Annotated in this window: 49 protein-coding genes, 1 tRNA gene and 2 pseudogenes (1 of these 52 cut by a window edge); 21 read left to right on the top strand and 31 right to left on the bottom strand. The window is 67.6% G+C overall.

Annotated features, from left to right (window positions below):
• The 7 genes from phoB to ACK4TH_RS05310 all read right to left on the bottom strand — a co-directional run.
• On the bottom strand, positions 1-346 hold the 5' portion of the coding sequence (gene phoB / locus ACK4TH_RS05340; RefSeq protein WP_409623608.1) for a phosphate regulon transcriptional regulator PhoB. Its footprint begins 374 nt before the window's first position; the window shows 346 of its 720 coding nt (coding positions 1-346); the start codon lies at positions 344-346; the stop codon falls past the left edge of the window.
• Positions 343-1,041 carry a phosphate signaling complex protein PhoU gene (gene phoU / locus ACK4TH_RS05335; protein WP_409623606.1) on the bottom strand — a complete coding sequence of 233 codons (699 nt, stop codon included), beginning with the start codon at positions 1,039-1,041 and terminating at the stop codon, positions 343-345. The genes phoB and phoU overlap by 4 nt, the downstream gene beginning before the upstream one ends.
• A 24-nt stretch (positions 1,042-1,065) precedes the next feature.
• Positions 1,066-1,896 carry a phosphate ABC transporter ATP-binding protein PstB gene (gene pstB, locus ACK4TH_RS05330; RefSeq protein WP_409623604.1) on the bottom strand — a complete coding sequence of 277 codons (831 nt, stop codon included), beginning with the start codon at positions 1,894-1,896 and terminating at the stop codon, positions 1,066-1,068.
• Between the two features lie 63 nt (positions 1,897-1,959).
• A complete protein-coding gene (pstA, locus tag ACK4TH_RS05325) occupies positions 1,960-3,612 on the bottom strand; it encodes a phosphate ABC transporter permease PstA (protein WP_409623603.1) in 1,653 nt (550 codons plus the stop codon).
• A gap of 28 nt (positions 3,613-3,640) precedes the next feature.
• Complete coding sequence (locus tag ACK4TH_RS05320; RefSeq protein ID WP_409623601.1) at positions 3,641-5,920, bottom strand: ABC transporter permease subunit; 2,280 nt, start codon at positions 5,918-5,920, stop codon at positions 3,641-3,643.
• A gap of 130 nt (positions 5,921-6,050) precedes the next feature.
• Positions 6,051-6,659, bottom strand: a complete 609-nt coding sequence (locus tag ACK4TH_RS05315) for a hypothetical protein (RefSeq protein WP_409623599.1) — start codon at positions 6,657-6,659, stop codon at positions 6,051-6,053.
• Positions 6,660-6,675: 16 nt separating this feature from the next.
• Entirely contained in the window at positions 6,676-7,656 is a 981-nt protein-coding gene (locus tag ACK4TH_RS05310; RefSeq protein WP_409623597.1) for a PstS family phosphate ABC transporter substrate-binding protein, read from the bottom strand.
• Positions 7,657-7,847: 191 nt separating this feature from the next.
• Between ACK4TH_RS05310 and ACK4TH_RS05305 the strand changes: the two genes are divergently transcribed.
• Positions 7,848-9,332 (top strand): exopolyphosphatase, encoded by a 1,485-nt coding sequence (locus ACK4TH_RS05305; RefSeq protein WP_409623595.1) that lies wholly within the window; start codon positions 7,848-7,850, stop codon positions 9,330-9,332.
• 51 nt (positions 9,333-9,383) lie between these two features.
• Here ACK4TH_RS05305 and ACK4TH_RS05300 read toward each other — a convergent pair whose 3' ends face one another.
• The 4 genes from ACK4TH_RS05300 to ACK4TH_RS05285 all read right to left on the bottom strand — a co-directional run bounded on the left by ACK4TH_RS05300 (position 9,384) and on the right by ACK4TH_RS05285 (position 13,857).
• The gene (locus ACK4TH_RS05300) at positions 9,384-9,857 is read right to left on the bottom strand and encodes a SixA phosphatase family protein (protein ID WP_068609522.1); all 474 of its coding nucleotides are present in this window, start codon (positions 9,855-9,857) and stop codon (positions 9,384-9,386) included.
• Between the two features lie 5 nt (positions 9,858-9,862).
• Entirely contained in the window at positions 9,863-11,950 is a 2,088-nt protein-coding gene (ppk1, locus tag ACK4TH_RS05295) for a polyphosphate kinase 1 (RefSeq protein ID WP_409623593.1), read from the bottom strand.
• Positions 11,951-12,076: 126 nt separating this feature from the next.
• On the bottom strand, positions 12,077-13,000 hold the full coding sequence (locus ACK4TH_RS05290; protein ID WP_409623591.1) for a UDP-2,3-diacylglucosamine diphosphatase: 924 nt from the start codon (positions 12,998-13,000) through the stop codon (positions 12,077-12,079).
• Positions 13,000-13,857, bottom strand: a complete 858-nt coding sequence (locus ACK4TH_RS05285) for a GNAT family N-acetyltransferase (RefSeq protein ID WP_409623589.1) — start codon at positions 13,855-13,857, stop codon at positions 13,000-13,002. Before ACK4TH_RS05285 ends, ACK4TH_RS05290 begins: the two co-directional genes overlap by 1 nt.
• Before the next feature lie 171 nt (positions 13,858-14,028).
• On the opposite strand from ACK4TH_RS05285, the gene lplT reads away from it, so the two are divergent.
• Positions 14,029-15,276 (top strand): lysophospholipid transporter LplT, encoded by a 1,248-nt coding sequence (gene lplT / locus ACK4TH_RS05280; protein ID WP_409623587.1) that lies wholly within the window; start codon positions 14,029-14,031, stop codon positions 15,274-15,276.
• Here lplT and ACK4TH_RS05275 read toward each other — a convergent pair.
• Positions 15,230-16,480, bottom strand: coding sequence for a glycosyltransferase family 4 protein (locus ACK4TH_RS05275; RefSeq protein WP_409623585.1), 1,251 nt, complete (start codon positions 16,478-16,480; stop codon positions 15,230-15,232). The genes lplT and ACK4TH_RS05275 overlap by 47 nt on opposite strands.
• A gap of 179 nt (positions 16,481-16,659) precedes the next feature.
• Here ACK4TH_RS05275 and ACK4TH_RS05270 point away from each other — a divergent pair, with 179 nt between their 5' ends.
• Positions 16,660-17,271 (top strand): hypothetical protein, encoded by a 612-nt coding sequence (locus ACK4TH_RS05270; protein WP_409623583.1) that lies wholly within the window; start codon positions 16,660-16,662, stop codon positions 17,269-17,271.
• Positions 17,272-17,343: 72 nt separating this feature from the next.
• Here ACK4TH_RS05270 and ACK4TH_RS05265 read toward each other — a convergent pair whose 3' ends face one another.
• Positions 17,344-19,023: an aminotransferase class III-fold pyridoxal phosphate-dependent enzyme gene (locus ACK4TH_RS05265; protein ID WP_409623581.1), complete on the bottom strand. Its 1,680-nt coding sequence runs from the start codon at positions 19,021-19,023 to the stop codon at positions 17,344-17,346.
• Between the two features lie 43 nt (positions 19,024-19,066).
• Between ACK4TH_RS05265 and asd the strand changes: the two genes are divergently transcribed.
• Complete coding sequence (gene asd / locus ACK4TH_RS05260) at positions 19,067-19,969, top strand: archaetidylserine decarboxylase (protein ID WP_409623579.1); 903 nt, start codon at positions 19,067-19,069, stop codon at positions 19,967-19,969.
• A gap of 80 nt (positions 19,970-20,049) precedes the next feature.
• Here asd and otnI read toward each other — a convergent pair whose 3' ends face one another.
• The 5 genes from otnI to ACK4TH_RS05235 form a co-directional block, all read right to left on the bottom strand.
• On the bottom strand, positions 20,050-20,838 hold the full coding sequence (otnI, locus tag ACK4TH_RS05255) for a 2-oxo-tetronate isomerase (RefSeq protein WP_409623577.1): 789 nt from the start codon (positions 20,836-20,838) through the stop codon (positions 20,050-20,052).
• 7 nt (positions 20,839-20,845) lie between these two features.
• Positions 20,846-22,198, bottom strand: coding sequence for a phosphoglucosamine mutase (gene glmM, locus ACK4TH_RS05250; protein ID WP_409623575.1), 1,353 nt, complete (start codon positions 22,196-22,198; stop codon positions 20,846-20,848).
• The gene (folP, locus tag ACK4TH_RS05245; protein ID WP_409623573.1) at positions 22,195-23,082 is read right to left on the bottom strand and encodes a dihydropteroate synthase; all 888 of its coding nucleotides are present in this window, start codon (positions 23,080-23,082) and stop codon (positions 22,195-22,197) included. The genes glmM and folP overlap by 4 nt, the downstream gene beginning before the upstream one ends.
• Positions 23,083-23,185: 103 nt before the next feature.
• Entirely contained in the window at positions 23,186-25,117 is a 1,932-nt protein-coding gene (ftsH, locus tag ACK4TH_RS05240) for an ATP-dependent zinc metalloprotease FtsH (RefSeq protein ID WP_409623571.1), read from the bottom strand.
• 169 nt (positions 25,118-25,286) lie between these two features.
• Entirely contained in the window at positions 25,287-25,976 is a 690-nt protein-coding gene (locus ACK4TH_RS05235; RefSeq protein WP_409623569.1) for an RlmE family RNA methyltransferase, read from the bottom strand.
• Positions 25,977-26,118: 142 nt separating this feature from the next.
• Between ACK4TH_RS05235 and ACK4TH_RS05230 the strand changes: the two genes are divergently transcribed.
• The 3 genes from ACK4TH_RS05230 (at position 26,119) to ACK4TH_RS05220 (ending at position 30,389) form a co-directional block, all read left to right on the top strand.
• A complete protein-coding gene (locus ACK4TH_RS05230) occupies positions 26,119-26,598 on the top strand; it encodes a YhbY family RNA-binding protein (RefSeq protein WP_068609494.1) in 480 nt (159 codons plus the stop codon).
• 49 nt (positions 26,599-26,647) lie between these two features.
• Positions 26,648-28,708, top strand: a complete 2,061-nt coding sequence (locus ACK4TH_RS05225) for a M3 family metallopeptidase (RefSeq protein ID WP_409623566.1) — start codon at positions 26,648-26,650, stop codon at positions 28,706-28,708.
• A gap of 103 nt (positions 28,709-28,811) precedes the next feature.
• Entirely contained in the window at positions 28,812-30,389 is a 1,578-nt protein-coding gene (locus ACK4TH_RS05220) for a methyl-accepting chemotaxis protein (RefSeq protein WP_409623564.1), read from the top strand.
• A 15-nt stretch (positions 30,390-30,404) separates the two neighbouring features.
• Here ACK4TH_RS05220 and rpiA read toward each other — a convergent pair whose 3' ends face one another.
• The gene (gene rpiA / locus ACK4TH_RS05215; protein WP_409623672.1) at positions 30,405-31,097 is read right to left on the bottom strand and encodes a ribose-5-phosphate isomerase RpiA; all 693 of its coding nucleotides are present in this window, start codon (positions 31,095-31,097) and stop codon (positions 30,405-30,407) included.
• Positions 31,098-31,231: 134 nt separating this feature from the next.
• Between rpiA and ACK4TH_RS05210 the strand changes: the two genes are divergently transcribed.
• Positions 31,232-32,299: a quinone-dependent dihydroorotate dehydrogenase gene (locus tag ACK4TH_RS05210; RefSeq protein ID WP_409623670.1), complete on the top strand. Its 1,068-nt coding sequence runs from the start codon at positions 31,232-31,234 to the stop codon at positions 32,297-32,299.
• Positions 32,296-32,922 (top strand): LysE family translocator, encoded by a 627-nt coding sequence (locus ACK4TH_RS05205; RefSeq protein WP_409623562.1) that lies wholly within the window; start codon positions 32,296-32,298, stop codon positions 32,920-32,922. Before ACK4TH_RS05210 ends, ACK4TH_RS05205 begins: the two co-directional genes overlap by 4 nt.
• Here ACK4TH_RS05205 and ACK4TH_RS05200 read toward each other — a convergent pair.
• From ACK4TH_RS05200 to ACK4TH_RS05180, 5 genes are read right to left on the bottom strand one after another with little or no spacing between them, the layout of a single operon-like run.
• Positions 32,919-33,845, bottom strand: a complete 927-nt coding sequence (locus ACK4TH_RS05200) for a universal stress protein (protein ID WP_409623560.1) — start codon at positions 33,843-33,845, stop codon at positions 32,919-32,921. The genes ACK4TH_RS05205 and ACK4TH_RS05200 overlap by 4 nt on opposite strands.
• On the bottom strand, positions 33,842-35,515 hold the full coding sequence (locus tag ACK4TH_RS05195) for a cation:proton antiporter (RefSeq protein WP_409623558.1): 1,674 nt from the start codon (positions 35,513-35,515) through the stop codon (positions 33,842-33,844). Before ACK4TH_RS05195 ends, ACK4TH_RS05200 begins: the two co-directional genes overlap by 4 nt.
• 52 nt (positions 35,516-35,567) lie before the next feature.
• Positions 35,568-36,704 (bottom strand): NAD(P)/FAD-dependent oxidoreductase, encoded by a 1,137-nt coding sequence (locus ACK4TH_RS05190; protein ID WP_409623556.1) that lies wholly within the window; start codon positions 36,702-36,704, stop codon positions 35,568-35,570.
• Positions 36,705-36,708: 4 nt separating this feature from the next.
• Complete coding sequence (locus ACK4TH_RS05185) at positions 36,709-37,236, bottom strand: disulfide bond formation protein B (RefSeq protein ID WP_409623554.1); 528 nt, start codon at positions 37,234-37,236, stop codon at positions 36,709-36,711.
• Positions 37,226-38,005, bottom strand: coding sequence for a ferredoxin--NADP reductase (locus tag ACK4TH_RS05180; RefSeq protein WP_409623552.1), 780 nt, complete (start codon positions 38,003-38,005; stop codon positions 37,226-37,228). Before ACK4TH_RS05180 ends, ACK4TH_RS05185 begins: the two co-directional genes overlap by 11 nt.
• Before the next feature lie 262 nt (positions 38,006-38,267).
• Between ACK4TH_RS05180 and ACK4TH_RS05175 the strand changes: the two genes are divergently transcribed.
• Together ACK4TH_RS05175 and mnmC are read left to right on the top strand one after the other, a co-directional pair.
• A complete protein-coding gene (locus ACK4TH_RS05175) occupies positions 38,268-38,543 on the top strand; it encodes an oxidative damage protection protein (protein ID WP_068609475.1) in 276 nt (91 codons plus the stop codon).
• 1 nt (position 38,544) lies between these two features.
• The gene (gene mnmC / locus ACK4TH_RS05170; protein WP_409623549.1) at positions 38,545-40,539 is read left to right on the top strand and encodes an FAD-dependent 5-carboxymethylaminomethyl-2-thiouridine(34) oxidoreductase MnmC; all 1,995 of its coding nucleotides are present in this window, start codon (positions 38,545-38,547) and stop codon (positions 40,537-40,539) included.
• Position 40,540: 1 nt separating this feature from the next.
• On the opposite strand, the gene ACK4TH_RS05165 is transcribed toward mnmC, so the two are convergent.
• A complete protein-coding gene (locus ACK4TH_RS05165; protein WP_409623547.1) occupies positions 40,541-42,520 on the bottom strand; it encodes a PHA/PHB synthase family protein in 1,980 nt (659 codons plus the stop codon).
• Positions 42,521-42,709: 189 nt separating this feature from the next.
• On the opposite strand from ACK4TH_RS05165, the gene fdxA reads away from it, so the two are divergent.
• Complete coding sequence (gene fdxA, locus ACK4TH_RS05160; RefSeq protein ID WP_068609472.1) at positions 42,710-43,039, top strand: ferredoxin FdxA; 330 nt, start codon at positions 42,710-42,712, stop codon at positions 43,037-43,039.
• Between the two features lie 40 nt (positions 43,040-43,079).
• Positions 43,080-44,144, top strand: a complete 1,065-nt coding sequence (locus ACK4TH_RS05155) for an NAD(P)/FAD-dependent oxidoreductase (RefSeq protein ID WP_409623545.1) — start codon at positions 43,080-43,082, stop codon at positions 44,142-44,144.
• On the opposite strand, the gene thiD is transcribed toward ACK4TH_RS05155, so the two are convergent.
• A complete protein-coding gene (gene thiD, locus ACK4TH_RS05150) occupies positions 44,145-45,008 on the bottom strand; it encodes a bifunctional hydroxymethylpyrimidine kinase/phosphomethylpyrimidine kinase (RefSeq protein WP_409623543.1) in 864 nt (287 codons plus the stop codon). It abuts the gene before it with no gap.
• 81 nt (positions 45,009-45,089) lie between these two features.
• Between thiD and ACK4TH_RS05145 the strand changes: the two genes are divergently transcribed.
• From ACK4TH_RS05145 to ACK4TH_RS05125, 5 genes are all read left to right on the top strand, one after another.
• Positions 45,090-46,232 (top strand): FAD-dependent oxidoreductase, encoded by a 1,143-nt coding sequence (locus tag ACK4TH_RS05145; protein WP_409623541.1) that lies wholly within the window; start codon positions 45,090-45,092, stop codon positions 46,230-46,232.
• Positions 46,229-46,438: a sulfur carrier protein ThiS gene (gene thiS / locus ACK4TH_RS05140; RefSeq protein WP_409623539.1), complete on the top strand. Its 210-nt coding sequence runs from the start codon at positions 46,229-46,231 to the stop codon at positions 46,436-46,438. Before ACK4TH_RS05145 ends, thiS begins: the two co-directional genes overlap by 4 nt.
• A 6-nt stretch (positions 46,439-46,444) precedes the next feature.
• A complete protein-coding gene (locus ACK4TH_RS05135; RefSeq protein WP_409623537.1) occupies positions 46,445-47,263 on the top strand; it encodes a thiazole synthase in 819 nt (272 codons plus the stop codon).
• A gap of 8 nt (positions 47,264-47,271) precedes the next feature.
• Entirely contained in the window at positions 47,272-48,216 is a 945-nt protein-coding gene (locus tag ACK4TH_RS05130) for a thiamine phosphate synthase (RefSeq protein ID WP_409623535.1), read from the top strand.
• Positions 48,217-48,227: 11 nt separating this feature from the next.
• Positions 48,228-48,303, top strand: a tRNA-Asn gene (locus tag ACK4TH_RS05125).
• 448 nt (positions 48,304-48,751) lie between these two features.
• Here the strand turns inward: ACK4TH_RS05125 and ACK4TH_RS05120 are convergent.
• A complete protein-coding gene (locus tag ACK4TH_RS05120) occupies positions 48,752-49,006 on the bottom strand; it encodes a DUF86 domain-containing protein (protein WP_409623533.1) in 255 nt (84 codons plus the stop codon).
• Positions 49,007-49,176: 170 nt separating this feature from the next.
• Between ACK4TH_RS05120 and ACK4TH_RS05115 the strand changes: the two are divergent.
• A pseudogene (locus tag ACK4TH_RS05115) lies at positions 49,177-50,177 on the top strand (IS481 family transposase); the annotation flags it as partial.
• Here the strand turns inward: ACK4TH_RS05115 and ACK4TH_RS05110 are convergent.
• Positions 50,178-51,107, bottom strand: a pseudogene (locus ACK4TH_RS05110) (Rieske 2Fe-2S domain-containing protein); the annotation flags it as partial.
• 146 nt (positions 51,108-51,253) lie between these two features.
• On the opposite strand from ACK4TH_RS05110, the gene ACK4TH_RS05105 reads away from it, so the two are divergent.
• Positions 51,254-51,832 (top strand): LexA family protein, encoded by a 579-nt coding sequence (locus tag ACK4TH_RS05105; protein WP_409623531.1) that lies wholly within the window; start codon positions 51,254-51,256, stop codon positions 51,830-51,832.
• 28 nt (positions 51,833-51,860) lie between these two features.
• On the top strand, positions 51,861-51,995 hold the full coding sequence (locus tag ACK4TH_RS05100) for a hypothetical protein (RefSeq protein WP_409623529.1): 135 nt from the start codon (positions 51,861-51,863) through the stop codon (positions 51,993-51,995).
• Between the two features lie 29 nt (positions 51,996-52,024).
• Here ACK4TH_RS05100 and bktB read toward each other — a convergent pair whose 3' ends face one another.
• From bktB to ACK4TH_RS05085, 3 genes are all read right to left on the bottom strand, one after another.
• Positions 52,025-53,209: a beta-ketothiolase BktB gene (bktB, locus tag ACK4TH_RS05095; protein ID WP_409623527.1), complete on the bottom strand. Its 1,185-nt coding sequence runs from the start codon at positions 53,207-53,209 to the stop codon at positions 52,025-52,027.
• Positions 53,210-53,270: 61 nt separating this feature from the next.
• A complete protein-coding gene (gene dnaB / locus ACK4TH_RS05090) occupies positions 53,271-54,689 on the bottom strand; it encodes a replicative DNA helicase (RefSeq protein ID WP_409623525.1) in 1,419 nt (472 codons plus the stop codon).
• 59 nt (positions 54,690-54,748) lie between these two features.
• Entirely contained in the window at positions 54,749-55,081 is a 333-nt protein-coding gene (locus ACK4TH_RS05085) for an EAL domain-containing protein (protein ID WP_409623523.1), read from the bottom strand.
• Positions 55,082-55,210: the final 129 nt, after the last annotated feature.

The following is a 55,210-nucleotide window of genomic DNA, read 5'->3' as shown; positions in this document are numbered from 1 at the left end:
CCAGCAGCTCTTGCGTGGAAAACGGCTTGGTGATGTAGTCGTCCGCGCCGGCATCCAAGCCCTGCACCTTGTCCGACTCCTCGGAGCGGGCGGTCAGCATGATGATTGGCACGGCTTTGGAGCGCTCGTGAGCGCGCCACTGCCGGGCCAGTTGTACACCACTCAGGCCGGGCAGCATCCAGTCCAGCAAAATGACGTCGGGCAGTACGGCGTCGATCTCGCGTTGTGCGGCATCGGCGTCGAACACGACGATGGGTGAAAACCCATTGTGCCGCAAATTCACCGCAATCAGCTCGGCAATCGAAGGTTCATCCTCGACCACCAGCACACGAGGCAACTTTCTCATCGCACCACCGACTCTACCTGCTCGATGGGGGCGTGGCGCACGTCCAGACCCTTGACGATGTAAATGATGATCTCGCCGATATTTTTGGCGTGGTCGCCAATGCGCTCGATGGCCTTGGCGACGAACAGCAAGTCCAAGCTCGGCGAGATTGTGCGGGGGTCTTCCATCATGAAGGTGACCAACTTGCGCACAAAGCCATTGAACTCGACGTCGATGCGGTCGTCTTCGCGCATGATGGCCACAGCCTCCTCCACATCCAGCCGCGCCAGCGCATCCAGTGCCCGACGCAGCATGGTGGCAGCCAACTCACTGGCCAGGCGCAGCTCGGACACCGGCAGGCGCCGGCCATAGCCGCTTTCGGCGATCGATGCAACCATGCGCGCGATGCGCGCGGCCTCGTCACCAGCGCGTTCCAGATTGCTGACGGTCTTGGAGATGCCAATCAGGAAACGCAGGTCGCGTGCGGTGGGCTGGCGCCGCGCGATGGTGGTCGACAGGTCTGCGTCGATGCTGAGCTCGAGCTCGTTGATCTCGCGCTCGGCGTCGAGCACCCGCTTGGCCAGCGCGCCGTCCTCTTCGACCAGGGCCTGCACCGCCCACTGAATCTGGCGCTCGACGATGCCGCCCATCTCCAGCACCCGTGTGGAGATGGAATTGAGCTCAGCGTCGAACTGGCTGGAGATATGCTTATCCATGGGGTACTCCTCAGAAAGTGACCATTAACCGAAGCGACCGGTGATGTAGTCCTCGGTTTCCTGGCGCTTGGGCCGAGTGAAGATCATGTCGGTGGCGTCGTATTCGATCAGGTCACCGAGGTACATATAAGCGGTGTAATCCGACACGCGCGCAGCCTGCTGCATATTGTGTGTGACGATCACGATCGTGAAGCGCTCCTTGAGCTCAATGAGCAACTCCTCGATCTTGGCGGTCGAGATCGGATCCAGCGCCGAGCACGGTTCGTCCAGTAGCAGCACATCGGGCTCCAGCGCAATGGCGCGTGCGATCACCAAGCGCTGCTGTTGCCCGCCCGATAGACTCAAACCGTTGGTGTCGAGCCGGTCCTTGACCTCGTCCCACAGCGCCGCGCCGCGCAGCGATTTTTCTACCGCCTCATCAATATAGGCCTTGTTTTTGACGCCCAGCAAGCGCAGCCCATAGGCGACGTTTTCGTAGATGGATTTCGGAAAGGGGTTGGGTTTTTGGAACACCATGCCGATGCGGCGGCGCAACTGCGCGACGTTGACGCTGAGGTCATAGATGTTGACACCCTCATGCAGGATTTCGCCTTCTATACGACAATTGTCGACCAGATCGTTCATGCGATTGAAGCAACGCAACAGCGTCGACTTGCCGCAGCCGCTGGGCCCAATGAAGGCGACCACCTTCCCCTTTGGGATGCCCATATGGATGCCGTGCAGAGCGTGTTTGTCGCCATACCAGAGGTTGAGGTTTTTCACCTCCAGCGCCTTGGGCAGAGACTCCAGCGGCGGGGCCTCATGGAAGGTCGCATGGGTTTGGACGAAAGTGGTTTTGTTGACTTGCTCGGTCATAATTATGCTCGACTTGAATGCGCAGTGCTGCGTTGTGCGGTACACGACCTCGGGGTATGAGAATCAAACGTTTTCCAGCCCGCGATATTTCTCCCGCAGGTGGTTGCGCAACTTGATAGCCGCCAAATTCAGCACCATGATCAGAAGAACCAGCAACAAGGCCGTAGCATAAACCAGCGGACGTGCCGCCTCGACATTGGGGCTCTGGAATCCAACATCATAAATATGAAACCCCAGATGCATGAATTTGCGGTCTAGGTGAATGAAGGGCACATAACCATCGATGGGCAAAGACGGGGCCAACTTGACCACACCCACCAACATCAGGGGTGCTACTTCACCTGCAGCGCGCGCCACAGCCAAAATCAGGCCGGTCATCATCGCAGGGCTGGCCATCGGCAGCACGGTGCGAATCAAAGTTTCGGCTTTGGTGGCGCCCAGCGCAAGGCTACCCTCCCGCACCGATCGCGGCACGCGAGCGAGACCTTCCTCGGTGGCAACGATGACCACCGGCAAGGTCAGTATCGCTAATGTTAGCGAGGCCCACAGCAAACCGGGCGTCCCAAAGGTGGGGGCAGGCAATGCTTCGGGATAAAAAAGACGATCAATGCTGCCACCCAACAAATAAACGAAAAAGCCCAAACCAAAGACGCCATAAACGATCGACGGCACGCCCGCCAGATTGTTAACGGAGATTCGAATGATGCGAATCAACGGACCTTGCTTGGCATACTCCCGCATATAAACCGCTGCCATGATGCCAAATGGTGTGACGATGATTGACATCACCAACACCATGGCAACGGTACCAAAGATGGCGGGAAAAATACCACCTTCTGTATTCGCCTCGCGCGGATCGTCAGTAAGGAACTCCCAAAATTTTCTGATGTAATGGGTAATTTTTTGCGCCAGACTCATGGCATTGGCTTGGTAGACGTCTGCCACCAGCGCCAATTTGATTTCTGCTTGCCGCCCATCCGCCACTTCGGCGACCAACGTGTCGCGACCAATCTCTTCACGCAGCTTTTGTAATCGCTCTTGAAGATGGGCAAACTCGGCGTCCAACGCTGCACGTTGCTTCGTCAGTTCGGCCTTGTACGCTTCGTCAAGACGACCTTGTAGTTGTGCCTTGCGCTCACGCAACCGGAGCTGTTCGATGCGATAGTTGACATCACCGATATCATATTTCTCGATCCGTAGGATCTCACGGAACAATTTCTGTGCGCGTTCCACGCGAGCCTTCAGTTCAGGCCAGGCTTCACGTCCTTCGACGACGATACGATCGGCTTCTTTGACGGCCTTCAGATGACCGTAAAAATTACCCCATTCATGCCGCTCGACCGTGAGAATGTCTGGCGGGTAAGTCAACTCGCCCAGTAGAGGTAGCGGAAACCAACGAAAGTCTTGCCCAGTCAAGTCCCGGTTGCCCAGCTTGATCAATACCCGATCGACAAAAGGCTGAGTGGTCTCGATCTTGAACCCGGCTTCCAGCAGACGGCGCACTGCTACCTCTTCGCGCTCGCGCAGCTCACCGATGACGCGCACTGTTTGGTCCCCATCCCGGTATGTCGTCTCCAGCACCGCTTTGGGCCAAAAATGGGTCAATCCTTTGGCTGCCGTCATCCACAGCACAAAAACTACTGACAGCACCGACAAGGCCACCGCACCTGCGGTCATCCAGATCCAGGGTGAGCCCGATTTGAGCCAATCTTTCATGGTTGACATCCTGTTCTCTCAGTCGTCGTCAAATCGTTTGATAGCGCTGGCGCAGTCGTTGCCGCACCAATTCTGCCAGTGTGTTGACCACAAAAGTAAAGCCAAACAACACCAGTGCAGACAAGAACAATAGACGGTAATGTGTCTCGCCAACCCCAGCCTCTGGCATCTCGACACCAATGTTTGCAGACAGCGTTCGAAAGCCTGTAAATATGCTGAAATCCATCACGGCGGTATTGCCTGTCGCCATCAGCACGATCATCGTTTCACCTACGGCGCGACCCAGACCGATCATGACAGCAGAAAAAATACCAGGACTGGCTGTCAACAAAACCACACGTGTAAGCGTTTGCCAAGGCGTGGCGCCCAGTGCCAGTGACCCTGTTGTCAAATGTTTTGGAACAGAAAATACCGCATCCTCTGCGATCGAGAATATGGCGGGCGTAACAGCGAATCCCATCGCAATACCCACGACCAGGGAGTTGCGTTGCTCAAATTTGATGCCTGCAACATTACTGAGCCAGTTGGGCATATCCCCCCCAAAGAGCGCTGCCTCTATAGGGTGGCCAATCGCCAAACAGGCCCAGATCTGCAACAACAGCACGGGAATCAGCAAGGCAGCTTCCCAGCCCGGAGGCACACGCAGCCGCAGACTATCTGGTAACAGATGAAACAGCCACGCCGCGATAAAGAATGCCAACGGGAAGGTCAGGATGATCAAGAGAACACCCGCCAGGTTGTTCTCAACGAATGGCGCCAGCCACAAACCGGCAAGAAAACCCAGAATCACAGTCGGCAAAGCCTCCATCACCTCGATCGTCGGCTTGACGAATCCGCGCACCCGGGGGGACATGAAATACGCCGTGTAGATCGCCCCCAGCAAGGCCAGCGGGACTGCCACGATCATGGCGTAAAAAGCGGCCTTGAGCGTGCCAAACGTCAGTGGGGTCAAACTAAATTTTGGCTCGAAATCCGCATTGGCTGCCGAAGATTGCCATACATAGGACGGCTCTTCATAGCTTTCATACCAGACTTTTTGCCAGATGGCATAGAAAGAAACTTCTGGATAGTCATTTTCCACATGGGCAACGTACACTTTTCCGGCTGCATCTTCTGCAATATATGCATTGCCACGTGGAGGATAGGCGAGGCGAACCAGGGGCTGGTCGGACAGCGCACGCACAAAGAGTTGACGCTTGGACGTTGCAAAATAACTACCCAGGTTGCCTTGGGTGTCGCTCGCCATGAAGCCCTTGCGATGGTATTCGGGCTCCAGGGTTACAATGGCCGAGGGCATGGGTTCAAATTCGCGAATCTGGGTTAAACGAAAACGCGTCCCCTCCTCGCGAACAGGAAACCATTGGATGATTCGTCCCCGATCCGTACCCACGATCAGAGAAAAGCCTCCAGACAGCATGGTGATCGCTGTAACGCGCTCTCCCTCTGGTACCAGTTCCACTTTCTCCAGCAGCACGGGGGCAGCTTTGTCAGTAATGTCATATCGCCATAGCTCGCGCGCGCCAGCCAGCACATACATCTCGCGCTGTTTGAACTCGACCGCGATTTCTCGGATATCGGACGGTGCAGGCAAGACTTCACCGCTTCGCGCCTCCACCGTCTCGGCCCCTGTAATAGGGTTGCGCTCTACTGCAATTCCGCTGATCAGAAGTCGATTGTCTTCAGTGGCGCCAGCCAGTGTCGTACCATCACTTCCAGACTGCATTGCCAGATGGATGATCGCACGCCCTTGAGGGTCCAGGACGATCGGGTCTTGACCGGCAGGATACTCGATCTCGGGTTCGATGATCCGACGGGCATCGCTGTCAAAACTGGTCTTGAAACCTACACGGGCTACCACCACGCGGCCGTCGTTCAGGCCGTACGCCAGCGCGCGCGATGAGCGGTCGCCGACGGCCGTTGCACTCACCTGCGCACCTTCAGGCAGTGCAACGCGTTGGCTGGCTTGCCGCTCTCCTTTCGAGAAACTGGCGTAGACCACTTCGCCATCGGTTTGTATCCGAACCACTTCTTCGAGCAGCTCGTCGGCTTGCAACGCGGCGACCTGGCCGCTCGGGCCGGGTGCGGCGTATTGCGTAGCGTGGTCCACGGTGGGTGGCGTAAATAGCGGCACCACGACACTGGCCAAATAAAAGAAGATGGCCGACACGGCAACGATAACGCCAAGGCCTCCCACTGACATGAGTTGTTTGAATGAACGATCAATCCACAGGCGACGCCCCATGGCGCGATCGACGCTGGCGGCAACCAGGCTGCGGGTATCGAGTTCAGAAGCTTGGGTTGAACGCATGACGTGTCCGTTGCGACGACGAGTTCTCTGGGACCTGCAAAAGGAACGAATAGGATCAAATGTCGCTGATTATCAAATCAGTGGGGCTGGCGAGCATCAGACTTCGCCAGCCCCGATGCGCAGGCAGCGATCAACCACCCTTACGCAAACGTTGGAAGTGCTGCATGCGGGCTTCAGGACGCCCCTTGGCAAAGCCTTGTTTGTCCACTACCCACACGATGGTAGCCCCGTTAGGACCAGCCCCGATATCAGTGAAGGAATATGGGACTTCACCGTGTGCGGCAAACTCCAGCAAATCCTTTAGTTGGCCAAAGACATAATAGCGGCCGTTTTTGTAGACTTCGCCATAAAATTCTTTCGAGGGCACGAGTTTGGCATCGAATACCAGTTCGGCCAAGCTGGGTTTGCCCGATTTGATATCTTCGCCGGTGACGCCAAACACGACAGTGCGACCGTCTGGCCCTGCCCCGATGCGGGTGCGCGTCAAGGCCACCTCGCCATGCGCCAGGTAGTCTTTATACAGCTTAAAGCTACCGAACGCGTAGTAGCGGCCGTCTTCAGGCAACACCACATAGAATTCATTTGCTTCTGCAGTGACGGCCGGCGCGGCTGCGGCAGCAGATGCCCCGGTTGCAGCGGGTTTAGCGGCTTCAGCCTTCGGAGCGGGCGCGGACTGCGTCGCACAGCCCGCCAAAACGACGGCTGCAGCAGCCGCGCCCATCCAGTACAGAGGATTCATGGCTGGGCGCTCCCGATTATTTGCTCAGGTCGTCGATGGCTTTTTTGGCCATCGCGGCAGGCATGGGAACAAAGCCATCCTTGACCACCACCATCTGGCCTTGCTGGGACAGCACCATTTTGAAGAACTCGCGCTCCAGCGGCGGCAGAGGCTGATTGGGTTTCTTGTTCACGTAAATGTAGAGGACCCGTGCCAGCGGATAGGTTCCGTCGATGGCGTGAGCGGCATCCGCCTCAACGAACGGCTGCCCTTTCTTTTTCGACAGCGGAATAGCGCGCACGCCAGAGGTCTTGTAGCCGATGCCAGAATAGCCGATCGCATTGAGTTGCGTGGCCACCGACTGCACCACGGAAGCGGAGCCGGGCTGCTCAGCCACGTTGCGCTTGAAGTCCCCCTTGCACAGCGCCACATCCTTGAAGTAGCCGTAGGTGCCCGAAACCGAATTGCGGCTGTACAGCGCCATGTCGCGGTTGACCCATTCGCCTGTCAGGCCCACCTGACCCCATTTGGAGATATCGTTCGGAAAGCCGCACTTGCGTGTGCTGGAGAAGAGCGCATCCACTTCCTCGATGCTCATGCCCTTGATCGGGTTGTCTTTGTGCACATAGACGGCCAAGGCGTCGATGGCCACCGGCACCGGGTGCGGCTTGTAGCCATGCTTCTTTTCGAAGCCTTCCACCTCTTTGGCCGACATCAGACGGCTCATCGGACCAAAGTTGGAAGTCCCCTCAGTCAGCGCCGGCGGCGCGGTGGAGGAACCCGCTCCCTGGATCTGGATGTTGACATTGGGGTACAGGCGCTTGAACTCCTCGGCCCACAGTGTCATGAGGTTGTTCAGCGTGTCCGACCCAATGCTCGTGAAGTTACCCGAGACACCCGCCGCTTTTTCGTACTTGGGCAGTGCAGGATCGACTTGTGCGGCTTGAGCCATGGCTTGTTGGGCCGTGAAGCCCAGCGTGATGACGCCCATCAGCGCCACGAGTTTCTTGAGTTTCATCGGAAACACTCTCTCAATAGAGGTTGAACGGGTCCGGCTGCCTTGTTCGACAAACCGCTGCGCAGCATAGGCGCCCGTCGTGACAGTTTCGTGACATGACAATTTTGTCGCAACGCCGACCGGCTGTGCTGTCTGGCTGCTCCGCTCTGGTATGCTGGCTGTCCGTATCCCACGACAGATCGACGCCTCGCATGCATGATGGAACCCTGCTGGCCGCACTGGACCTCGGCTCGAACAGCTTTCGCTTGGAAATCGGGCGCTACCAGGCCGGCTACATCGAACGCGTCGAGTACCTGAAGGAAACGGTACGGCTCGGCGCGGGCTTGGATGCGAACAAGACGCTGAGCCTGGTGGCGATGGAGCGCGGCTGGGAATGTTTGGCGCGCTTTGCCGAAAAACTGCGCACTTTCGAGCGCCGCCAGGTGCGCGCGGTAGCCACCCAAACACTGCGCGAAGCGCGCAACCGCGATGATTTTCTGGGCCGAGCGCAGGCGATTCTGGGCTTTCCGATCGACGTCATCGCCGGCCACGAAGAGGCACGGCTGATCTACCAAGGTGTATCGCACCTGTTGCCACAGTCGGACGAACGCCGCCTGGTGGTGGATATCGGAGGGCGATCGACCGAGGTGATCCTGGGCCAGGGTTATACCCCGCAGCGCATGGCGTCCTACAGTCTGGGCAGTGTGGCCTGGTCGACGCGGTATTTTCCCGGGGGGCGAGTGACCGAGGCAGCCCTGCGCAAAGCAGTGGTGGCAGCCAAGGCCGTGGTGGACGAAGCGTTGGACCTTTTTACGCCGGACGCTTGGGATGCCGTCTACGCCTCTTCGGGTACGGCGGGGGCGCTGGCTGAGATTCTGGCACTGGCCGGCTTTGCGCCAGGTGTGATCACCCGCGAGGGGATCGACTGGGTGGCCGATCGGCTGGTGCGAGCCGGTCATGTGGATGAGGTGCGTCTGGACGGTCTGAAGGATGATCGTCGGCCGGTGCTGGCCGGCGGCCTGAGCGTGTTGCTCGCGCTGTTCGAACTGTTCGACTGGACCGTGGTCAACCGCGCGCAAGGGGCGCTGCGCCAGGGCGCTTTGTACGATTTGATCGACCGGGCGTCGGACCAGACCGATGTGCGCGAGCGGACCGTGCGCTGGTTGGCGCAAAAGTTTTCCATCGATGCGGCGCAGGCGGAGCGTGTGCGCCGTGTGGCCACTGGTCTGTTCGAGCAAGTGGCCACCCCCGACCCGCGCAACGGCCGCTATTCGCAAAAGCTGGCGTGGGCTGCGCGCCTGCACGAAATTGGCGCGCATATCTCCCACACCAGCGCTCACCGCCACGGAGCGTATATCCTGGACCATGTGGATGCGCCGGGGTTTTCGCTGCCTGAGCTGCACCGCATGAGCCTACTGGTGCTGGGTCAACGGGGAAAACTGCGCAAGCTGGAGCCGCACTTTGGCGACGAGCTGTTCATCAAGCAGCTGCTGTGTCTGCGCCTGGCGGTGCTGCTGTGCCACGCGCGCAAAGATCCGGACGTCGCGGCACTGCGGCTGCAGTATGCCTCGCGGCAGTTCCGGCTCACCACGGTGCCCGGGTGGGCCCGGCAGTACCCGCAGTCCGCATGGCTGCTGCAAGAAGAAGCCGACGCCTGGGCGAAGACCGCGTGGCGTCTGACGGTGGACCTGCGCTAAACAAGCCGGTGCGCTGACCGCGCCTGCCGAGCAGGACGCGGGTTCAGCGCCTCAAAGCAGCTCCGGCGACTGCACGCACAGCAGCACGGTTTGCCAGCCCTGGTGGCGTTCTCGGCGGCGCAGCCACCAGACCGCGCCCTTGCGGATCGAGCATTCGCCGCTTTCGATGCCCAGCAACCCCGCCACGACGCGGCCCAGGGTCGGCTGGTGCCCCACCACCAGAGCCGGGTGGCGCGCATCGGGCCACTGCACCACGTTCAGCAGCCCCTGCGGCGTGCCGTCGGGGGCCAGCTCATGCCGGACGCGGTAACGCCGCCCGAGCGCCAGCACCGTCTGCTCCGTGCGCACGGCGGGGCTGGACCAGATGCGGGTGCCCTCCGGCAGCTGGCGGTCGAGCCATGCCGCCATGCGCGCGGCCTGCTTCTCGCCCTTCGGCGTCAGACGGCGCGACAGGTCGTCACCGCCGCCCTCGTCGGTTTCGTCCAGGTCCTCGGCTTCGGCGTGTCGCCACAAAATCAGGTCCATCCGGTTCACCCTTTGGTGCCGTAGCGGCCCATCAAGCTGGCCTGCGCCGACGGCAGACCGCTGCCGCGCGCGGGCTTGGCCGCCAGGGACGCGGCCTTGACGTAGTTCCCATCGGGCTGCAGCACCCACGCGTCGCGCTGATCGGCCAGATACAAATGCAGGCACTCGTCCATGATGCGGGCGCGCAGATGCGGATCGGTCACCGGCCAGGCCAGCTCGACGCGGCGCAACATGTTGCGGTTCATCCAGTCGGCGCTGGACAGCCACAGCTCCTCCTCGTCACCGCAACAGAAGTAAAACACCCGGGAATGTTCGAGAAAGCGCCCGATCACCGAGCGAATGCGCACGTTGTCGGTGTGGCCAGGCACCCCCGCGGGCAGGATGCACGCCCCGCGCACGATCGCCTCCACCTGCACACCGGCCTGGGAGGCGGCCACCAGCGCCCGCGCGAGCGGCTCGTCCGTCAGGGCGTTCATCTTCAGGATGATCTGCGCGGGCCGGCCCGCCTTGGCTGCGGCAATGGCGGCATCGATGCGTTCCAACATCCGTTTGTGCAGATGGAACGGCGCCATGAGCACCTTCTGCAACCGCGGCAGCCGGTTCTGGCTGGCCAGGTGGCCAAAGATGTGGTCGACGTCGGCGGTCAGCGCCTCGTCGGCGGTGAGGTAGCTGAGGTCGGTGTAGACCTTGGCCGTGCCCGGGTTGTAGTTACCGGTGGAGACGTGGGCATAGCGCACGATGCGCCCGTCCTCGCGCCGGGTGACGAGCAGCATCTTGGCATGCGTCTTGAGGCCGACGATGCCATAGACCACTTGTGCGCCGACCGACTCCAGCCGCTCGGCGTGGTTGATGTTGGCCTCCTCGTCGAAGCGGGCTTTGAGCTCTACCACCGCGGTGACTTCCTTGCCGCGGCGCACCGCCTCGCGCAGCAGCTCGGTCATTTCGCCGCGCGAGCCGGTGCGATAGATGGTTTGCTTGATGGCGAGCACTTGAGGGTCTTCCACCGCCTCGCGCAGGAAGGCCAGCACCGCGTCGAAGCTCTCGAACGGCTGGTGGATGAGCACATCCCCCTGCTTGAGCCGTTCGAAGAACGACTGCCCCGGCACCAGCGCCACCGGCCAGCCGGGCGTAAAGCGCTCGAAGCGCAGCGCCGGGGCGTCGATCAGGTCCACCAACTGGTTGAGACGCACCAGGTTCACTGGGCCCGCCACGCGGTAGAGGCTCTCGGGCGGCAGATTGAATTGCTCGAGCAAAAAGCCCGCCAAAAAGTCGGAGCAACCGGCAGACACCTCCAGCCGCAGCGCCTGGCCGTAGTGGCGCTGCTGCAGGCCCAGCCGCAGCGCGGTGCGCAGATTTTTGACTTCTTCCTCATCCACCGCGAGGTCGGAGTGGCGCGTGACGCGAAACTGCGAGAACTCCAGCACCGTCCGCCCCGGGAACAGATCGGCCAGATGGGAGCGCACGATGCTGGAGATGGAGACGAAATGCTGCTGCTTGGAGCCCTTGACCCCCGGCATCGGCACGAAACGCTTGAGCGCCCGCGGCACCTTGACGATGGCGATCTCGTTTTCGCGCCCGAAGGCGTCGCGCCCGCCCAGCCGCACGATGAAGTTGAGCGACTTGTTGGCCACCTGGGGGAAGGGGTGGGACGGATCCAGTCCCACCGGCAGCAGCAGCGGCTGCACCTCGTTGACGAAGTACTCGCGCACCCAGCGGCGCTGGCGCGGATTGCGCTCGCCGTGCGAGATGATGCGGATGCCGCGCTTTTCCAGCGCGGGCAGCAGCTCGTCGTTGTAGATCGCGTACTGCCGCTCGACCAGGGCGTGCACCCGCTCGGTCAGGGCGCGGTAGGTATCGACCGTAGCCGCACCCCGCTGCTCGTTGGTCAGCCGGGCCGTGTGGTGCGGCGCGAAGCGGACCTCGAAAAACTCATCCAGGTTGGACGACACGATGGCCAGGTAGCGCAGGCGCTCCAGCAGCGGAACGTCGGAGCGGCAGGCCCAATCGAGCACGCGCTCGTTGAAGGCGAGGATGCTCTGGTCGCGATCGAGAAAAACGTGGCGATGGACGGAGTTCAAGGCAGCGTGGGACATGGTCGAAGACTGGGGCGTGACCGGGTGCCGAAACACCCGGTTCAGCCTACCATTATTTCCACCTTGCGCGTCAACTTGATGACAACGCCATGACGCACACCGCGCTGCACGGACTCGGATATGGGTTCAGGCGCGCGCACGGCGGGCGACGGACCCGGGCGAGACAGGGACGGCCACCCGTTCTTGCGCCCAATGGACGATCTCCAACCGACCATCGGCGTGTTCCACCAAGGCGCTAAGGCTCTCCACCCAGTCACCGTCGTTGCAGTACAACACACCGTCGATGACACGCATCTCCGGCCGATGGATGTGGCCGCAGACGACACCGTCCAGCCCGCGGCGGCGTGCCTCGTGCGCCAGCGCCTCCTCGAAGCGGGTGATGAAGCTCACGGCCGACTTCACGCGGTGCTTCAGGTACTGCGACAGCGACCAGTAGGGCAGGCCCATGCGAGCGCGCCACGAGTTGACATGGCGATTGAGGCGCAGCGCCCACTCGTACAGCGTGTCGCCCAGGTAGGCCAGCCATTTGGCATACTGGATCACGCCGTCATACAAATCGCCGTGCGTCACCCACAGGCGGCGGCCATCGGCGGTCTCGTGCACGACCTCCTCCACCACATCCACCCCGCCGAAGGGGTGCCCGACGAACTCCCGCACGAACTCGTCGTGGTTGCCGGGGATGAAGATCACCTGGCAGCCCTTGCGCGCGCGGCGCAGGATTTTCTGCACGACGTCGTTGTGGCTCTGCGGCCAGTACCAGCGCCGGCGCAGCTGCCAGCCGTCGATGATGTCGCCGACCAGGTACAGCCGGTCACACGGGTGGGCCTTCAGGAACGCCAACAGCGCCTTGGCCTGGCAGCCGGGCGTGCCCAGGTGCAGGTCGGAGATGAACACCGCGCGCAGGCGCTCCCTACCCTCGGCGGGATGGTCGTCCTCGTCGGGCTCGAGCCGGCCCCCTTGCCGCGTCACGGCCGCCCCGCCTGGCCGGGCACCGCCCGCCGCGTCCGGCCACTGGGCCGTCCGCCCAGCCACAGAGTCGCTGCGCAGCATCAGGCCCCCAGCAGGTGGCGCCGGTAGCGCGGCGGCAGGTCAGCCAGCCGCATCATCATCGGCAGGTCGGCGGTGTTGAAGTCCGGGTCCCAGGCCGGCGCGCCCAGCACCTTGGTGCCCAGGCGCAGGTAGCCCTTGACCAGCGCCGGCGGCTCCACCGGCAGGGTGTCGTCCAGCTCGTGCACCGGCAGCGGCAGCCGCGGCGTGACGTGGAACTCCACCGGCGCCAGATGGCGCTCGCGCACCTGGCGCCAGATGCTGGCTGCGGCGTGCCCGCCGCCGGCCATGCCATGCGGACCCTCGTAGTGCATTGGAATGCTGGCGCAGCCGATCATCACGTCCAGCCGGTTGCGCACCATGAAGTCTGCCAGCGCCCCCCACAGCGCCATGATGACGCCGCCGTGGCGGTGCTGCGGGTGCACGCAGGAGCGCCCCAGTTCCACCATCTGCTCGCGCAGGCCCCGCAGGCGCGTCAGGTCGAATTCGGTGTCGCTGTAGAAGCAACCGACGCGCTTGGCCTGCGCCGGGGTCAGCACGCGGTAGGTGCCGATCACTTCACCGCTGTCGGCGTCGCGCACCAGCAGGTGCTCGCAGTAGTCGTCGAACAGATCGATGTCATGCCCCGGCAGCGGCGTGCGCAGGCGCGCGCCCATCTCCTCGGCGAACACCGCGTACCTCAGGCGCTGGGCGGCACGCACGTCGTCGAGGTGGCGCGCCCACGCCACCTCCAGCCGCGCAGCGGGCGCAGCGGCAGCATCGGCCGCGCGCGCTGGAAGCAACCTCCCGGCCGTGCGGCCCGGGGTCTGGCCCCCAACCAGGGTGGACAGGTGCAGCGTGGGCGTCGGAAGCTCTTTCATCGGGCGTCATCTCCGCTTGGGTGGCGGGCGGCGCCGCGGCCGCCCACGGCTAAGCATTCTGGACGGCGGGCATGACGCGGCCTTGGCGGTTCCGTGTCAGCGGCATGACATCGACCGCGGCGGCACCAGCTTCACGCGCGTGTCACGCAGCAGCGGCAGACTGCCAACCCCATGCCGGCGGGTTTTTTCTGGTTGCTGGCGGCGCAGTTCCTCTCCGGACTGGCCGACCACGCGGTGCTGATCGTCGCCATCGCCTATCTGCAGGAGCAGCGCCACCCGCTGTGGTGGGCCCCGCTGCTGAAGTTCGCCTTCACCTGGAGCTACGTGCTGCTGGCGCCGGTGGCCGGTGCCTGGGCCGATGCGGTGCGCAAGAACGTGCTGATGGGGCGCATGAATGCGCTGAAGGCGGTGGCGGTGGCGGGGCTGGCGGCCGGCGCACACCCGCTGGCGGCGTTTGCGCTGCTGGGGCTGGCGGCGGCGCTGTACGCGCCGGCCAAATATGGCTGGATCACCGAATCGACGCCCGGGCGCGACCTGGTGGCCGCCAACGGCTGGGCGGAGGTGTCGGTGGTGCTGTCGGTGCTGTTGGGCACCGCCCTGGGCGGCTGGTGGGTGTCGCCGGCGTGGCAGGCACCGCAGGCGCTGCCTTGGCTGGGGCTGGACGGCTGGCTGCCGGCCACGGCGCTGCTGCCGGCTTTCGCGGCGGTGCTGACGCTGTACGGCCTGGCAGCCTGGTGCAATCGCCACATCCCGTCGCGGCCGGCGCGGCGCGCGCTGCCGCTGCGCGACTGGCCGGCGCTGTGGCCGCGCTTCTGGCGCGACAACGCACGGCTCTGGCGCGATCCGCTCGGCGGGCTGTCGCTGGCGGTGACGACGTGGTTCTGGGGCTTTGGCGCGCTGATGCAGATCGCGGTGCTGCGCTGGGCCGAGCTGCGGCTGGACCTGCCGCTGTCACAGGCGGCGTACCTGCAGGCCACCGTCGCGCTGGGCGTGGTGGCCGGCGCGGTGTGGGTGGCGCGGCGGGTGGACCTGCGCCGCGCCTGGCGCGTGCTGCCGCTGGGCGTGGCGCTGGGCGCGCTGCTGGCGCTGGCCGTGCACACACGGGATCTGGGGCTGGCGGTGCTTGGGTTGCTGGTGATCGGCGCACTGGGCGGGATGCTGGTGGTGCCGATGAACGCGCTGCTGCAGTACCGCGGCCACCGGCTGCTGCAGCCAGGGCAGTCGATCGCCATCCAGGGCTTCAACGAGAACGCCAGCGTGCTGGTGATGCTGGGGGCGCTCGCCTTGGCCATGCGCGCCGACTGGCCGCTGGTGCCGCTGCTGTCGGCGCTGGGGATGACGATGGCGCTGGGGCTGGCGCTGCTGTGGCAGCTCACGCGCCGGTGGCGGGCAGACCGTCCCACCACGGCGACGACCTGACCGCCGCCGGCCCGGCCGCGTGCGCCGCCAGCAGCCGCAGCCAGATCGACTCCACCTGCTCGACGATGCGCCCCCAGCCCAGGTGCTGCACCGCGTGCACCGCACCGGCGCGCAGCCGCTGCAGCAGCGCCTCGTCGCCGGCCACGGTGCGCGCCAGCTGCAGGTAGGTCTGCGCATCGCCCACCGGCGCCAACAGGCCGCTGTCGCCGTGGCGCACCACCTCGGCGGCGGCGGCGTAGTCGAACGCCAGCACCGGCAGGCCGCTGGCCAGCGCCTCCAGCGTCACGTTGCCAAAGGTCTCGGTCAGGCTCGGGAAGGCCAGCAGGTCGCCGTTGGCGTAGGCGTGCGCCAGCGCCTCACCCGTGAGCGCCCCCAGCAACACCGCCTGCGGGCAGCGCTGCGCCAGCCAGGCGCGCTGCGGCCCGTCGCCCACCACCACCAGCCGCCAGCCCGGCGCCACCGCGCGCATGGTGTCAAACGCCGCCGCCAGCAGCTCCAGATTTTTCTCCGGCGCCAGGCGGCCGACGTAGAGCAGCACGCGCTCGCCGGCCTGCACGCCCCACAGCGCGCGCAGCGCCGGGCTGCGCAGCGCCGGCGTGAAACGGTCCACGTCCACGCCGCGCTGCACGACGAGCAGCCGCTCGAAGCCCGCCGCGCGCAACTGCTCGCGCAGGCCGTCGGTCGGCACCAGCGTACAGTCGGCCTGGTTGTGGAAGCGCCGCAGGTAGGCCTGCACCGAGCGGCGCAGCCAGCCGACACCGTAGTGCTCGCTGTAGGCGTCGAAGTGGGTGCGAAAGTCCGTGCTGACCGGCAGCTGCAGCTTGCGCGCGGTGCGCAGGGCCGACCAGCCCAGCGGCCCCTCGGTGGCGATGTGCACGATGTCGGGGCGGCGGCGCATCCACAGCGCCTGCAGCGCGCGCTGCGCCGGCAGCCCCATGCGCAGCTGGGGGTAGCGCGGGATCGGCAGGCCGCGCGTCAGCACCTGCTCCAGGCCGAGGCGGCTGCCGTCGCGGTCCCAGGCGTCGGCCGCCTGGCGCGGCCGCACCACCTGCACGTCGTGGTCGCGCAGCTGCAGCCCGCGCACCAGCCGCTCCACCGTGGTGGCCACGCCGTTGATCTCGGGCGGGAAGGTCTCGGTGACCACCGCCACGCGCAGCAGCGCACGGCGGGGCGGAAAACTCTCGATCATCAGGCGCGCATCCATGACCGACGAGCGTGGCCGCGGCGTGCGACAGGCGTATGACAGCCCGCACCGCGAACGCGGACGTCACCGTGGCGTCACACGATGTCGCGACCATGACGTCCGCCGGAGCCGCCGCGCCGCCCCGGCGCGCGCAGCCCCGCTGCCCTGCCCTTTTCTCCATCCCTCGACGAGGACACCCGATGATGCTGCAACGCTTCCTGCACACCCTGCGCGAGCAGCGCTGGGACGACCACCGCTACTACCACCAGAGCCGCATCAACCAGACGCTGCACCTGATCAGTGCGATCAGCTTCGTGGTCGCCTACGTCTGGCTGTTCCAGGACCCCGCCACCGCGGCGCTGATCGCCTGGGGCATCTCGATGGTGACGCGCCAGTCGGGGCACTTCTTCTTCGAGCCGAAGGGCTACGACCACGTCAACCAGGTGACGCACGAGTACAAGGAGGCGGTCAAGGTCGGCTACAACCTGAAGCGCAAGGTGGTGCTGATGACGGTGTGGGCCGCCTCGCCGCTGCTGCTGGCGTGGGATCCGACGGCGTTCGGGTGGCTGCAGCCGCACGAGGACTGGCGTGGTTTCTGGCACAACGTCGGCTGGCTGTGGTTCGCCATCGGCGTCGGCGCCCTGCTGGTGCGCGTGCTGCAACTGTGGATGGAAAAGGATCTCTACACCGGCCTCGTGTGGGTGACGAAGATCGTCACCGACCCCTTCCACGACATCAAGCTGTACCACCGCGCGCCGCTACACCTGCTGCGCGGCCAGCTGCTCGATCCCGGCCACCCGCGCGCCGGCTGACGGCGCGGCGCCGGCCCGCCCGCAGCTGACCCGGGCGGGCCGGACGACCGGAGCCGGCGCGGCGTGCCGGCTTCAGACGGCGGCCCGAGCGCGCCGCCGCGCCTGCCACCACGCCTGCAGCGTCTCGCGCAGCAGGCTGCGGCGCAGGCGCCGCGCCCACACCTCGGATGGCAGCGCCTCGTCGCGCCACCACCAGCCGTCAGCCTGCATGCGGCGGCACGCGGCAACGAAGCGCTGCAACACCTCCTCGAACGCCGCGTCCTCCAGCGCGATCGGAAAAATGAGCCGTCCGGTGCCGACCCAGCTCAGCGCGAGCCCCGCATCCCGCAGGTAATACTGCAGCAGCCAGTGGTAGCGCCCCGGCTGGGTGTAGAGCACCGTCCAGATCGACGACAGCGCCGCCACCCGCACCGGCACGCCGGCGGCCTGCAGCGCCGCGTTGAAGCGCTGCTCGCGCATGCGCCAGCGCTCGTCCAACCCGTCGTAGGCGGCACGCACCTCGGGGCGCTCCAGCGCGCGCAGGAAGGCGTTCATCGCCCCCATCACGTAGGGGTGGGCGTTGAAGGTGCCGCGCGCGAAGCACAGGTCCGCCGGGCGGTCGGAGCGGAAGCGCTCCATCCAGCGCCGCTTGCCGCACACCACCCCGACCGGCAGACCACCGCCCAGCGTCTTGCCGTAGCAGACCAGGTCGGCCTGTACGCCGAAGTAGGCCTGCGCGCCGCCCGGCGCCAGCCGAAAGCCCACGAACACCTCGTCGAAGATCAGCGCGATGCCGGCTGCGGTGCAGACCTCCCGCAGACGCTGCAGCCAGCGCGCGTAGGCGTCGCGGTCGAAGGCCGCCGCGCGCGTGCCGCTGACCAAGGTGGAGTCGCTCGGCGCGGCGCGGTTGGGGTGGAGCGCCTGCAGCGGGTTGACCAGCACGCAGGCGATGTCGCGCCGCGTGCGCAGCACCTCCAACGTCGCCTCACTCAGGTCCTCGAGCGTGTAGGTCTCGCGCGGCGGCAGCGGATTGCCGGGGCCGGGCTGCACGTCCTCCCACCAGCCGTGGTAGGCGCCGGCGAAGCGCACCACGCGGCGCCGCCCGGTGTGGTAGCGCGCCAGCCGCACGGCCTGCATCACCGCCTCGGTGCCGGACATGTGAAACGTCACATCGTCCATGCCGCTCAGCGCCTTCAGGCGCGCGACGTTGTCGGCCACGCACGGGTGCAGGCCGCCGAGCACCGGCCCCAGCGCCGCACCCAGGCGCGCGCCCTCCTCCATCGTGCCCTTGTAGAAGTCCAACCCCAGCACGTTGACGCCGTAGGAGCCGGTCAGGTCGAGGAAGCGGTTGCCGTCGAGGTCGATCAGCCACGGCCCTTCGCTGCGCGCCCAGAAGGCCCCGACGGGCAGCTCGCGCGCCAGCTCGGCAAACGGATACGGCACCCGGTAGCGCCCGGTCAGGCGCAGGTCGGGCATCCCCTCGCGCGCCTGTGCGGTCAGCTCGAGCGTCTGCGGCGCGGCGGCGCGCAGCCGCTGCGCCAGCGCCTGCCAGCCCTGCAGCCGCGCCTGCACCACGTCGGGCGGCGCACCGTCCAGCGCGAACGCCTGCGGCGCCTGCAGCGTGTAACCGGGCAGCCAGCGTGCCACGCGCTTGGCCATGCGCGGATGCCCCGCAAGCGACGGCGCCTTGGCGCGCGACAGGCGCAGCCGCCGCCAGCCCCACGGCACGGCAGCCAGCGCCGCCGCGGCGCTCCACCAGACGGGTTCCATCATCGGTGTCACCATTCCTTCAACGGGTTCGGCGACAGTTGTACGCATGGCCTTTGACACGCCCGTGAAACCCGCGGCGGCACGCGCCGGCTGGCGCGCCTGGCGCGACCGCGTGCTGCAGCACGAATCGCTCAACTATGCGCTGACCAACCACGTGCCGCGCGTGGCCCTCACGCTGCTGATGGGGCGGCTGAGCCGCCTCGACAGCCCCGCCTTCACGCGCCTGGCGCTGGCGGTGTGGCGGCTGTTCGCCGACCTGGACCTGAGCGACGCCGCCCCGGCCGAGTACCGCAGCCTGCGCGACGTCTTCACGCGCGCGCTGCGCGACGGCGCGCGAGCGTTCGACCCCGACCCGGACGTGCTGTGCAGCCCGTGCGACGCCCTCGTCGGCGCCTGCGGCGACGTGCACGGCACCACCGCCTGGCAGGCCAAGGGCATGCCGTACCGACTGGAGGACCTGATCGGCCCCGAGGCCGCCGCCGTGCACGCCAACGGGCGGTTCGTCACGCTGCGGCTGACCTCGACGATGTACCACCGCTTCCACGCGCCGGCCGACCTGCACGTGCGCCGCGTGCGCTACGTCAGCGGCGACGTCTTCAACGTCAACCCGCCGGCGCTGCGGCGCATCCCGGCGCTGTTCTGCCGCAACGAGCGCGCGCTGATCGAGGCGACGCTGCCGGACGGCAGCCCGATCGCGCTGGTGCCGGTGGCCGCGATCCTGGTGGCCAGCATCCGGCTGCACTTCCTCGACGTTACGCTGCACCTGCGCTGGCGTGGCCCCCACGAGCTGCCGTGCGACGCGCGTCTGAGCCGCGGACAGGAGATGGGCTGGTTCGAACACGGCTCGACGATCATCCTGTTCGTGCCGGCGCACTGGCGGCTGGCCGACGGCATCGAGCCGGGCTGCACGGTCCGCGCCGGGCAAGCGCTGTGGCGACGGGAGACTTGACGCGGATGGGTCAGACGCAGCGCCCGCCGTCAACCTCCAGGCCAACACGATACCTCGGGCTGGGGAGCCGCGCGCCGGCTTCAGGACTGGGCATTCTTGTAAGGCGCGAACCAGCCCAGCCCATTCGAAGTTGCGCCGCGCGGACGGTATTCGCAACCGATGTACCCGTCGTAGCCCAGGGTATCGATCTTGTCGAACAGCCAGCGGTAATTGACTTCGCCGGTATCCGGTTCGTGGCGGTGCGGCACGCCTGCGATCTGCAGGTGACCCACACCGTCCAGATGGCGCTCGAGCCGCATCACAAGGTCGCCCTCCATGATCTGGCAGTGGTAGAGGTCCATCTGCACCTTCAGGTTGGTGGCACCGACTTCGGCCACGACCTCGTGGGCCTGTTGCTGAAGGTTCAGGAAATAGCCCGGCATATCCCGGGTGTTGATCGGTTCGATCAACGCGGTGATGCCGTAGGGCGCGAGCTGCTGCGCCGCGTGGCGCAGGTTGGCCACATAGGTGCGCCGCATCGCATCGCGGTCGGCACCTTCCGGTACCCGACCCGCCATCACATGCAGGCGGCGGCACCCCGTGGCCAGCGCGTATCGGAGCGCCTGCTGCACGCTCTCGGCAAATTCGGCCTCGCGGCCAGGAAGTGCCGCCAAGCCGCGCTCGCCCGCCGCCCAGTCGCCGGGGGGTAGGTTGAACAAGGCCTGGGTGAGGCCATGCTCGCGCAGCCGCCGCGCGATCGCTTCTGGGGCGTGCTCGTAGGGAAACAGGCACTCGACTGCCCGGAAGCCGTCTGCCGCCGCCGCGGCAAAACGGTCCAGGAAGTCGTGCTCCGCATACATCATCGACAGATTGGCGGCAAAGCGGGGCATGGCGGGTTCAAACCGACACGGGAGTCCGCATCGCAGCTGCCTCGGCCAGCCGCGCGGCCCACTGCTCGGCGTCGTCGGCGCGGCGCGCCTCCACCATCACGCGCAGCACCGGCTCGGTGCCGCTGGCACGGATCAGCACGCGGCCATCCGCGCCCAGCGCCGCCTCGGCCGCGCGCTGCGCCTGCTGCAGCGCGGCGTTGGCGCGCCAGTCCGCACCCGGGGCCAGCCGCACGTTGCGCAGCACCTGCGGAAAGCGCTCCACGCCCTGCAGCACCTGCGCCAGCGTGCGCTGCTGCCGCAGGCAGGCCTGCAGCACCTGCAGCGCCGAGACGATGCCGTCGCCGGTGGTCTGCTTGTCGAGAATGATCAGGTGGCCGGAGCCCTCGCCGCCCAGCAGCCAGTGGTGGCGGTGCAGCTCCTCCAGCACGTAGCGGTCGCCGACCTTGGCGCGCACCAGCCGCACGCCGCGCGCGGCCAGCGCCTGCTCGATCGCCATGTTGGTCATCAGCGTGCCGACGACGCCCGGCACCACCTCGTCGCGGCCCAGGCGGTCGTCCGCGAGCACGTACAGCAGCTCGTCGCCGTCGTAGAGCCGGCCGCTCGCGTCCACCATCTGCAGCCGGTCGGCGTCGCCGTCCAGCGCGATGCCGAGGTCGGCCTCGTGCGCGCGCACCGCGGCGATGAGCGTCTGCGGATGCGTGGCGCCGACGCCGTCGTTGATGTTGCGGCCATTGGGGCTGCAGCCGATCGGCACCACGTCGGCGCCCAGCTCGTGGAACACCGCCGGCGCGATCTGGTAGGCCGCGCCGTGCGCCGCATCGACCACGATCTTCAGCCCCCGCAGGCTGAGGTCCGGGGCGAAGGTGCTCTTGCAGAACTCGATGTAGCGCCCGGCAGCGTCGCTCAGCCGCCGCGCGGCGCCCAGCGAGGCCGACTCCACCCACGCCGGCGGCTGCGCCAGCGCCGCCTCCACCGCCAGCTCCCACTCGTCGGGCAACTTGGTGCCTTGGGCGCTGAAGAACTTGATGCCGTTGTCCGGATACGGGTTATGGCTGGCGCTGATGACGACGCCGAGGCTCGCGCGCTGCGCGCGCGTCAGATACGCCACCGCGGGCGTCGGCACCGGCCCGAGCAGCACCACGTCCACCCCGGCGGAGGCAAAGCCCGACTCCAGCGCCGACTCCAGCATGTAGCCGGAGATGCGCGTGTCCTTGCCGATCAGCACCGTCGGCCGCGCTTCGGTGCGCTTGAGCACCTGCCCGACCGCATGCGCCAGCCGCAACGCGAAGTCCGGCGTGATCGGCGGACGGCCCACCGTGCCGCGGATGCCATCGGTACCGAAATACTGCCGTGTCGTCATGCGTCCTCCCTGTCGTTCAAGGCCATCCAGACCTGCAGCGCCTGCACGGTGGCGGCGACGTCATGCACGCGCACGATGCGCGCGCCGCGCTGCACCGCCAGCAGCGCCGCGGCGACGCTGGCCCCCAAGCGCTCGGCGGCCACCTCCACACCGGTGAGGCGCCCCAGCGTGGACTTGCGCGACCAGCCGGCCAGCAGCGGGTAGCCGAGTGTCAGCAGCTCGCGCTGGCGGGCGAGCAAATCGAGGTTTTGCTCCACCGTCTTGCCAAAACCGATGCCGTAGTCGAGCACGATGCGCTCGCGCGCCACGCCGCGCGCCAGCAGCGCTTGCACCCGCGCGGCCAGGAATTCGCGCACCTGCGCTACGGCGTCGCCCTCCATCGGCTGCACCTGCATGTCCTGCGGCTGGCGGTGCATGTGCATCAGCACCACGCCGCAGGCCGGATCCTGCGCCACCACGTCTTCGCCGCTGCGGCCGTCCGCGCCACGGCGCCGCAGCGCCCAGACATCGTTGACGATGTCCGCCCCCAGCGCCAGGCATTCGGCCATCACCTCGGGCTTGTAGGTGTCCACGCTGATCGGTACGCCCCAGCGCACCGCCTCGCGCACCACCGGCACGACGCGCGCCAGCTCCTCCGCCAGCGGCACCGGCGGTGCGCCGGGCCGGGTCGATTCGCCGCCGATGTCGAGAATGTCGGCCCCCTCCTTGAGCAGCGCCTCGGCGTGGCGCAGGGCGCCGGTGGTGTCGGCGTGGGCGCCGCCGTCGGAGAACGAATCCGGCGTGACGTTGACGATGCCCATCACGCGCGGGCGGCTCAGATCGATGCGAAAGCGTGCCGTCTGCCAGCAGGCAGACAGGGGGGTGGACGGCAGCGGTGACGGCATGGCCGCTATTGTGCCCGGGCCGAGGCCCCCTCCGAGGCCGCCGCAGCCAAAACAATCGAGGCCGCGGGAGGCGGCCTCGGCACCGATACGACGGGCGGGGTGGTCAGGCCGCCGTAGGCGCCTGCGGTGAGGGATCGGCCTTCACCGGCTCCGCCGCCCCTCCGGCATCGCCCCCCCCACCGGCGTTGGGTGAGCGGGGGCTGACCTCCTTGGGCGGACGCGGCGGGCGACCGGCCATGATGTCGTCGATCTGGTCGGCGTCGATGGTCTCCCACTCCAGCAGCGCCTTGGCCATGGCGTGCATCTTGTCGGCGTTCTCCTCGATCAACCGGCGGGCCAGCGCGTATTGCTCGTCGATGATGCGGCGCACCTCGGCATCGACCTGCCGCATCGTCTCCTCGCTCATGTGCGTGGTCTTGGTGATCGAGCGGCCCAGGAACACCTCGCCTTCGTTTTCGGCGTAAACCATCGGCCCGAGCTTTTCGGACATGCCGTAGCGCATCACCATGTCGCGCGCGATCTGCGTGGCGCGCTCGAAATCGTTGCTCGCCCCGGTGGTCATCTGATTCATGAAGACCTCTTCGGCAATGCGCCCGCCAAACAGCATGCTGATCTGGTTGAGCATGTACTCCTTGTCGTAGGAGTAACGGTCCTTCTCCGGCAGGCTCATCGTCACGCCGAGCGCGCGGCCGCGCGGGATGATCGTGACCTTGTGCACCGGATCGCATTTCGGCAGCAGCTTGCCGATCAGCGCATGGCCGGCCTCGTGGTAGGCGGTGTTGCGCCGCTCTTCTTCCGGCATGACCATGCTCTTGCGCTCGGGGCCCATCAGGATCTTGTCCTTGGCCTTTTCGAAGTCCTGCATCTCGACGACGCGGGCGTTGCGCCGCGCCGCCATCAGCGCCGCCTCGTTGCACAGGTTGGCCAGATCCGCGCCGCTCATGCCGGGTGTGCCGCGCGCGATGATCTCCGGGCTCACGTCCGGGCCGATCGGGATCTTGCGCATGTGCACCTTCAGGATCTGCTCGCGGCCGCGAATGTCGGGCAACGTCACGTAGACCTGGCGGTCGAAGCGGCCCGGGCGCAGCAAGGCGGCGTCCAGGATGTCGGGCCGGTTGGTCGCCGCGATCACGATGACGCCGAGGTTGGTCTCGAAACCATCCATCTCGACGAGCATCTGGTTGAGCGTCTGCTCGCGCTCGTCGTTGCCACCGCCCAAACCCGCGCCACGCTGGCGGCCCACGGCGTCGATTTCGTCGATGAAGATGATGCAGGGGGCATTCTTCTTGGCGTTCTCGAACATGTCGCGCACCCGCGCGGCACCGACGCCGACGAACATTTCGACGAAGTCCGAGCCCGAGATGCTGAAGAACGGCACCTTGGCCTCACCGGCAATGGCCTTGGCCAGCAGCGTCTTGCCGGTACCGGGAGGGCCGACCAGCAGCAGGCCGCGCGGAATGCGCCCGCCCAGCTTTTGGAACTTCTGCGGGTCTTTCAGGAAGTCCACGACCTCCTTGACCTCTTCCTTGGCCTCGTCGCAGCCCGCCACGTCGGCAAACGTCACGGTGTTGGCGTTTTCGTCCAGCATGCGCGCCTTGCTCTTGCCAAAGCTGAACGCGCCGCCGCGCCCACCACCCTGCATCTGCCGCATGAAGTAGATCCACACGCCAATCAGCAGCAGCATCGGCCCCCAGCTCACCAGCAGGGTCATCAGCAGCGAGCCCTCCTCGCGCGGGCGCACGTCGAACTTGACGTCGTTGGCGATCAGGTCCCCCACCAAGCCGCGGTCGAGGTAGGTGGCATTGGTGCGCACCCGCCGGTCGTCGGTCGTGACGGCCACGATTTCGGTGCCGTTGGCGCCCTCCTGGATGGTGGCGCTCTTGATGCGCTGGGCCTTGACCTCGTTGAGGAAATCCGAATACGCCATGTAGCCGGCGCCGGACGTGGCACGGCCATCAAACTGCTTGAAGACCGTGAACAGCACCATGGCGATCACCATCCAGATCGCCACTTTGGAAAACCACTGGTTGTTCAACGAAGGCTCCTACCTTGTCATGCCGGGGTGGCGGATGCGACGGCATCGCGCATGCACCCCATGTGCGCCCCATTGTAGGACTTATCAAGACCGTACCCCCTTGACAAAAGCGAAACCCTTTCGATCAATGGGATAGGACACACGAATCGACCTTGCGGGCCGGGGGATTTCAGTTGCCCGACTTCAGACCCAGTCCGATCAGAAAGGTTTCCGCCGACTGGGGTCGCGACGCCCTGGGCTTGTGCGCCTTGACCGTGCGAAAGTGCGCACGAAACAGCCGCACCGCCGCGTCGTACGCCCCGCCGTGGAACACCTTGGCCACCAGTGCGCCGTCGGGCTTGAGGTGCGCCACCGCAAAGTCCACGGCCAGCTCGATCAGATGCTCGATGCGCGCGGCATCCACCTCCTCCACGCCGGACAGATTGGGAGCCATGTCCGACACCACCAGATCCACCCGGTGGGCCGCATCGCCGCCCAGGGCGTCGGCCAAGGCCGCCTGCAGGATGGCCAGCGTGCCCTCCTCGCGGAAGTCGCCCTGGATGAAGCGCACCCCATCCACCGGCTCCATGGGCAACAGGTCCAGGCCGATGACCGTGCCGCGCACCCGGGGCTGCCCGTCGGGGCCCGCTGCCGTTCCCAAGCGCCGGCGCAGGTACTGGCACCAAGCCCCCGGCGCACAGCCCAAGTCCACCACGCACTGGCCGGGGTGGATCAAATGGAAGGTCTCGTCCAGCTCCTTGAGCTTGTAGGCGGCGCGGGCGCGATAGCCCTCCTTTTGCGCCAGACGCACCCAGGGATCGGTGACATGCTGGTTGAGCCACGCCTTGTTGACCTTCTTGCTTTGTGTCTTGACCTTCATGGGGGTGGGACTATACGGCCGGACTGCGCCCCCCAGCCCCTGACCCGCTCAACGGTGGGTGCTGCGCCACACCGGCGCGTGGCCAGCAGGCCCGGGGCGGGGCCCAGCGCCCCGACCAGCCGGGATACCGGATAATCCCGCCATGCCGCGAATCGAACTCACCCCCGCCCAGCGCGCCGCCCACCGTGGGGACGCGCACCACCTCGAGCCGGTCGTCATGATCGGGGCCGATGGCCTGACCGATGCCGTCAAAGCCGAGGTGGACGCGGCCCTGAATGCGCACGGCCTCATCAAGGTGCGCGCCCTGGAGGGCGACCGCCCCCAGCGCGAAGCTTGGCTGCAGACGCTGGCGGACGAACTCAACGCCGCGCCGGTGCAACACATCGGCAAACTGCTGGTGCTGTGGCGCCCGATCCCCCCCAAGGCCAAAGCCGTCGACGAGGACCGCAAGCCCGGCCCGCGCGAATACAAGGTGGTCAAGTACAGCAAAAAGGGCGGCCAGCGCCCCGAGATCAAGACCGTGCGGGTGCTGGGCAACCAGCGGCTGACGCCGGGCGGGCTGGTCAAGAAGGCCAAGCGGCGCCAAAAGAGCGCCAAGAAATCCGCGTCTGCGGCTGGCTGATCGGCCCCCGCGGCGGCGGGGCGGCGGTTTCCATGGCATCCTTGGGTGCATGAACGACCGCATCGACACCGCCCTGCTCGACAACCCCTTGCTCGACTTTGCCGATCTGCCGCGCTTCGACGCGGTGGAACCCGGCCACGTCGCTCCCGCCATCGAATCGCTGCTGCGCGAGGCCGATGCCGCCCTGCAGCAGGTCACCGCCCCCGACTTTCCGGCGGACTGGAACGCTTTGGCCGCCACCTTGGACGTGGCGACGGAGCGCCTGGGGCGCGCCTGGGGCACCGTCAGCCACCTCAACGCCGTGGCCGACACGCCGGCGCTGCGCGCCGCCTACAACGCCATGCTGCCGCGCGTCACGGAGTTCTGGACCCGGCTGGGCGCGGACGAGCGGTTGTACGCCAAGTACAAAGCGATCGATCCCACGCGCCTGAATGCGGCCCAGCGGCGCGCACGCGAGATCGCCCTGCGCGGCTTCGTGCTCGGCGGCGCCGAATTGCAAGGCGAGGCCAAGGCACGGTTTGCCACCATCCAGGAGCGCCAAGCCGAGTTGGCCCAAAAATTCAGCGAAAACGCCCTGGACGCGACCGACGCGTATGCCTACTACGCCAGCGATGCGGAGCTGGTCGGCGTGCCCGACGATGTGCGCGCGGCAACCCGCCAGGCTGCCCAGGCCGAGGGGCGCGACGGCCACCGCCTGGGCTTGAAGCTGCCCGTGTACCTGCCCGTCATGCAGTTTGCCCACGACCGGGCGCTGCGCGAACGGCTCTACCGCGCCTACGGCACGCGCGCCAGCGACCAGGCCGAGGGCGATGGCACGCGGTTCGACAACACCCCGCTGATGCGCGAGCTGCTGGCCCTGCGCACCGAAGAGGCGCGGCTGCTCGGCTACCCCAGCTTCGCGCACGTCTCGCTCGTGCCCAAGATGGCGCAATCCCCCGAGCAGGTGATCGACTTTCTGCGCGATCTGGCCCGGCGCGCCCGCCCCTACGCCGAGCAGGACGTGGCCGACATGCGTGCTTTCGCAGCCGACCATCTGAACCTGCCCGACCCGCAGGCCTGGGACTGGCCCTACATCGCCGAGCAACTGCGCCAGGCGCGCTACGCCTACAGCGAGCAGGAGGTCAAGCCCTACTTCCCGCTGCCGCGCGTGCTGCACGGGCTGTTTCGCATCGTCGAGACGCTGTTCGAAGTCCGCATCCGCGAGGACCAGGCACCCGTGTGGCACCCCACGGTGCGCTTTTTCCGCTTGGAGCGCGACGGCGCGCTGATCGGTCAGTTTTATCTCGATCCGTCGGCGCGCGCCGGCAAGCGCGGCGGCGCCTGGATGGACGATGTGCGGGGCCGCTGGCGCCGTCCGGACGGTGGCGGCCTGCAAACGCCGGTGGCGCATCTGGTGTGCAACTTCGCCGACGGCGTGGATGGCAAACCCGCCCTGCTCACGCACGACGATGTGATCACCCTGTTCCATGAATTCGGCCACGGCCTGCACCATTTGCTCACCCAGGTGGATGAACACGACGTCGCGGGCATCGGCGGGGTGGAGTGGGACGCCGTGGAGCTGCCCAGCCAGTTCATGGAGAACTTCTGCTGGGAATGGGTGGTGCTGCAGCAGATGACGGCCCATGTGGACACGGGCGAGCCCCTGCCGCGCGCGCTCTACGAGAGAATGCTGGCGGCCCGCAACTTCCAAAGCGGTCTGCAGACGCTGCGCCAGATCGAGTTTGCGCTGTTCGACATGCGGCTGCACCTGGAAGGCGCCCCGGATGGCGACGTGATGGCCCTGCTGCAGCAGGTCCGCGACGAGGTGGCCGTGCTGCAGCCACCCGCGTGGCACCGTATGCCGCACACCTTCAGCCACATCTTTGCGGGGGGCTATGCGGCGGGCTACTACAGCTACAAATGGGCCGAGGTGCTCAGCGCGGACGCCTATGCCGCCTTCGAGGAGGCGGCCGCGCAGCGCGGCTCGCCGCTGGATGCGGATGTCGGGCGGCGCTACCGGCAGCAGATTCTGGAGGTCGGCGGCAGCCGCCCTGCGCTGGAATCCTTCCGTGCCTTCCGCGGCCGCGACCCGCAGATCGACGCGCTGCTGCGCCACCAAGGCATGGCCTGACGCCCGATCCTGTGACAGGGCGCGCGATGACGGTCACACGCCTGTCACACAAATGTCGGAAAGTGCTCGCTTGGCGACAGTCCAGCGCCTCGCGCACCCCGACATGGTTGTTCTCCGCTCCCTTCGCATCGGCCCCCGCCTGATCGCTGCCTTCGGTCTGCTGCTGGCCATGATGGCCGTGCTGGCATTCACGGGCCTGGCGGCTGTGACACAGACCAGTGATCGCGTAACCACCGTCTACCAGGATCGCGCCGTGCCCCTGCAACGGCTGGGGGAGCTGAATCAGCTGTTGCAGCGCAACCGCGCCCTGGTCATGGACATGCTGATCGATCCGGGGCGCGCCAACGTGGAGCGGCATGCGCAGGAATACGCGCAGAACGACCAGCGCATGCAGGCCATCTGGACCGACTACCAAGCGCGCCCCCATGCCCCGGACGAGCAACGGGCCGCGGACGCCTTCGAGCAGGCGCGCGCGGCCTATGTCGCACAAGGTCTGGACACCGCCGCCCGCGCCATGGCGGAGGGCCGCTACGACGACGCGCAGGAGCTGTACCTGCTGCAGGTCAAGCCGCAGGAGCCCGCCGTGCAAAACGCGCTCAATGCGCTGCTGGCGATCAAGCTGGCCCAGGCCAACCAGGAGTACCAGGCGGCGCAGTCTCTGCGGCGCACGGTGACGGTCGCGCTGATCGCCACGTCCGCAGGCGCTTTGCTGCTGGGGTTGTGGTTGGCGTGGCGCATCACGCGTTCGATCACCAGCCCCATTCGGCAAGCCGTCCAGGTGGCGGATCGGGTGGCCGCCGGCGACCTCACGGGCAGCCCCTCGGGGCCGGGTCGCGACGAGCTGGGCGACCTGCTGCGCGCCCTGGCCGCCATGCAGGCGCGACTGACCACCCTGATCGGGGACGTGCGCGACGTGTGCGACGGCGTGGCGGCCGGCGCCCAGCAGATCGCCGTCGGCAGCGCCGACCTGTCGCAACGCACCGAATCGCAGGCCGCGCAACTGCAGCAGACGGCTGCGGCCATGGCGGAGCTCAGCGGTGCCGTGACGCGCAACACCGAGACCGCCCGCTCCGCCGTCGAATCGGCCCTGCAGGCCCGTGCGACGGCCGGTGATGGCGGCCGGTTGATGCAGGACGTCGTGGCGACGATGGGCGACATCGCCGCCGGCAGTCACCGCATCGCGGATATCACGGGCGTCATCGACGCCATCGCCTTCCAGACCAACATCCTGGCCCTCAATGCTGCGGTCGAGGCTGCCCGGGCGGGCGAGGCGGGGCGCGGCTTTGCCGTGGTCGCGGGTGAGGTGCGCTCGCTGGCCCAGCGCAGCGCTGCGGCCGCGCGCGAGATCAAGGGCCTGATCGCCGACAGCGTGGCGCGCGCGGAAGCCGGATCCGCGCTGGTCGATCGCGCGGGCGAAAGCGTCGCGGGCATGGTCGCCCACATCGAGCGGGTGACGGCGCTGATCGAGTCCATGGCGCAAGCCAATCTGGAGCAGGCATCGAGCCTGCAGAAAATCCACCAGGCGATGGAGCACTTGGACGACACCACCCAACGCAACGCCGCGCTGGTGGAGCAGACCACCGCCGCTGCCGAGAGCCTGCGCCGACAGGCCGGCCACTTGGCGGAGGCGGTTCGCGTCTTTCGCCTGGAGCGGGGCGGAATCGGGCTGTTGCCTGCCTGAGCCGGAGCACCCCGGTCAGGGGGCATCGAACACGACGGTGCGCACCCCTTCGGGCGCGCCCAGCAGACAGACATGGGCGCGCTGGTGCGCGAACACCCCCACCGTCACCACCCCCGGCCAATCGTTGACCATGGACTCAAAGGCCAAAGGATCTGGGATGCGCAGGCCGTGCACATCCAGGATGTGTTGGCCGTTGTCCGTGACCAGCGGCACACCATCGCGCAGGCGTACCCGCGCCTCGCCCCCCAGCGTCGCAAACTGCCGAATCAGACGCTGGGTGGCCATCGGGATGACCTCCACCGGCAACGGAAAGCGCCCCAGCGTCTGCACCCATTTGGACTGATCGGCAATACAGACGAAGCGCCGTGACTGTGCGGCGACGATCTTTTCCCGCGTCAGCGCCGCGCCTCCCCCCTTGATCATGTAGCCGTGGGGGTCGATTTCGTCTGCGCCGTCGATGTACACCGCCAGCTCGCCCACCGCGTTGGCGTCGAACACGGGAATGCCCAGGGCCCGCAGCCGCTGGGTGGACGCCTCCGAGCTGGACACCGCGCCGGCGATGCGCGTTTGCCCCTCGGCCTGCGCCTGGGCCAGCGCGTCGATGAAGCAGTTGACCGTCGAGCCCGTGCCCACACCGACGATCTGCCCCGGCTCCACATAGGCCAGGGCTGCGCGCCCCACCAGGGCCTTGAGTTCGTCCTGTGTCATCGCCGGGGCGGACGGGTCGCGGTTCATCGTGCAGGATCCTGTCAGTGTCAAAAAAAAAGCGGAGGTTCGGGATGCGACAATCGGTCACCATTCGGCACCATGCCGACGACCGATACGACGACCGCGATTATCCGATGGCCTGGATCCCCTACGCGCCGGCCCGCGCGCTTTTGTTCCGGCTCGATGCCGAAGACGCGCATGATCTGACCTTGCGCACCCTGGAGCGCTTGCAGCGCTCCCCCCTGCTGGCCCTGGTGGCCCAACCCCGGATCGACGATCCGGTCACGCTGGCCGGCCTGCACTTCCCCAACCGGGTGGGGCTGGCCGCGGGGCTGGACAAAAACGCTCGCTGCATCGACGCCTGGGCGGCGATGGGTTTTGGCTTCGTCGAGGTGGGCACCGTCACCCCCCGGCCGCAACCCGGCAACCCCCGCCCGCGGCTGTTTCGCTTACCGCAGGCCGAGGCGCTGATCAACCGCTTCGGTTTCAACAACGACGGGCTGGAGGCCTTCATTCGCAACGTCAACCAGTCGCACGTCCGCCAGGGCCGTGCCGGCGCCCGCCCCCTGGTGCTGGGCCTCAACATCGGCAAGAACGCCAGCACCCCCATCGAACGCGCGACGGATGACTACCTGATCGGCCTGGAGGGGGTGTACATCCATGCCGACTACATCGCGGTCAACATCTCCAGCCCCAACACGCAAAACCTGCGCCAGCTCCAGGGCGACGCGGCGCTGGATGGCCTGCTGCAGGCTCTGGCGCGACGGCGTGCGGACCTGGCCGATCGGCTGGGCGTGCGGCGGCCCATCTTCGTCAAAATCGCCCCCGATCTGGATGACGGGCAGATCGCCGTCATTGCCGACGCCCTGCTGCGCCACGGCATGGATGGCGTCATCGCCACCAACACCACCCTGGCACGCGACGCGGTTCAAGGCCTGCCCCACGCGCAGGAGGCCGGTGGCCTCTCCGGCCGACCGGTGGCGCGCGGCAGCAACCGCGTCATCGCAGCGCTGCGCCAGCGCCTCGGGGCCGGCTTTCCGATCATCGGGGTCGGCGGGGTGATGGACGAAGCCTGCGCGCGCGACAAGCTTGCGGCGGGGGCCGATCTGGTCCAGCTCTACACGGGGCTGATTTACCGCGGACCGGACCTGGTGCCGACGGTGGCGCGGGCGCTGCGCGACAGCCGGGAGGCGGCGCGATGATCGACACCCCCGTGGCTCTGGCTTTCTTCGGCGCGGCGGTACTGCTGGCGCTCAGTCCCGGGCCGGACAATCTGTTTGTGCTGATGCAATCGGCCACCCACGGGCGGCGTACCGGTTTGCTCGTCACCTTGGGGCTGTGCACGGGGCTCTTGGGGCACACCGCGGCGGTTGCACTGGGACTGGCAGCCGTGCTGGCGGCCTCGCCCTGGGCCTTCTGGGCCCTCAAGCTGCTGGGGGCGGCCTATCTGCTGTACCTGGCCTGGGGGGCCTGGTGGGCACCCACCGGACCCATCGATACGGCCCGGGTGCCGGCGCTGCGCCCGCTCGCGGCGTACGGACGGGGCATCGTGATGAACCTGACCAACCCCAAGGTCGCGCTGTTTTTCCTGGCCTTTCTGCCCCAGTTTGCCGATCCCGCACGAGGCCCGGTGGGGTGGCAGATCCTGCAGTTGGGCGGGCTGTTCATGGTGGCGACGCTGCTGACCTTCGGGTCGTTTGCGGTTTTTGCAGGCTGGATCGGCGGGGCACTGCGGCGTTCCGCGCGAGCGCAGCGGGCGCTCAACCGGGCGGCCGCCGTCGTCTTCGCGGGGCTGGCGGCGCGCCTGGCCTTTGCCACACGCTAGTCCGACGCGCGGCCCGGCGAGACCAGGATGTCGCAGGGCGCTTCGGACAGCACATGCTCCGTGACGCTGCCCAGCAGCAGTTCCTCCGCGGCGCTCAAGCCGTGCTTGCCGATGACGATCAGGTCGCACGCCCGACGGGCGGCCTGTTGCACGATGCCCGGCGCCGCATCGCCCTCGTGCAGCGTGGCGTGGTAGCGCGAGGGCGGCCAGCCCCGCTGTCGCGCCAGTTCGTGCAGGCGAGCGGCGGCGCGCTCGCGCGTCTTTTCCCGATACAGGGCGATCATGTCGTCGTCCACGCCGGCAAACCGCAGCTTTTCTTCGAACGGCACGGTATAGGCGTGCAGCATCTCGACCGCGGCATGGGGCGCGAGCGCATCGGCCAGCGCCAGGGCCGGTGCCGACCAGGGCGAAAAGTCCACGGGCACCAGCGCGCACCGGTAGCCGTGTTGCACCGGCTGGCGCACCACGAGCAAGGGATAGGTGGCCTTGCGCAACAAACGCTCGGCCGTGGTGCCCAGCAACAGGCGCTGCAATCGCCCGCGCCCATGCGCGCCCACGACCACCCAGCGCGCGGCGCAGCGCAGCGCCGTCTCGCCGATCGCCTGCACCGGATGCCCCTGCGCAAACACTGGGTGGACGGGCCAGCCCTGCTCGTCCTGTAACCGGCGCGCCGTGGCCTGCAACGTGGCCTGCGCATCGGCCACGATGCGATCCGACGGCCGCTCGGCCCCCAGCCATTCCTGCAAGGCGGCCATCCAGTCGTTCGGCAGGACGTGCAGCAAGACCAGCGGCACGCCATGCTCGCGGGCCAAGTGGGCAGCCCGTTGTTCGGCCAGCCGCGCGCCGTCGGAAAAATCGGTTGCCACCAGCACGCCACCCGCGGGCGGGTCGGCCGGGGGGCGGCAGCCATCGTCGATCGTCATGGGTTTGCTCCGGAAGCTGGCGGCACCGTCAGCACGCCGACCAGGTGTTCGGCTGCGTGCACGGCGGCGTCGCGAAAGGGCAGATAGATGTGCTGCACGTCCAGGCGCTGCAGCTCTTGCAGCGCCGCTTCGTCGCGCGCGGTCACGGCAATCGGGCCCGCGTAGCCCGCGCCGCGCAGGGCGTGCACCAGCGCGCGGGTGGACGACACCAGCGGCAGGGTCACCACCACCCAGCGCGTGTCGTGCAGGGGCAGGGATTCGACGAAGTCCGGATTCTCGCCATCGCCGTAATGGACGGGCAGGCGCTCCCGCTTGAGCTCGCGCACGGCCTCGGGATCGTGGTCGATGCCCACCGCCGCCACCCCCTGGCGGCGCAGCTCGCGCAGCAGCCGGCTGCCGTAGCGCCCCAGGCCAAAGACCAGCACCGCCGACTCGTCGCTGCGCGGCGGGTGGCGGTCGACGGCCAGTTCCCGGTGTGGGCGCTGCCGCTCGAACACCCCCAGCCACGGAGCCAACCGTTCGTACAGCGGCTGGGAGTACAGGATCATGTAGGTGGACAGGGTGATGGTGATCAACCCCACCAGCGTCGTCAGCCCCAGCGCCTGCACATTCACATGGCCCAGGCTGATGCCCATGGCCACGAAGACGATGGAAAACTCGCTGATCTGCGCCACCGTCAGCCCGGCCAGAAACCCGGTGCGCTTGCGGTAGCCCATGTAGCCCATGATGGCCATCACGATCAGCGGGTTGCCAATGAGCACGAACACCGCCAGCACCAGCGCAGGCCACAGCTCCTGCCCCAGGGTGGACAGGTCCAGCTCCGCCCCCAGGTGGATGAAAAAGAACAGCAGCAAAAAGTCCCGCACCCCGCCCAGCCGGGCATTGATCGCCTCGCGGAAATGCGTGGACGCCAGCGTAAAGCCCGCGACGAAGGCACCGGCCTCCATCGAAAAACCGGCCCACGCCCCCAGCGCCGCCAGCCCCACCCCCCAGGCCAGCGCAAAGACCAGCAGCAACTCTTGCGAGCGCGCCATCAGCGCCACCACGCGCGGCAGCACCCAGCGCATCAGCACCGCGACGACGAGCACCGCCAACACGATCCGCCCAGCCAGCGAGCCGGCGACCGCCCAGCCGCTGGCCGTCGCCCCCGCCTCGGGCGCGCGCAGCGCGCTCATCGCCATCATCGCCAACACCACGGCCAAGTCCTGCACGATCAGAAAACCCACGGCGATCCGCCCGTGCAGCGAATCCAGCTCCCGCTTGTCGGTCAGCAGCTTGACGATGATGATGGTGCTGGAAAACGTCAACGCCACGGCCACGTACAACGCGGTCATCACGTCCTTGCCCAGCGCCAGAATCAGCACGAAGCCGCCTGCGATGGTGAAGGCCAATTGCCCCAGCCCCGTGGCGAGCGCCACCGGCCCGATGTGGCGCACATGGTGCAGGTCGAGCTTGAGGCCGACGATGAACAGCAGCACCGTCACCCCGATTTGCGCCAGCAGCGCCACCTGATCGTGGGCCTTGACCCAACCCAGGCCGGCCGGACCGAGCGCGATGCCCACCACGATGTAGGCGATCAACACCGGCTGGCGCAGCCGCACGAACAGCGCGCCGGCGGCGGCCGCGACCAGCAGCAAAATGGCAAACTCGGCAAAGGGCGAGACGGTCATGTTGAGGCGATTCTGCCTCGCCCCGGGCGTTCCCGCCCGGGTTTGATCCGGATCAAGAAGCGGCCAAAGCGTCCACGACGCGCTCGCCCACCGCCAGCGCGCTCGTCAACCCTGGCGACTCGAAGCCCAGCAGATGCACCAGTCCTGCCCAGCCGTGCTCGCGCGGGCCATCCAGCCGGAAATCCGGCGCCGGCTCGCCGGGCCCGTGGATCTTGGGACGCACACCGCTGTAGGCCGGCTGCAGTGCACCGTCGGGCAAGGCCGGCCAGTAGCGGCGGATGGCGCCGTAGAACGCCGACGCCCGTTGCGCATCGACGGCGTAGTCCAGTCCGTCCGGCGACGCGGCATCCACCCACTCGAGGTCGGGACCAAAGCGCGCCTGCCCACCCAAATCGAGCGTCAGGTGCACGCCCAACCAAGCGTCCTGCGGCGCAGGGTAGATCAGGCAACCGAACGGTGAACGCCCGATCAGCGCGAAATAACTGCCCTTGGCATAGCGGGGCTGCGGCCAGCGCTCGGGATCCGGCCCCTGGATGACACGCGCCACATGGCAGGCCCATAGCCCCGCCGCATTGACCAGCGCGTCGGCCAGCAACGCGAAGGGCTCGCCCTCGCGCGTTACGCCGCGCACCCGCCAGCCGCCTTGGCCCTGGGCGCCAATCGGCTCGGCCGAGGTGAGCACCGAACCCAGCGCGACGCTGCCTCCAGCGGCCTCCAGATCGCCCTGCAGCGCCACCATCAGGCCGTGGCTGTCCACGATGCCCGTGCTGGGCGACCACAGCGCGGCATGGCAGCGCAAGGCGGGCTCGCGCTCCAGCGCCTCGGCGGCGGACAGCCACGACAGGGGCACGCCATTGGCCTGCGCGCGCGCCGCCAGCGCCTCCAGCGCATCCGTTTGCTCGGGTTCGGTCGCGACGATCAGCTTGCCGCACGGGCGGTGGCCGATGTGCCGCTCGGCCACATAGTCGTACAACAAGGCTTTGCCGCGCACGCATAACTGCGCCTTGAGCGATCCGGGCGCGTAGTACAGGCCGGCGTGGATGACCTCGCTGTTGCGGGCGCTCACACCGGTGCCGATGGCCGTTTCACGCTCCAGCACCACCACGTCGCGCCCCGCACGGGCCAGCGCACGGGCGACCGCCAAGCCGATCACCCCCGCCCCGACGACCAGCGCCCCCACCCGTTCCATCGCGTCAGCGGTGGCAGCTCCACCGCAGCCAGCCCAGCAGGGCCGCGGCCATGGCCACGAAGTTCAGAAACGACCAGTTCGCGATCGTCAGGCCCAAAAAGGTCCAGTCGATGGCCGTGCAGTCCCCGCTGCCGCGAAAGATCATGGGGATGGCCCGCTTGAGGGGGAAGGACTCGATCATGCCAAACAAATCCCGCCCGCAGGTCAGGATTTCGGGTGGATACCACTGCAGCCACGACTGGCGCGCAGCCACCGCCGCCCCCGCCAGCGCCAGCACGAGCGCCAGCCACGCCAGCACGCGCCGCAGCCCGGGGCCCGCCGCGGCCGCGACCGCCGTAGCCAGCGCCACCAGAATCAGCGCATAGCGCTGGACGATGCACATCGGGCACGGCTCCAGCCCGACCACGTGCTGCAGGTACAGGCCATAGCCGAGCAAGCCGCCGCACCACAGCGCCAGGCCCGCCAGCACCGCGCGCGGCGACGCGGCCACCCAGCCGGCCCAGCCGCCGCGGCCCGAGGCCTCAGTTGGCATCGGCAAACGCCCTCTCGATCACGAACTGCCCGGGCGTGCTCGTGTTGCCCTCGACGAAACCCAGGCGTTCGCACATGGCCTTGAGGTCGCGCAGCATGGCGGGGCTGCCGCAGATCATGACGCGGTCGGTCTCGGGGTTGAGCTGCGGCAGGCCCAGTTCGCGCGCCATTTGGCCGCTTTGCACCAGATCCGGAATACGGCCCTGACGCTCGAAGGGCTCGCGGGTGACGGTGGGGTAGTACAGCATCTGTCGGCTCACGTACTCACCGAGGAATTCGTGTCGCGGAAGTTCCTGCGTCAGGTAGTCACGGTAAGCCAGCTCGGCCACCTGCCGCACGCCGTGCACCAGCACGACCTTCTCGAAGCGCTCGTAGGTGGCCGGATCGCGCACGATGCTCAGGAACGGCGCCAACCCCGTGCCGGTGCCAAACAGGTACAGGTTCTTGCCGGGCAACAGGTAATCGATGACCAGCGTGCCCGTGGGCTTGTGGCCGACGATCACCGTGTCGCCGGGCTGAATGTGCTGCAGCCGGCTGGTCAGCGGGCCATCGGGCACCTTGATGCTCAGAAACTCCAGATGCTCCTCGTAATTGGCGCTGACGATGCTGTAGGCGCGCAATAGCGGTTTGCCGTTTTCCAACCGCAAACCGATCATGGTGAACTGGCCGTTGAGGAACCGCAACCCCGGGTTGCGCGTGGTCGTGAAACTGAACAGCCGGTCGGTCCAGTGGTGGACGGACAGGACGCGTTCTTCGTCGAATGCACTCATGATCAGGTGATGGAAAATCGCGATGGCCCAGCATAGCCGCCCGCAGGGCTGGCGGGCTTGACCTGACTCAACCCCCGGCGCCTTCGGGGAACGGACAACTGGGTTACAGTCCGGGCCCAACGACATCGATGGGGACCTTTGGGGGCCGACGGTTGCCCGCCGGGCAAAACCCGCATCGTATCAAACCCCTTATGCCATTTCCGCGGCATATTTATCACCACGGGGCATGAGGCCGATCTTTTCTGCGCAGGAGCACGACACCATGGCACGCACCGTTCGCTGCATCAAACTCGGCGTCGAAGCCGAAGGGCTCGACTTCCCCCCCTACCCGGGCGAGCTGGGCAAGCGCATCTGGGAAAACGTCAGCAAGCAGGCGTGGCAGGACTGGCTGCGCCACCAGACCATGCTCGTCAACGAAAACCGCCTGAACCTGGCCGACGCGCGCGCACGCCAATACCTGGCGCGGCAGATGGAAAAGCACTTCTTTGGCGAAGGCGCGGACGTCGCCGCCGGCTACGTGCCCCCGACGCAGGGGTAACATGGCTGACGTCGTGGTCGAGTGGCTGCCGGACGGCACGCCGCGCAGCCCCCGCTTCGACGACATCTACCGCAGCCGTGGCGCCGACGGTCAGGGCGGCCTGGCGCAGGCGCGCCATGTGTTTTTGGGGGGCTGCGGCCTGCTGCCCGATGACGGGCAGTCTCCGGCCTGGGCCGGTGCGGCGCGCTGGCATGTGCTGGAAAACGGATTTGGGCTGGGGCTGAACTTTCTGGCGACCTGGCACGCCTGGCGGGCCGATGCGTCGGCCCCGCCCACGCTGTGCTACACCGCCACCGAAGCCCACCCCGCCACCGCTGATGACCTGCGCCGCAGCGCGGCTCCGTTTGCCGAACTTCAACCTCTGGCCGCCGCACTGGCCGAGCGCTGGATGGGGCTGCTGCCGGGCGTGCACCGCTGGACCTGGGAATGGCCCGCCGACAGCGGTGATGGCCCCGGCCGGCGCCTGCTGTTGACCCTGTGTGTGGGAGATGCGGCACGCTGGCTGCCCACGCTGGACGTGGCGGTGGACAGCGTGTTTCTGGACGGCTTCGATCCGGCCGCCAATCCCGACATGTGGTCGCCCGAGGTCCTGCGTGCGGTCGCGCGCTTGTGCCGACCGGGTACGCGGCTGGGCACCTGGACGGTGGCGCGTGCGGTCCGCGACGGGCTGACACAGGCGGGTTTTCGAGTCGAGAAGGCTGCGGGCCTGCCCCCCAAGCGGCACTGCCTGCGGGCGGTGTTCGCGCCGAGCTGGACACCCCGGTCCGCCTTGCGGTCTGCGAGCGGCCCAACCGGGGCGGCGGGGAAGACTCCCCTGCAACGTCACGCCGTCGTGATCGGTGCCGGTCTGGCGGGCTCGGCGGCGGCCTGGAGCCTGGCGGCGCGGGGCTGGCGCGTGACGGTGCTGGACGCAGCCGACACCCCCGCCAACGGCGCATCGGGCTTGCCCGTGGGGTTGGTCGCCCCGCATGTATCGCCCGACGATGCGCCGCTGTCGCGCCTGACCCGGGCAGGCCTGGCCAGCACCTTGGAACGGGCCCGGGCGCTGTTGACGTTGGGCGCAGACTGGGGCCCCAGCGGCGTGTTCGAGCACCGCGTCGAGGGCAAACGCGCTCTGCCCGACGCCGCAGCCTGGCGCGAACACGGCCAGGCGTGGAGTCAGCCTGCCGCCCCCGCGCGCACGGTGCGCGCCGGCCTGCCAGCGGACACGCCCGCCTTGTGGCATCCGCAAGCGGCGTGGCTGCGTCCGGCCCGGCTGGTGGCTGCCCAACTGGCCCGCCCCGGCGTGCACTTCGCCGGCGGGGTACGTGCCGCCGGTCTGCGCCGCACGGCGGATGACGCCGAATGGATGGTGATCGATGACGCGGGCCGACCGGTGGCCCAGGCCCCCGTCGTCGTGGTGTGCGCGGGCTTCGACAGCGTGTCGCTGCTGCCGGGCACCGACCGACCGTCACTGCCCCTGCATGCTCTGCGCGGACAGGTGACTTGGGGTGCCATGGCCGCCCTGCCGCCATCGGTGGCGGACGCCCTGCCGCCGTTTCCCGTCAATGGGCATGGGTCGCTGATAGCGGGTGTGCCCGGGCCCGATGGACAGCCGCTGTGGTGCATGGGCTCCACCTTCGTGCGCGGCAGCACGGATCGCTCCGTCCTCGCCGCAGACCATGCCGCCAATCTGGACAAGCTGCGTCGTTTGCTGCCCCCGGCGGCCGAGGCGCTGTCCTGCCACTGGCCCCAGGCCCACGGCTGGGCCGGCGTGCGCTGCACGCTGCCGGACCGCTTCCCGGCCGTCGGGGCGGTGGACCCCGATCGGCTGCCCGGCCTGTGCGTGCTGACGGGGCTGGGCGCGCGCGGGCTGACGCTGTCGGTGCTGGGCGGCGAGGTGCTGGCCGCCGAGCTGCACGGCGAGCCTTGGCCCGTGGAGCGCCCATTGGCGCAGGCCCTGCTGGCCCGGCGCTTCGTCAGCCCGCGCGCGCGAGGCAGCGCGGGCGGGGGCTGATTCAGTCGCCGTAGCGCACCATCACGTAGCGCCCCGGGGCCGGCCCGAGCGCCGGATCCTGCGGCGGCTGGCGCGCCGGCACCTCCTGCCCGCTGCCGTGCTGCTTGAGCCACGCCGACCACGACGGCCACCAGCTGCCCTCCCGCCGCGGCGCCTCGGCCAGCCACTCGTCCGGCGTGCGCCACGGGTGATCCGCCGGCGTCGTCAGCAGGTGGTGGTAGCGCCCGCGGTGCCCCGGTTCCGACACGATACCGGCGTTGTGCCCGCCGTTGGTCAGCGCAAAGGTCACGTCGGCCGAGACCAGGTGGTGGATCTTGTACACCGAGCGCCACGGCGCCACGTGGTCCTTGACGGTCCCGACCGCGAACACCGGCACGCGGATGTCGCGCAGCGCGATCGGCTGCCCCTCGAACTGCAAGCGCCCTTCGGCCAGGTCGTTGTCGAGGTAGCAGCTGCGCAGGTACTTGCTGTGCATCACCGCTGGCAGGCGCGTCACGTCGGCGTTCCAGGCCATCAGGTCGTTGCCGACCTCGTCCTCTCCGAGCAGCCAGCGCCGCGTCTGGCTGGACCAGACCAGCTCGCGCGAGTGCAGGAACTGGAACGACCCGGCCATCTGCTGCCCGGTCAGGTAGCCGCGCGCGGCCATCATGTCCTCCAGCAGGCGCACCTGCGCCTCGTCGATCAGGATGCCGAGCTCGCCGGGCTCCTTGAAGTCGGTTTCGGCGGCCAGCAGCGTCAGGCTCGCCAGCACGGCCTCCTCCGCGGCGCCTGGCGCGCGCTGGCAACCCAGCCGCGCATCACCGCCGCCCAGCGCCGCCGCGGCGATGGCGGCGAACGTCCCGCCGAGGCAATAGCCCATCAGGTGCACCGGGGCGCCGGTGGCGCAGCGCACGTGGTCCAGCGCCGCCAGCACCCCATCGCGCACGTAGTCGTCCATCGCCAGCAGCGCGTCGCCTTCGTCCGGGTTCTTCCACGAGACGATGTAGACTGTGTGGCCCTGCGCGACCAGCCAGCGCACCAGCGAGTTGTGCGGCGACAGGTCGAGGATGTAGTACTTCATGATGCACGACGGGATCACGAGCACCGGCTCGCGCTGCACCGTCGGCGTCGTCGGCGCATACTGGATCAACTCGATCAGCGCGTTGCGCAGCACCACCTGCCCCGGCGTGGTGGCCAGCCCCCGGCCGGGGGCGAGCTCCGGGTCGAAGCGCCGCGGCGGCGGCTGCAGCCCGAGGCGCCACTGCACGTCCTCCACCATGCGGCCCCAGCCCTTGAGGAGCGACTGGCCACCCGTCTCCCAGGCGCGCTGCAGCGCCTGCGGGTTGGTCCACAGCACGTTGCTCGGCGCCCAGGCGTCCAGCCACTGGCGGCCGTAGAAGCGCATCTGCTCGCGGCTGTGCGGCTGCATGCCGCGCAGCGCCGCCGCCTGCTGCCACCACAGCTCCAGCGCCTTGCCGGCGCCGGCCAGCGCCCACCACGGCCAGCGCTGCCATGCCGGGTCGGCGTAGCGCGCGTCCTCGCGCAGCGCGCGCGCCAGCGGCGAGGGATCGTCCGACCGCGCGCCATCGTCGCCGGGACCGCCCTGAGTACCACTTCCCCCATCCACCCCGCCGCCATTCGCGACGGCGTGCCCAGACGCACTTGGCACACGAGACTCCCCGGGTGGCAACACGGCCGTCGCCGTATCCATCCAAGCGCGCCACGCATCCTGCCACCACGCCTGGCCGAGTTCGGTCGCCTGTCGCGCCAAACGCCGTTGGGACCCTGGCGAACTCAGCACATGCAGCGCCCAGTCCGTTGCCGCCAAGGCCAGGGAAATGGGTGACAGGCCGCTCCACAATTGGGCCATCAGCACCGACGCTTGTTGATCCATGGCCTCGGCGGCATCCGCCTGCCGGCGGTGGGACTCGGCTGGCGCAGGCGAAGGACCGCTGTCGAGACCGGTGGGAGGTGACGAATGGCGGCGGGGCTGGTCGGTCATGGGCAAGGCCTCTGGAGCAAGCGACGCACGAACAGCGTGCGCCGAGACAATAACCGCTTTGCCCGTCGGCGTGCTGACCCAGATCAACCAGCCTCGCGCCCCGAGCGCCTACAATGCGCCCTCTGCCGAGACCCGACGCGCGGCCCGCGCCGCGTTGGGGCGCTTGCCGCCCCCGAAAGACCCTGCGCCATGACACACGTTGTTACCGAAGCCTGCATCGCCTGCAAGTACACCGACTGTGTGGACGTCTGCCCCGTGGACTGCTTCCGCGAGGGCCCCAACTTCCTGACCATCGACCCCGACGAGTGCATCGACTGCGCGGTCTGCATTCCGGAGTGCCCGGTCGGCGCGATCTACGCCGAAGAGGACGTGCCGCGCGACCAGCAGCACATGATCGCCCTCAACGCCGAGCTGGCCAAACTGCCGACCTGGAAGAGCATCACCAAGCGCAAAGCGCCGCTGCCCGAAGCCGAGCAGTACAAGGACAAGACCGGCAAGCTGCCGTTGCTCAAGCGCTGATCGGCCGATCACGAGGGCGGCGCGTGCCGCCCCGACCGCCATGACGTCCGCCTCCCCCATCCGTACCGATGCCGTCGTGATCGGCGCTGGACCGGTTGGGCTCTACCAAGCCTTCCAGCTGGGCCTGCACGAGCTGGGCGTGCACGTGGTGGAGGGGCTGCCCCATGCCGGGGGGCAATGCGCCGAGCTCTATCCCGGCAAGCCCATTTACGATCTGCCGGGCATCCCCGCCTGCAGCGGGCAGGAGCTGACGCAGCGGCTGCTGCAGCAGTTGGCGCCGTTGCGCATCCCCCTGCATCTGGGGCAGATCGTGACGTCGCTGCAGCGGTTGGCGTCCGGCGGGGCCGCACCTTCTCCGCGGTTTCGACTGGAAACGGACGGCGGCCTGGTCTTCGAATGCGTCGCACTCGTCATTGCCGCGGGCGTGGGCGCTTTTCTGCCGCGCAAGGCGCCGGTACAGGGGCTAGAGGCTTGGGAGGGCCGCCAGGTGCACTACCGCGATCCCCCTCCCGACGTCTGGGTAGGTCAGCGCATCGTCGTCATGGGCGGGAGCGAATCCGCCGCGGCACTGGCGCTGCGACTGGCCGACGGCGGGGCGGCCGATGTCACGCTGCTGCACCGCAACGACCGATTCGCCATCGACGCCGAACTGGATGAACGGCTGCAGTCCGCCATCGGCGCCGGCTGGGTGCGCCTCTGCATGGGCCAGCCGGTGGGGGCCATCGCCGCCGCCGACGGCCGTCTGGATGCGCTGGAGATCGCCACCGCCGATGACCGTCGGCTCACGCTGCCGCTCGACCTGTTCTTGCCCCGGCTGGGGCTCAATCCGCGCCTCGGACCGATCGCCGACTGGGGGCTGGCGCTGGAACGCAAGCACCTGGTCGTGGACACCGAGGGCTATCGCACCTCGGAGCCGGGCATCCATGCGGTGGGCGATGTCAACACCTATCCCGGCAAGCGCAAGCTCATCGTGTGCGGCTTTCACGAGGCGACCCTGGCCGCGTTCGCCATCGCCCAATGGCTGCGCCCGCAGGAGCGGGTCGTTCTCGAATACACCACCACCAGCACCCGGCTGCAGCGGCTGCTGGGCGTCGGACCGGACTGATCAGTCGAGCAGCCGCATCGGCACCGGCGCATAGCCGTGGTTCAGCGGCCCGCTGCCCTGGCCGGTACGCACATGGGCGCCGGCGGCAATCGCTCCCCGCACCCAGCCCTGGGCGGACTGCACCGCCTCCTCCAGCGTCTGGCCGATGGCAAGGAACGAAGCGATGGCCGACGACAGGGTGCATCCCGTGCCGTGCACGTTGTCGCTGACGATGCGCTCACCACTGAGGCGGATCCAGTACGCCGGCGGCTCGCCTCGAATGGCCAGCAGGTCGGTGACCACATCCCCGGGCAAGTGCCCCCCCTTGAGCAGCACGGCCGCCGCGCCGCGCTGCAGCAGATCGGCGGCGGCGGCTTCCAACTCATCCGCCTGCATGATTGGACGGCCCAGCAACAACGCGGCCTCGTCCAGATTGGGGGTCACCACGGTGGCGCGCGGGAACAGCTCGCACACCAGCCGCTCGATGGTCGCATCCTCGATCAAGGTGTCGCCGCTGGTGGCCACCATCACCGGGTCCAGCACCACATTGGGCAGGTGGTAGGTGTCGATGGCCCAGGCCACGGCCTCGACGATGTCCGGCGCATGCAGCATGCCGATCTTGACGGCGTCCACGCCGATGTCCTCCACCACCGCGGCGATCTGCTCTTTCAAAAACGACGCCGGCACCCCTTGAATGGCCCGCACCCCCAGGGTGTTTTGGGCCGTCAGTGCCGTGATCGCCGTCATGCCGTAGCAACCCAGGGCTGCGATGGTCTTCAAATCGGCCTGGATGCCGGCACCACCACCGGAATCGCTGCCGGCGATGGACAACACCCGGGGATAGCGGGAGCGGTGCGGGTGGGCAAGATCGTTCAGGTGCGACATGTGTGACATTATCCGCCGCCCGTGCATGGACGTGGGGCCTGCGGGCCCGGCGCGGGTTTTCCCTGGGGTACCATCCAGGGCATGCGCTCCCGCGAACCCGTCCTGATCCTCGGCGCCGGCCTGATGGGTCGGCTGCTCGCCCTCACGCTGGCGCGGGCCGGTCACCCGGTCCACATCGTTGATCCGGCGCCCGACGCCACGCAGGCCGGGGGTGCCGCCCGTGTAGCAGCCGCCATGCTGGCGCCGCTCGCCGAATCGGCCGTGACCGAACCCAACGTCGTTGTCATGGGACGCTACGCACTGCCCCGTTGGCAGGCGCTGTGCGAGGGGCTGGCACAGCCGGTGTACTTTCAACGAAACGGCACGCTCGTTCTGTGGCACCGCCAGGATGCGCAAGAGGCCGTCCGCTTCGAGGGCCTGCTGCGCCACACCACCGCACGTCTGCCCGATCTGCCCGCCCCGCGCGCGCTGGACGCGCAAGGCGTCGCCGAGCTGGAGCCGGCCGTGGCCGGGCGCTTTCAGCGCGGTCTGTACCTGCCGGACGAAGGCCAGCTCGACAACCGCCAGCTGCTCGACGCGCTGCTGACCACGCTGGCCGCACTGGGCGTCGCGGTGCAGTGGGGTACCGCCATGACGCTGGAGCAGGCCCTGGGCTGGCAACGCGACCACTCCGGCGGCTGGGTACTGGACTGCCGCGGCCTGGGCGCGCGCGAGGACTGGCCCACGCCAACCGCTGCGGGCAGCGGCCCGCTGCGCGGGGTGCGTGGCGAGGTCGCTCGCCTGCATGCCCCGGACGTCTCCCTGTTGCGTCCCACCCGGCTGCTGCATCCGCGCTACCCCATCTATATCGCCCCCAAGCCGGGCCATCTGTTCGTCATCGGCGCCACCCAAATCGAGTCCGACGACCTGTCCCCGGCCAGCGTGCGCTCCACGCTCGAGTTGCTCAGCGCCGCTTACGCCGTCCACCCCGGCTTTGCCGAGGCCCGCGTGCTGGAGCTGTGTGCCCAATGCCGCCCCACCCTGCCGGACAATCTGCCCGCCGTGGTCGAGCGCGCGCCACGCGTGCTGCAGATCAACGGGCTGTACCGCCACGGGTTCATGATCTCGCCCGCGGTACACGACGCCGTCATCGAGTATCTGCAGAACGGCCGCACCGACTTGGCGCAGCGCCTGGGCCTGACATTCGTCCGAGCCGAGGCCGACGCCCCCGTCCGCACACCATGAAGATTTGGATCAACGCGCAACCCGTGGAACTGCCCGACGGCGCCAGCGTCGCCGATGCGGTGGCCCGCGTCAACGATGGCCAGGCCCCCCAAGCGCCGTTTGCCGTGGCCGTCAACCTGCAGTTCGTGCCGCGCGCACAATACGCCCTCACGCCGCTGAGCGATGGCGACCGCGTCGAAGTCATCGCCCCCATCACTGGCGGCTGACCCACCATGACCGCACCCTCCACCCCAGCGTCCCCTCCGTCTGATCCGCTCATCCTGTACGGCCAAGCCTTTGGCAGCCGTCTGATGCTGGGCACCGCGCGCTACCCGTCGCCCGCCGTGCTCGAGCAGGCCGTCCTGCGCGCCTCGCCCTGCATGCTGACTGCATCGCTGCGCCGCCAAGGGGCGCTCGGCCTCGATGCCTCGCACGGCTTTTGGACCCTGCTGCAGCGCCTGGGCGTGCCGGTGCTGCCCAACACCGCTGGCTGCCACAGCGTGCAGGAGGCTGTCACCACCGCCGAAATGGCGCGCGAGGTGTTCGGCACCGAGTGGATCAAACTCGAGCTGATCGGCGACGACTACACGCTGCAGCCCGACACGCTGCAACTGCCCGTGGCGGCCGACCTGCTGATCCAGCGCGGCTTCAAGGTGCTGCCTTACTGCACCGACGACCTGGTGCTGTGCCAGCGTCTGCTCGACGTCGGCTGTCAGGCCGTCATGCCGTGGGCGGCCCCGATTGGCACCGGACTGGGCCCCGTCAACCCGCACGCCCTGCGGACCCTGCGCGAACGTCTGGACGTGCCGCTGATCGTGGACGCGGGGCTGGGCTTGCCGTCCCACGCCTGCCAGGTCATGGAGTGGGGCTTCGACGCCGTGCTGCTCAACACCGCCGTGGCGTTGGCGCAGGACCCGGTCGCCATGGCAGGTGCCTTTGCGGATGCGGTCGCAGCAGGGCGCGCGGCCCATCTGGCAGGGGCAATGGCACCGCAAGCATCGGCACAGCCGAGCACCCCGGTGCTTGGCACCCCCTTCTGGCACCAAGGCTGACACTCCCCATGGTCCCCGCCGTCCTCGACGCCCCCCTGTCCGCAGTGGACGCCATCGTTCAGCACCACCGTGCGCTGCGGATCGAGCGCGATGCCGACCCCACCGCCACCCCTGCCGATGGCACCGTAGAGTCTGTGGCCTACGCCGCAGCGCGTCGCCTCGGCTTCGTGGACGGGGATGCGCGATGCGTGGCGCAGGCCTGGGCCCGGCGCAGCGCCCACCGCCCGTTCGACCCCGCGGACTGGCCGGATGACCCCGCGGATTTCGGGTTCGACCTGCCCGCAGCCCGCTTTGCCCCCTGCCCGCATCGGCTCGGGCTGTATGCCGTGCTGCCGGATGCGACATGGGTCGCCCGCATGGCGCGTGCCGGGGTACCCACCCTGCAACTGCGCTTCAAACACCCCGATCCCGAACGCATCGCCCACGAAGTGCGCGCCGCCGTCGCCGCCGTGCGCGGCACGCCCGCGCGACTGTTCATCAACGACCACTGGCGGGACGCCATCGACGCCGGAGCCTATGGCGTCCACCTGGGGCAAGAGGATCTGGACTCCTTGACAGCGGGCGATCTGGCCCGCCTGCGCGACAGTGGGCTGCGCTTGGGGCTCAGCACCCACGGCTACGCCGAAATGGCGCGTGCGTGGCGCGTGGGGCCCAGCTACGTGGCGCTGGGGGCCGTGTTCCCCACCACGCTCAAAGTCATGCCCACTGCCCCGCAGGGGCCGCAACGGCTGGCGCATTACGCCCGCTTGACGCGCGAGGTGCCCACGGTCGCCATCGGCGGCATCGGCCTGACCGAGTTGCCCGCCATCGCAGCCAGCGGGGTGGGGGCGTTCGCCGTGGTGCGGGCCATCACCGGCGCGGACGACCCCGAGTCGTCAGCGGCCACCCTGATGCGCACCTGGGCCCACCTGCACGCCGGCGCGCCGGAGCAAAGGGCCGGCGAAGGGTTATAATGAACGTCTGTTCCCCGATAGCTCAGTCGGTAGAGCGCCGGACTGTTAATCCGTAGGTCCCTGGTTCGAGCCCAGGTCGGGGAGCCAGCACAACCAACGCGGCCTGCACCAATTCGCAGGCCGTTTTGTTTTGCAACAGCCAGTTTTGCGCTATCTTGGCTGCAGTGTCCCACGGCGGTCGAGCCGCTGGTGCCGTCGGGGCTAGGCTTGGCTGCCTCGGCTGGCGTGGACTAGTGAGCTGGGCAGCGTGCAAGCGTCCCTCGTCCAGTGTGTCGAGGGCCTTCGCGCCGTTGTTGCGAGCGATCGCCAGATGCAGCGCGTCGCCCGCCGGGCACTTGGCAAAAAAGGCTATCCGGATTAGGCTGTGTTTGAAAGCTCACAGCCGTCCGGATTCCAGTAGCTCGATCAGTGTGTTTATTTCGGCCCCGTAGTTCTTTGGTGGCCCTGGCGGTTCGTGTGGGTGCTCGCCCTTCGTCGTTGCGCTCATGGCTCGCACCCATAATCGGCGTCGTCATTTGGCAGATTCTCTACAAGCTCACGCACCTGCTAATACAGGCCCGGAAGATCGCCGGCGGATCGACCTCCAGACGATCTCAAAGTCCACCTTGAAGTAGCCATGTGCGACAGCATTTCGCATCTGGTATGCGAACGACAACGGCAACTCAGGATGGTCAGCCGCAAAGTCTGGGTAGTGCTTTTCGATGTTATTGCTGGCCTCGCCGATGATCTCAAAGTTGCGGATCACGGCATCCTGCACCAACTGGTTGTTCAAGAAACTCAGTTCGTCCATGTCCTCGGTGTAGCGGTCGATACGCTCAATGGCTTCAAGGATATGTGTCGTATCCCGGATGATCACATAATACCCAGCCGCCGTGGATACCTGCTGGCACGCAGCATCTTGCAAGAGCTGCTGCGAGGCGCGGGAGTCGGCGGCAAGGTCTCATCCGAAGGAGTGCGATCATGATCGTGCGACTGCACAAGTTGGCGCGCACCACCCCGGCGATCCGCGCTGCAGAATTGCCGCCAGCGACGAGTCGATCCAGACGCTGGCCCAGCGCTACGGTGTGTCGCCCATGACCGTCTTCAAGTGGAAGCACCGCACGAGCTTCGAAGACCGGCCGCACACGCCGCATCGGCTGCCGACCACCTTGACAGCGGCGCAGGAGATCATCGCGGTGCAACTGCGCAAGACCTTGCTGCTGTCGCTGGACGATCTGCTGGCGGTCATGCGCGAGTTCGTCAACCCAGATGTCTCGCGCTCTGGCCTGGATCGCTGCCTGCGCCGCCACGGGGTGAGCAACCTGCGGGCGCTGCAGCCGCAGACGCGCAAGGCCACGCACGCCCCCTTTGCTGCCTACGAGCCGGGCTACGTGCACATCGACGTCAAGTACCTGCCCCAGATGGCCGATGAGGATCGGCGTCGCTACCTGTTCGTGGCCATCGACCGCGCCACGCGCTGGGTGTTCATCCAGCTCAAGAGCGCCAAGAGCGCACGCGCCGCGCGCGCCTTTCTGGCCGCCCTGGCCAAGGCCTGCCCGGTGCGCATCCGCACGATCCTCACCGAAAACGAGCCGAAGGCGACGTTTCTGCGCAGCAACAACGGCAAGGAATTCACCGACCGCTTCGTCACCACGGGTGAGCGTACGCCCACGGGGCAGCACGCCTTCGATGAGCTGTGCGCTGCGCTGGGCATCGAACATCGGCTTACCCGTACACGGCGGCCGCAGACCAACGGCATGGTGGAGCGCTTCAACGCTCGTATCGAAGAGGTGCTGCGCAGCCATCACTTCCTCAGTGGCCAGGACCTGGAGCAAACCCTCTTGCGCTACGCTTGGCTCTACAACCACCATCTGCCTCAGACTGCCCTCGATGCCCGCACGCCCATGCAGGCCATGAAGGACTGGTATCGGCGAAGATCGGATTTGTTCCAAAAGCGACCCCATAATCATCCGGGACATGACATCCACCGGCTTGTCAAAGCTGGTGAAAAACGCATACCAGTAGGTGCGCGTGTCGTCCACCGGCACATGCATCTGGGTGATGGTGAGCGTCTCGGACAGCGGGATGACGAAGGTGTGCGGAAAAACGTCGTGCGTCACCCGAACATGGGTGAGCGCCTCGGTCATCGGCCGCAGCGTGGTGATCTGAAAGCCCCACGGGCGCAGCTCGAAGCGGATGTCGGGCCGGTGGAACTCGCGCATGATGCGCGTCATGGGCCAGCGCTGGCCGTCGGCCTCACCCAGACTGGCGCTGCGGAACTGCTTGCCCGCCGCGTTGTCCCCGATGGCCTCCAGAGGCGCATCGTTCAAGAAGCGGTGCAGAAACGACGTGTGCGCCGGATCGATACCCACCTCGAAGGCCTGCAGCCAGTTGCAGTGCCACAAGCCCTTGAAGGCGAAGACGTGGGTGTCGGGCGCCACCCAGCAGTCCAGCCGCGGCAGCGGTGGCGGCGTGCGCCCCTCCTCCCCCAGCCACGCAAACAGCACCCCGCCGCGCTCGACGACCGGGTAACTGCGCTGTCGCACCCGGTCGCACAGCGTGCTGCCCAGCGGCTCTGCCGGCGTCTCCAGACAGCGGCCGGTGGCGTCGAATTTCCAGCCATGAAAGGGGCAGCGCACGCCATCCCCCTCGTGCCGGGCAAAGGCCAAGTCGGCGTTGCGGTGCGGGCAGTCCCGGTCCAGCAGACCCCAGCGACCCTGGCCGTCGCGAAACAGGATCATGTCCTGCCCCAGCACGCGCACAGCCTTCAGCGGGCGCTCGGCCATGCGGGGATCGAGGGCGGGGTCGAACTCCTCCGCCAACGCCACCGGCTGCCAGTAGCGGCGCAACAGCACCCCGCAGGGCGTTCCTGGCCCGATACGGGTCAGACGCTCGTTTTGCTCGGCCTTCATGGGCAATGCGCCTCCTGCACACGCGACATGGCAGATATAGCGCGTTCTTCCCACCCTGTCCATGGCCGATGGCGCGTGCCGTTGACAGCCACCGCCGATTCACTCACAATGGTGAACGTTCATTCACTCCCGTACCGGTTTTTACCATGTCGGACGATCAACACCTCAACGCCCTACGGGTGTACTGGAAGGCGCACAAGGCCTTTCCCTCCATGGCGCGGCTGGCCGACGTGCTCGGGCTGTCGTCGTCAGGCGGCGTGTTCAAGGTGATCGGCCGACTGGTGGACGCCGGCTACCTGGAGCGGGTGGATGGCCGCATCGCCCCGACACGCCAGTTTTTCGCGTTGCCGGTGCTCGGCCAGGTTCGGGCCGGGCTGCCACAGCCGGAAGACCAATCCGCCGGCCTGGAGAGCGTGGGGGTGGAGGACTATTTGATTCGCCACCCGGAACGCACGGTGTTCTGCCGCGTCCGGGGCGACTCCATGAAGGACGCGGGCATGCTCGACGGCGACATGCTGGTGGTCGAGCGCAACCGCCCCACCAAGGCCGGCGACATCGTGGTGGCGGTGGTGGACAACGAGCTGACCGTCAAATACCTGTACCCGCTCAAGGGCGCCGCGGGCTGGGTGCTCAAACCCGCCAACCCGGACTATCCCGACATCATCGCGCACCAGTCGCTCGAGGTGCTGGGGGTGGTGGTCGGGGTGTTCCGGCGCCGCGACTGACCCCTACCCCAGACGGAGACGATGCGACATGAGCCTCAAAGCCTGGATCCGCAAGCTCACCGGCAAAGGGGGCGCGCTCAACCGCGCCACCTCGGCCCGTGACGTGTGCCGCCTCAACGCCATTGCGATGGCGTCCCGGGTGTCGGTGTATGAAATCGACTGACGCCCGGGATCGGGGCGGTGGGTGCGGCCTCAGACCCGCTCGAAAATCGCGGCGATGCCTTGTCCACCGCCGATGCACATGGTCACGAGGGCATAGCGGCCGTTGATGCGCTGCAGTTCATGCAAAGCTTTGACGGTGATGAGCGCGCCGGTCGCCCCGATGGGGTGGCCCAACGAGATGCCGGAACCGTTGGGGTTGACCTTGGCCGGATCCAGCCCCAGATCCCGCGTGACGGCACAGGCCTGGGCGGCAAAGGCTTCGTTGGCCTCGATGACGTCCAGATCGTTGACGCTCAGGCCCGCCTTTTGCAGCGCCAGGCGCGACGCCGGCACCGGGCCGATGCCCATGTATTTGGGGTCCACCCCGGCATGCGCGTAGGTCACCAGCCGCGCCATGGGCTTGAGGCCGCGTGCCTGCGCCGTGCGGGCGTCCATGAGCAGCACGGCCGCCGCCGCATCGTTGATGCCGGAAGCGTTGCCGGCGGTCACCGTGCCGTTTTCCTTCAAGAACACCGGTTTGAGCTTGGCCAGCTCTTCCATCGTCGCGTTGGGACGGAAGTGCTCATCGGTCGCGTAGGCCACCTCGCCCTTGCGGGTCTTGATCGTCACGGGGACGATCTGGTCCTTGAAGTACCCCGCCTCGGTCGCCCGCTGGGCGCGTTGGTGGCTTTCCAGCGCCAGGCGGTCCTGGTCTTCTCGCGTGATGCCCCATTTGGCGGCGATATTCTCCGCCGTCACACCCATGTGGATGGCGTGGAACGGGTCGTGCAGCGCACCGACCATCATGTCCACCAGCTTGGTGTCCCCCATGCGGGCACCCCAGCGCGTGTTCAGGCTGGCAAACGGAGCGCGGCTCATGTTCTCGGCGCCGCCGCCAATGGCGATGTCGCAGTCGCCCAGCAGAATCGATTGGGCCGCCGATACGATGGCCTGCAGGCCCGAGCCGCACAGGCGGTTGACGTTGAACGCAGGCGTGCCCTCGGCGCAGCCGCCCTGGAGGGCCGCCACGCGGGACAGATACATGTCTTTCGGCTCGGTGTTGACGACGTGACCAAAGACGACGTGGCCGACGTCCTGCCCCGGCGTCTGGGCACGGGCCAGGGCCTCGCGCACCACGATGGCGCCCAGTTCAGTGGGGGGCACGTCTTTCAGGCTGCCGCCAAAGGTGCCGATGGCGGTGCGCACGGCGCTGACGACGACGACTTCACGGGTCATGACGGGGTCTCCGATGGATCAAAACAGGGGGCGATACGCCGCCGGGCATCATAGCGTTGCATCAGTAGTCGCTGTGGTAGCCGGCCAGGTTCTCGAAGCGGGTCAACGCGTTGAGGAACGCGAGCTTGACGGTGCCCGTGGGGCCGTTGCGCTGCTTGCCGATGATGATTTCGGCCACGCCCGGCTCCTTGCACTGGTCCTTGGTGTAGTACTCGTCGCGGTAGATGAACATGATGATGTCCGCGTCCTGCTCGATCGCGCCCGATTCGCGCAGATCGGACATCATCGGCCGCTTGTCGGTGCGCTGCTCCACCCCGCGGTTGAGCTGCGACAGCGCGATGACCGGGCACTGCAGCTCCTTGGCCAGCATCTTCAGACCGCGCGAGATTTCGCCCAACTCGGTCGCGCGGTTTTCGCCGTCGCTGTTGGTGCCGCTCATGAGCTGCAGATAGTCCACCACGATCAACCCGAGCTTGCCGCACTGGCGCGCCAAGCGCCGGGCGTTGGCGCGCAGCTCGGACGGTGTCAGGCCCGGCGTCTCGTCGATGTAGAGCGAGATGTTGCGCAGCTTCTCGATCGCTTCGGTCAGGCGCGGCCATTCATCGGGCGTGAGCTTGCCGGTGCGCAGATGGCCCTGGTTGATGCGGCCGATGGAGCCCACCACGCGCACCGCGAGCTGCGCGGCCCCCATTTCCATCGAAAACACCGCCACCGGCAGCCCCTCGTTGAGCGCGACGTGCTCGGCGATGTTGATCGCGAAGGCGGTCTTGCCCATGCTCGGGCGCGCCGCGATGATGATCAGGTCGCCTGGCTGCAGACCGGCGGTCATGCGGTCCAGGTCGATGAAGCCGGTGGGCACCCCGGTGATGTCGTTGGGGTTGTCGGCCATCTCCTGCACGCGGTCGAGCAGTTCCACCACCAGCTTGTCCATCGACTGGAAGCCCTGCTTCATGCGGCTGCCTTCCTCGCCGATCGACAGGATCTTCTGCTCCGCCTCGTCCAGGATGGTCGCCACCGCCTTGCCGCGCGGCGCAAACGCCTGCGAGGCGATGTCGTCGCTGGCGGCAATGAGCTTGCGCAGGATGGCACGCTCGCGCACGATCTCGGCGTAGCGGCGGATATTGGCCGCGCTGGGCACGAACTGCGCCAGCTGGTTCAGATACGCCAATCCCCCCACGTCGTCGGCTCGGCCCAGGCTGGCCAGGTGTTCGTAGACCGTGATGACGTCGGCCGGCTTGTTGGCATTGATCAGGGCCGCGATCGACTCGAACACCCGCTGGTGCTCGGGGCGGTAAAAGTCGGTTTCGGTCACCAGATCCGCCACACGGTCCCAGGCCCCGTTGTCCAGCAGCAGGCCGCCCAGAACGCTGGACTCGGCCTCCAGCGAGTGCGGCGGCACGCGCAACTGGGTGAGCTGCGGATCGTCGTAGCGGGGTACGACCGGATCGGTCGGCAGGGGGTAAGACAGTTCGTCGCTCATCGGTCCGGATTGTGGCAGCACGCCGCCGGGCGCGAGCAGGGGTGGCCCCGGCGATACCGTCAGCGGGGCACGGCATCGCCCGACGGTGACACACCCAGGCGTTCGAGGAAGGCGCGCGGATCGTGCGCGGCGACGAAGGCCTCGAAGGCGTCGGCCGGCAAGGCGGGGCTGACCAGCCAGCCCTGCAAATGGTCGCAACCCGCCTGCGCCAAAAAGCGCGCCTGCTCCCACGTCTCCACCCCCTCGGCCAGGGTCTGCATGCCCAGCGCCTGCGCCAACTGGACGATGGCGCGGATGATGGCCTCGTCGTCCGGGTCCCGCCCGATGTCGGTGACGAAGGAGCGATCGATCTTGAGTTTGTAAAAACCCAGCTTTTTCAGGGGCGGTGTCAAGCACCAAGTGCAACGGTGGAATCACTGAAGGGAGTGGCTGGCTTGGGTGACTTTCTCCAGCATGGCCTGGTAGACGGCGATCGGAGGGTAGAAGCCGTGGATGGCGCGCGGGCGGTTGTTGAGCCGGTC

It is taken from the genome of Tepidimonas sp., from assembly GCF_046292505.1.
In the GTDB taxonomy this organism is placed as follows: Bacteria; Pseudomonadota; Gammaproteobacteria; order Burkholderiales; family Burkholderiaceae_C; genus Tepidimonas.
Note: the sequence above shows the minus strand (reverse complement) of the source record. Positions and strands in the feature narration are given on the sequence as shown.

Excerpts from the sequence above, each read along its gene's own strand:
- phoU (WP_409623606.1), bottom strand. The coding sequence starts at position 1,041 with ATGGATAAGCATATCTCCAGCCAGTTCGACGCTGAGCTCAATTCCATC.
- pstB (WP_409623604.1), bottom strand. The coding sequence starts at position 1,896 with ATGACCGAGCAAGTCAACAAAACCACTTTCGTCCAAACCCATGCGACC.
- pstA (WP_409623603.1), bottom strand. The coding sequence starts at position 3,612 with ATGAAAGATTGGCTCAAATCGGGCTCACCCTGGATCTGGATGACCGCA.
- ACK4TH_RS05320 (WP_409623601.1), bottom strand. The coding sequence starts at position 5,920 with ATGCGTTCAACCCAAGCTTCTGAACTCGATACCCGCAGCCTGGTTGCC.
- ACK4TH_RS05315 (WP_409623599.1), bottom strand. The coding sequence starts at position 6,659 with ATGAATCCTCTGTACTGGATGGGCGCGGCTGCTGCAGCCGTCGTTTTG.
- ACK4TH_RS05310 (WP_409623597.1), bottom strand. The coding sequence starts at position 7,656 with ATGAAACTCAAGAAACTCGTGGCGCTGATGGGCGTCATCACGCTGGGC.
- ACK4TH_RS05305 (WP_409623595.1), top strand. The coding sequence starts at position 7,848 with ATGCATGATGGAACCCTGCTGGCCGCACTGGACCTCGGCTCGAACAGC.
- ACK4TH_RS05300 (WP_068609522.1), bottom strand. The coding sequence starts at position 9,857 with ATGGACCTGATTTTGTGGCGACACGCCGAAGCCGAGGACCTGGACGAA.
- ppk1 (WP_409623593.1), bottom strand. The coding sequence starts at position 11,950 with ATGTCCCACGCTGCCTTGAACTCCGTCCATCGCCACGTTTTTCTCGAT.
- ACK4TH_RS05290 (WP_409623591.1), bottom strand. The coding sequence starts at position 13,000 with ATGCTGCGCAGCGACTCTGTGGCTGGGCGGACGGCCCAGTGGCCGGAC.
- ACK4TH_RS05285 (WP_409623589.1), bottom strand. The coding sequence starts at position 13,857 with ATGAAAGAGCTTCCGACGCCCACGCTGCACCTGTCCACCCTGGTTGGG.
- lplT (WP_409623587.1), top strand. The coding sequence starts at position 14,029 with ATGCCGGCGGGTTTTTTCTGGTTGCTGGCGGCGCAGTTCCTCTCCGGA.
- ACK4TH_RS05275 (WP_409623585.1), bottom strand. The coding sequence starts at position 16,480 with ATGGATGCGCGCCTGATGATCGAGAGTTTTCCGCCCCGCCGTGCGCTG.
- ACK4TH_RS05270 (WP_409623583.1), top strand. The coding sequence starts at position 16,660 with ATGATGCTGCAACGCTTCCTGCACACCCTGCGCGAGCAGCGCTGGGAC.
- ACK4TH_RS05265 (WP_409623581.1), bottom strand. The coding sequence starts at position 19,023 with ATGATGGAACCCGTCTGGTGGAGCGCCGCGGCGGCGCTGGCTGCCGTG.
- asd (WP_409623579.1), top strand. The coding sequence starts at position 19,067 with ATGGCCTTTGACACGCCCGTGAAACCCGCGGCGGCACGCGCCGGCTGG.
- otnI (WP_409623577.1), bottom strand. The coding sequence starts at position 20,838 with ATGCCCCGCTTTGCCGCCAATCTGTCGATGATGTATGCGGAGCACGAC.
- glmM (WP_409623575.1), bottom strand. The coding sequence starts at position 22,198 with ATGACGACACGGCAGTATTTCGGTACCGATGGCATCCGCGGCACGGTG.
- folP (WP_409623573.1), bottom strand. The coding sequence starts at position 23,082 with ATGCCGTCACCGCTGCCGTCCACCCCCCTGTCTGCCTGCTGGCAGACG.
- ACK4TH_RS05235 (WP_409623569.1), bottom strand. The coding sequence starts at position 25,976 with ATGAAGGTCAAGACACAAAGCAAGAAGGTCAACAAGGCGTGGCTCAAC.
- ACK4TH_RS05230 (WP_068609494.1), top strand. The coding sequence starts at position 26,119 with ATGCCGCGAATCGAACTCACCCCCGCCCAGCGCGCCGCCCACCGTGGG.
- ACK4TH_RS05225 (WP_409623566.1), top strand. The coding sequence starts at position 26,648 with ATGAACGACCGCATCGACACCGCCCTGCTCGACAACCCCTTGCTCGAC.
- ACK4TH_RS05220 (WP_409623564.1), top strand. The coding sequence starts at position 28,812 with ATGGTTGTTCTCCGCTCCCTTCGCATCGGCCCCCGCCTGATCGCTGCC.
- rpiA (WP_409623672.1), bottom strand. The coding sequence starts at position 31,097 with ATGACACAGGACGAACTCAAGGCCCTGGTGGGGCGCGCAGCCCTGGCC.
- ACK4TH_RS05210 (WP_409623670.1), top strand. The coding sequence starts at position 31,232 with ATGGCCTGGATCCCCTACGCGCCGGCCCGCGCGCTTTTGTTCCGGCTC.
- ACK4TH_RS05205 (WP_409623562.1), top strand. The coding sequence starts at position 32,296 with ATGATCGACACCCCCGTGGCTCTGGCTTTCTTCGGCGCGGCGGTACTG.
- ACK4TH_RS05200 (WP_409623560.1), bottom strand. The coding sequence starts at position 33,845 with ATGACGATCGACGATGGCTGCCGCCCCCCGGCCGACCCGCCCGCGGGT.
- ACK4TH_RS05195 (WP_409623558.1), bottom strand. The coding sequence starts at position 35,515 with ATGACCGTCTCGCCCTTTGCCGAGTTTGCCATTTTGCTGCTGGTCGCG.
- ACK4TH_RS05190 (WP_409623556.1), bottom strand. The coding sequence starts at position 36,704 with ATGGAACGGGTGGGGGCGCTGGTCGTCGGGGCGGGGGTGATCGGCTTG.
- ACK4TH_RS05185 (WP_409623554.1), bottom strand. The coding sequence starts at position 37,236 with ATGCCAACTGAGGCCTCGGGCCGCGGCGGCTGGGCCGGCTGGGTGGCC.
- ACK4TH_RS05180 (WP_409623552.1), bottom strand. The coding sequence starts at position 38,005 with ATGAGTGCATTCGACGAAGAACGCGTCCTGTCCGTCCACCACTGGACC.
- ACK4TH_RS05175 (WP_068609475.1), top strand. The coding sequence starts at position 38,268 with ATGGCACGCACCGTTCGCTGCATCAAACTCGGCGTCGAAGCCGAAGGG.
- mnmC (WP_409623549.1), top strand. The coding sequence starts at position 38,545 with ATGGCTGACGTCGTGGTCGAGTGGCTGCCGGACGGCACGCCGCGCAGC.
- ACK4TH_RS05165 (WP_409623547.1), bottom strand. The coding sequence starts at position 42,520 with ATGACCGACCAGCCCCGCCGCCATTCGTCACCTCCCACCGGTCTCGAC.
- fdxA (WP_068609472.1), top strand. The coding sequence starts at position 42,710 with ATGACACACGTTGTTACCGAAGCCTGCATCGCCTGCAAGTACACCGAC.
- ACK4TH_RS05155 (WP_409623545.1), top strand. The coding sequence starts at position 43,080 with ATGACGTCCGCCTCCCCCATCCGTACCGATGCCGTCGTGATCGGCGCT.
- thiD (WP_409623543.1), bottom strand. The coding sequence starts at position 45,008 with ATGTCGCACCTGAACGATCTTGCCCACCCGCACCGCTCCCGCTATCCC.
- ACK4TH_RS05145 (WP_409623541.1), top strand. The coding sequence starts at position 45,090 with ATGCGCTCCCGCGAACCCGTCCTGATCCTCGGCGCCGGCCTGATGGGT.
- thiS (WP_409623539.1), top strand. The coding sequence starts at position 46,229 with ATGAAGATTTGGATCAACGCGCAACCCGTGGAACTGCCCGACGGCGCC.
- ACK4TH_RS05135 (WP_409623537.1), top strand. The coding sequence starts at position 46,445 with ATGACCGCACCCTCCACCCCAGCGTCCCCTCCGTCTGATCCGCTCATC.
- ACK4TH_RS05130 (WP_409623535.1), top strand. The coding sequence starts at position 47,272 with ATGGTCCCCGCCGTCCTCGACGCCCCCCTGTCCGCAGTGGACGCCATC.
- ACK4TH_RS05120 (WP_409623533.1), bottom strand. The coding sequence starts at position 49,006 with ATGGACGAACTGAGTTTCTTGAACAACCAGTTGGTGCAGGATGCCGTG.
- ACK4TH_RS05105 (WP_409623531.1), top strand. The coding sequence starts at position 51,254 with ATGTCGGACGATCAACACCTCAACGCCCTACGGGTGTACTGGAAGGCG.
- ACK4TH_RS05100 (WP_409623529.1), top strand. The coding sequence starts at position 51,861 with ATGAGCCTCAAAGCCTGGATCCGCAAGCTCACCGGCAAAGGGGGCGCG.
- bktB (WP_409623527.1), bottom strand. The coding sequence starts at position 53,209 with ATGACCCGTGAAGTCGTCGTCGTCAGCGCCGTGCGCACCGCCATCGGC.
- dnaB (WP_409623525.1), bottom strand. The coding sequence starts at position 54,689 with ATGAGCGACGAACTGTCTTACCCCCTGCCGACCGATCCGGTCGTACCC.